The 57671-nt window shown below is 61.5% G+C and carries 48 protein-coding genes (1 of these 48 running past the window's edge); 22 read left to right on the plus strand and 26 right to left on the minus strand.

The window, feature by feature from the left end:
* Positions 1-107 precede the first annotated feature (107 nt).
* From pcp to QQJ96_RS04575, 8 genes are all read right to left on the minus strand, one after another.
* The gene (gene pcp / locus QQJ96_RS04540; RefSeq protein WP_284330774.1) at positions 108-761 is read right to left on the minus strand and encodes a pyroglutamyl-peptidase I; all 654 of its coding nucleotides are present in this window, start codon (positions 759-761) and stop codon (positions 108-110) included.
* Between the two features lie 25 nt (positions 762-786).
* The gene (locus QQJ96_RS04545) at positions 787-1755 is read right to left on the minus strand and encodes a 5-oxoproline transporter, DUF979 family subunit (RefSeq protein WP_284330775.1); all 969 of its coding nucleotides are present in this window, start codon (positions 1753-1755) and stop codon (positions 787-789) included.
* A gap of 2 nt (positions 1756-1757) precedes the next feature.
* Positions 1758-2435, minus strand: coding sequence for a DUF969 domain-containing protein (locus tag QQJ96_RS04550; protein ID WP_284330776.1), 678 nt, complete (start codon positions 2433-2435; stop codon positions 1758-1760).
* Positions 2432-3217: a LamB/YcsF family protein gene (locus QQJ96_RS04555; protein ID WP_284330777.1), complete on the minus strand. Its 786-nt coding sequence runs from the start codon at positions 3215-3217 to the stop codon at positions 2432-2434. Before QQJ96_RS04555 ends, QQJ96_RS04550 begins: the two co-directional genes overlap by 4 nt.
* Positions 3214-4197, minus strand: a complete 984-nt coding sequence (locus QQJ96_RS04560; RefSeq protein ID WP_284330778.1) for a 5-oxoprolinase subunit C family protein — start codon at positions 4195-4197, stop codon at positions 3214-3216. Before QQJ96_RS04560 ends, QQJ96_RS04555 begins: the two co-directional genes overlap by 4 nt.
* Before the next feature lie 91 nt (positions 4198-4288).
* Positions 4289-4996, minus strand: a complete 708-nt coding sequence (gene pxpB, locus QQJ96_RS04565) for a 5-oxoprolinase subunit PxpB (protein ID WP_284330779.1) — start codon at positions 4994-4996, stop codon at positions 4289-4291.
* 176 nt (positions 4997-5172) lie between these two features.
* Positions 5173-6450, minus strand: coding sequence for a 2-hydroxycarboxylate transporter family protein (locus tag QQJ96_RS04570; RefSeq protein ID WP_284330780.1), 1278 nt, complete (start codon positions 6448-6450; stop codon positions 5173-5175).
* 118 nt (positions 6451-6568) lie between these two features.
* On the minus strand, positions 6569-7855 hold the full coding sequence (locus QQJ96_RS04575) for a porin (protein ID WP_284330781.1): 1287 nt from the start codon (positions 7853-7855) through the stop codon (positions 6569-6571).
* A 744-nt stretch (positions 7856-8599) separates the two neighbouring features.
* Here QQJ96_RS04575 and QQJ96_RS04580 point away from each other — a divergent pair.
* The 11 genes from QQJ96_RS04580 to QQJ96_RS04630 all read left to right on the plus strand — a co-directional run bounded on the left by QQJ96_RS04580 (position 8600) and on the right by QQJ96_RS04630 (position 21313).
* On the plus strand, positions 8600-9097 hold the full coding sequence (locus QQJ96_RS04580) for a hypothetical protein (RefSeq protein ID WP_284330782.1): 498 nt from the start codon (positions 8600-8602) through the stop codon (positions 9095-9097).
* A 392-nt stretch (positions 9098-9489) separates the two neighbouring features.
* Entirely contained in the window at positions 9490-11298 is a 1809-nt protein-coding gene (locus tag QQJ96_RS04585; RefSeq protein ID WP_284330783.1) for a hypothetical protein, read from the plus strand.
* 102 nt (positions 11299-11400) lie between these two features.
* The gene (gene hypF / locus QQJ96_RS04590) at positions 11401-13830 is read left to right on the plus strand and encodes a carbamoyltransferase HypF (RefSeq protein WP_284330784.1); all 2430 of its coding nucleotides are present in this window, start codon (positions 11401-11403) and stop codon (positions 13828-13830) included.
* An 18-nt stretch (positions 13831-13848) separates the two neighbouring features.
* Positions 13849-14127 carry a HypC/HybG/HupF family hydrogenase formation chaperone gene (locus QQJ96_RS04595; protein WP_284330785.1) on the plus strand — a complete coding sequence of 93 codons (279 nt, stop codon included), beginning with the start codon at positions 13849-13851 and terminating at the stop codon, positions 14125-14127.
* Positions 14124-14837 carry a D-sedoheptulose-7-phosphate isomerase gene (locus tag QQJ96_RS04600; RefSeq protein ID WP_284330786.1) on the plus strand — a complete coding sequence of 238 codons (714 nt, stop codon included), beginning with the start codon at positions 14124-14126 and terminating at the stop codon, positions 14835-14837. Before QQJ96_RS04595 ends, QQJ96_RS04600 begins: the two co-directional genes overlap by 4 nt.
* Complete coding sequence (gene hypD / locus QQJ96_RS04605; protein WP_284330787.1) at positions 14834-15988, plus strand: hydrogenase formation protein HypD; 1155 nt, start codon at positions 14834-14836, stop codon at positions 15986-15988. The genes QQJ96_RS04600 and hypD overlap by 4 nt, the downstream gene beginning before the upstream one ends.
* Positions 15985-17091: a hydrogenase expression/formation protein HypE gene (gene hypE, locus QQJ96_RS04610; protein ID WP_284330788.1), complete on the plus strand. Its 1107-nt coding sequence runs from the start codon at positions 15985-15987 to the stop codon at positions 17089-17091. The genes hypD and hypE overlap by 4 nt, the downstream gene beginning before the upstream one ends.
* A gap of 33 nt (positions 17092-17124) precedes the next feature.
* On the plus strand, positions 17125-17736 hold the full coding sequence (locus tag QQJ96_RS04615; protein ID WP_284330789.1) for a hypothetical protein: 612 nt from the start codon (positions 17125-17127) through the stop codon (positions 17734-17736).
* Complete coding sequence (locus QQJ96_RS04620; protein ID WP_284330790.1) at positions 17733-18626, plus strand: hypothetical protein; 894 nt, start codon at positions 17733-17735, stop codon at positions 18624-18626. Before QQJ96_RS04615 ends, QQJ96_RS04620 begins: the two co-directional genes overlap by 4 nt.
* 19 nt (positions 18627-18645) lie before the next feature.
* Positions 18646-19464 (plus strand): M15 family metallopeptidase, encoded by an 819-nt coding sequence (locus tag QQJ96_RS04625; RefSeq protein WP_284330791.1) that lies wholly within the window; start codon positions 18646-18648, stop codon positions 19462-19464.
* 10 nt (positions 19465-19474) lie between these two features.
* Positions 19475-21313, plus strand: coding sequence for a nickel-dependent hydrogenase large subunit (locus QQJ96_RS04630; RefSeq protein ID WP_284330792.1), 1839 nt, complete (start codon positions 19475-19477; stop codon positions 21311-21313).
* A gap of 12 nt (positions 21314-21325) precedes the next feature.
* Here the strand turns inward: QQJ96_RS04630 and QQJ96_RS04635 are convergent, their stop codons facing one another.
* The 5 genes from QQJ96_RS04635 to QQJ96_RS04655 form a co-directional block, all read right to left on the minus strand.
* Positions 21326-21670 (minus strand): ArsR/SmtB family transcription factor, encoded by a 345-nt coding sequence (locus tag QQJ96_RS04635; protein WP_284330793.1) that lies wholly within the window; start codon positions 21668-21670, stop codon positions 21326-21328.
* Positions 21667-22533 (minus strand): MBL fold metallo-hydrolase, encoded by an 867-nt coding sequence (locus QQJ96_RS04640; protein ID WP_284330794.1) that lies wholly within the window; start codon positions 22531-22533, stop codon positions 21667-21669. Before QQJ96_RS04640 ends, QQJ96_RS04635 begins: the two co-directional genes overlap by 4 nt.
* A 12-nt stretch (positions 22534-22545) precedes the next feature.
* Positions 22546-22947, minus strand: a complete 402-nt coding sequence (locus QQJ96_RS04645) for a DUF6691 family protein (protein ID WP_284330795.1) — start codon at positions 22945-22947, stop codon at positions 22546-22548.
* Positions 22944-23372, minus strand: a complete 429-nt coding sequence (locus tag QQJ96_RS04650; RefSeq protein WP_284330796.1) for a YeeE/YedE family protein — start codon at positions 23370-23372, stop codon at positions 22944-22946. Before QQJ96_RS04650 ends, QQJ96_RS04645 begins: the two co-directional genes overlap by 4 nt.
* Positions 23373-23628: 256 nt before the next feature.
* Positions 23629-24726 carry an NADH:flavin oxidoreductase/NADH oxidase gene (locus QQJ96_RS04655; protein ID WP_284330797.1) on the minus strand — a complete coding sequence of 366 codons (1098 nt, stop codon included), beginning with the start codon at positions 24724-24726 and terminating at the stop codon, positions 23629-23631.
* Positions 24727-24808: 82 nt separating this feature from the next.
* Between QQJ96_RS04655 and QQJ96_RS04660 the strand changes: the two genes are divergently transcribed.
* Positions 24809-25150, plus strand: a complete 342-nt coding sequence (locus tag QQJ96_RS04660) for an ArsR/SmtB family transcription factor (protein ID WP_284330798.1) — start codon at positions 24809-24811, stop codon at positions 25148-25150.
* A gap of 10 nt (positions 25151-25160) precedes the next feature.
* Here QQJ96_RS04660 and QQJ96_RS04665 read toward each other — a convergent pair whose 3' ends face one another.
* A complete protein-coding gene (locus tag QQJ96_RS04665; protein WP_284330799.1) occupies positions 25161-26297 on the minus strand; it encodes a PilT/PilU family type 4a pilus ATPase in 1137 nt (378 codons plus the stop codon).
* Positions 26298-26588: 291 nt separating this feature from the next.
* Between QQJ96_RS04665 and QQJ96_RS04670 the strand changes: the two genes are divergently transcribed.
* Positions 26589-28688 carry a phosphocholine-specific phospholipase C gene (locus QQJ96_RS04670; RefSeq protein ID WP_284330800.1) on the plus strand — a complete coding sequence of 700 codons (2100 nt, stop codon included), beginning with the start codon at positions 26589-26591 and terminating at the stop codon, positions 28686-28688.
* Positions 28689-28792: 104 nt separating this feature from the next.
* Here QQJ96_RS04670 and QQJ96_RS04675 read toward each other — a convergent pair whose 3' ends face one another.
* From QQJ96_RS04675 to QQJ96_RS04695, 5 genes are all read right to left on the minus strand, one after another.
* Complete coding sequence (locus QQJ96_RS04675; RefSeq protein WP_284330801.1) at positions 28793-37135, minus strand: beta-1,3-glucanase family protein; 8343 nt, start codon at positions 37133-37135, stop codon at positions 28793-28795.
* A gap of 496 nt (positions 37136-37631) precedes the next feature.
* The gene (locus QQJ96_RS04680) at positions 37632-37838 is read right to left on the minus strand and encodes a dodecin (protein WP_284330802.1); all 207 of its coding nucleotides are present in this window, start codon (positions 37836-37838) and stop codon (positions 37632-37634) included.
* A gap of 124 nt (positions 37839-37962) precedes the next feature.
* Positions 37963-38976, minus strand: a complete 1014-nt coding sequence (locus QQJ96_RS04685; RefSeq protein WP_284330803.1) for a glycoside hydrolase family 43 protein — start codon at positions 38974-38976, stop codon at positions 37963-37965.
* A gap of 140 nt (positions 38977-39116) precedes the next feature.
* On the minus strand, positions 39117-40958 hold the full coding sequence (locus QQJ96_RS04690; RefSeq protein ID WP_284330804.1) for an AI-2E family transporter: 1842 nt from the start codon (positions 40956-40958) through the stop codon (positions 39117-39119).
* A 235-nt stretch (positions 40959-41193) separates the two neighbouring features.
* A complete protein-coding gene (locus tag QQJ96_RS04695; protein ID WP_284330805.1) occupies positions 41194-41577 on the minus strand; it encodes a hypothetical protein in 384 nt (127 codons plus the stop codon).
* Between the two features lie 389 nt (positions 41578-41966).
* Between QQJ96_RS04695 and QQJ96_RS04700 the strand changes: the two genes are divergently transcribed.
* Positions 41967-43031 carry a right-handed parallel beta-helix repeat-containing protein gene (locus QQJ96_RS04700; RefSeq protein ID WP_284330806.1) on the plus strand — a complete coding sequence of 355 codons (1065 nt, stop codon included), beginning with the start codon at positions 41967-41969 and terminating at the stop codon, positions 43029-43031.
* Between the two features lie 158 nt (positions 43032-43189).
* On the opposite strand, the gene QQJ96_RS04705 is transcribed toward QQJ96_RS04700, so the two are convergent.
* The 4 genes from QQJ96_RS04705 to QQJ96_RS04720 form a co-directional block, all read right to left on the minus strand.
* Positions 43190-43552, minus strand: coding sequence for a YciI family protein (locus QQJ96_RS04705; RefSeq protein ID WP_284330807.1), 363 nt, complete (start codon positions 43550-43552; stop codon positions 43190-43192).
* Between the two features lie 159 nt (positions 43553-43711).
* Positions 43712-44857 carry a right-handed parallel beta-helix repeat-containing protein gene (locus QQJ96_RS04710; RefSeq protein ID WP_284330808.1) on the minus strand — a complete coding sequence of 382 codons (1146 nt, stop codon included), beginning with the start codon at positions 44855-44857 and terminating at the stop codon, positions 43712-43714.
* 355 nt (positions 44858-45212) lie between these two features.
* Positions 45213-46358, minus strand: coding sequence for a right-handed parallel beta-helix repeat-containing protein (locus tag QQJ96_RS04715; RefSeq protein WP_284330809.1), 1146 nt, complete (start codon positions 46356-46358; stop codon positions 45213-45215).
* 530 nt (positions 46359-46888) lie between these two features.
* Positions 46889-47227 (minus strand): hypothetical protein, encoded by a 339-nt coding sequence (locus tag QQJ96_RS04720; protein WP_284330810.1) that lies wholly within the window; start codon positions 47225-47227, stop codon positions 46889-46891.
* A 437-nt stretch (positions 47228-47664) separates the two neighbouring features.
* Here QQJ96_RS04720 and QQJ96_RS04725 point away from each other — a divergent pair, with 437 nt between their 5' ends.
* The 8 genes from QQJ96_RS04725 (at position 47665) to QQJ96_RS04760 (ending at position 54773) form a co-directional block, all read left to right on the plus strand.
* Positions 47665-48588, plus strand: a complete 924-nt coding sequence (locus QQJ96_RS04725; protein WP_284330811.1) for a glycosyltransferase family 2 protein — start codon at positions 47665-47667, stop codon at positions 48586-48588.
* Between the two features lie 11 nt (positions 48589-48599).
* On the plus strand, positions 48600-50060 hold the full coding sequence (locus tag QQJ96_RS04730; protein WP_284330812.1) for an asparagine synthase-related protein: 1461 nt from the start codon (positions 48600-48602) through the stop codon (positions 50058-50060).
* Between the two features lie 102 nt (positions 50061-50162).
* Positions 50163-50513 carry a mercuric ion transporter MerT gene (gene merT, locus QQJ96_RS04735; protein WP_284330813.1) on the plus strand — a complete coding sequence of 117 codons (351 nt, stop codon included), beginning with the start codon at positions 50163-50165 and terminating at the stop codon, positions 50511-50513.
* A gap of 11 nt (positions 50514-50524) precedes the next feature.
* A complete protein-coding gene (merP, locus tag QQJ96_RS04740; protein WP_284330814.1) occupies positions 50525-50806 on the plus strand; it encodes a mercury resistance system periplasmic binding protein MerP in 282 nt (93 codons plus the stop codon).
* A gap of 12 nt (positions 50807-50818) precedes the next feature.
* Positions 50819-51193: a carboxymuconolactone decarboxylase family protein gene (locus QQJ96_RS04745; protein ID WP_284330815.1), complete on the plus strand. Its 375-nt coding sequence runs from the start codon at positions 50819-50821 to the stop codon at positions 51191-51193.
* 107 nt (positions 51194-51300) lie between these two features.
* Complete coding sequence (gene hemN, locus QQJ96_RS04750) at positions 51301-52701, plus strand: oxygen-independent coproporphyrinogen III oxidase (protein ID WP_284330816.1); 1401 nt, start codon at positions 51301-51303, stop codon at positions 52699-52701.
* Positions 52702-52733: 32 nt separating this feature from the next.
* Positions 52734-53495, plus strand: coding sequence for a cyclic nucleotide-binding domain-containing protein (locus QQJ96_RS04755; RefSeq protein ID WP_284330817.1), 762 nt, complete (start codon positions 52734-52736; stop codon positions 53493-53495).
* Positions 53496-53531: 36 nt separating this feature from the next.
* Positions 53532-54773 (plus strand): NnrS family protein, encoded by a 1242-nt coding sequence (locus QQJ96_RS04760; RefSeq protein WP_284330963.1) that lies wholly within the window; start codon positions 53532-53534, stop codon positions 54771-54773.
* A gap of 46 nt (positions 54774-54819) precedes the next feature.
* On the opposite strand, the gene QQJ96_RS04765 is transcribed toward QQJ96_RS04760, so the two are convergent.
* The 3 genes in view from QQJ96_RS04765 to QQJ96_RS04775 are tightly spaced (each overlapping or abutting the next) and all read right to left on the minus strand, a layout consistent with a single transcriptional unit that may run on beyond the window.
* Positions 54820-55626, minus strand: a complete 807-nt coding sequence (locus QQJ96_RS04765) for a c-type cytochrome (protein ID WP_284330818.1) — start codon at positions 55624-55626, stop codon at positions 54820-54822.
* A complete protein-coding gene (locus QQJ96_RS04770; RefSeq protein ID WP_284330819.1) occupies positions 55626-57248 on the minus strand; it encodes a b(o/a)3-type cytochrome-c oxidase subunit 1 in 1623 nt (540 codons plus the stop codon). The genes QQJ96_RS04765 and QQJ96_RS04770 overlap by 1 nt, the downstream gene beginning before the upstream one ends.
* Positions 57238-57671: the 3' portion of a cupredoxin domain-containing protein gene (locus QQJ96_RS04775; RefSeq protein WP_284330820.1), read on the minus strand. It continues 136 nt past the right edge of the window; 434 of the gene's 570 nt are visible here — the last part of the coding sequence; its start codon lies beyond the right edge, outside the window; it ends in the stop codon at positions 57238-57240. The genes QQJ96_RS04770 and QQJ96_RS04775 overlap by 11 nt, the downstream gene beginning before the upstream one ends.

The raw sequence follows: 57671 nt of genomic DNA on the forward strand, positions 1-57671 counted from the left end.
GCCCTGCGGGCCTTCTGGACGTCATGCCGGGCACGTGGAATAGATCAGAGCATCCCTAGGGATGGAGTCGGAACGCCGATGAAACTACTTGGCATTCCCTGCGGATATCAATCCAGCGCGCCTGCGGCAAAACGTTCATCGACGCGCCGCGTTGCGGCAACTTCAAGGACAATGCACAGGGCACGCACCCCATCGTCCTTGCTCATGCTTGGCGCATCCGGAAGCCGAGCTGCTTGGGAAGGAAGATACGGTAGGTGGATAAAGCCCGCGCGCCGGTCGCGATGCTGGGCGGCCAGATGCAGCATCAGGTACGCCACGTGGTTGCAGACGAAGGTACCCGCGGTGTTAGACACCTCGGCGGGCAAGCCTTCAGCGATCAAGGCCTTGAGCATGGCCTTGATCGGCAGGGTGCTGAAGTAAGCAACGGGACCATCGTCCACGACAGCTGCATCGATGGGTTGCGCGCCGTTGTTATCGGCAATGCGGGCATCCTGCACGTTGATGGCCACCCGCTCGATGGATAGGCGGCTGCGCCCACCCGCCTGGCCCACGCCAAGCAGAATCGCCGGCTCGACTTCGTCCACCATCGAGGACAGTTCGCGTTGCGATTCGGCAAACGCCGTGGACAGCAGGCGCGATACCACCAGGTGGCCGCCAATGAGTCTGCCGTCGAGCGCATGCACGGTTTCCCACGAAGGATTGATGTCGGCGCCGTCGAACGGCGTGAAGCCAGTCAGCAGGATGCGCGGGGGCTTGCTCATGGCGATCTCGATACGGACCAAGGACTTAGCGGAAAACCAGCAGCCACAGGATGACGAAGTTGGCGATGAAAATGCCAATCGCGCTCCATGCCTGCGCACGGATCACGCCATAGGGATTGCGCAGCTCCAGCAGTGCAGCCGGCACCAGATTGAAATCGGCAGCCATCGGCGTCAGCAGCGTACCGCAGTAACCGCATAGCATGCCCATGGAACCGAGGATGGCCGGGGTCGCGCCATAGCGCTGTATCAGCCATGGCAGCCCGATGCCGGCCATCATCACCGGAAATGCGGCAAACGCGTTGCCCATGATCACGGTGAACAGCAGCATGCCGAGCGCGAACAGCAGCAGGCACAGGAAGGCATTACCTTCGGGAAGCAGCCTGCCCGCCAGCGTGGCGATGGCGGACCCTACTCCGCTTTGCGTAAACACCTCTCCGAGAGCTGCCAGCAGCAATGGCAGTAACGCCGCCCATCCAATGGCGTCGAGCAGGCGCCGGCCTTCCGCCAGCCCCTGATGCAGCGGCGCCCGCGCCACGCGTGCTGTGGCGATCAGCGCCACTACACAGGCCAAGGCAAGTCCAGTCAACGTCATTTGCCGGCTAGCAAACAACGCCATACCGCCGATCGCGAGATGGGCGCCCAACAATGCCACCAGCAACGTCACCAGCGGTATCAGCAACGCCGGCATAAACAGCTTATGGCCAAGGCGCGAGGCCGACGCGAGTCGCGCCGAACTGCTCGAGCCTTCAGGATGCGACCTACGACGAAGCAATGGAGCCAGCAACGCCAGCGCAATGACCATGCATCCGGCCGCTTGGGCAGGCCATAGGTGGCCGGCTTTCTGTTGCGCCAGCACGAAGTCGCCGCCGGCAAACAGCAGGCCAAGCAGCAGCCAGAAGGTGGCACGCGCAAGCTGCCTGTCACGCAGGTTGCAATACGCGCTGAATAGCAGGAAAGCCGCGATCAACTGATAGACGTATTCGATGCGCAGCATGTTCAGCCCTCGCGGGCGTGATGGGCGAGGCGGCGCTGGAACAGCCAGACGCGCACCGACTGGATCACAAATGCGACCATAGCCGTGGGCAATGCCCACAAGGCGATACTCAGCGGCGTAAGATCGATGCCGTGTTGCGCGTAAAAACCCTGGATGAGCAGCACTGCGCCCAGTGCAATGAAGACGTCTTCGCCAAAAAAGCGGCCAATATTGTCGGTCGCAGCGGCTACGGCGCGCAGCTCATCGCGCTCGGCGTCGCTAAGGCCCGGATTGATCTTTTCGGCGGCCGCCTCGCTCATCGGCGCCAGCAACGGACGCACCGTTTGCGCCGCGCCAGCGATGCCGGTGAGCCCCAGCATGGCCAGCCCTTCGCGCAACAGCAAGTAAGCGATCAGCAGGCGCGCGAGCGTAAGGCCCCGCAATCGCCCTATCCATTGCTGGGCGTGCTCGCGCAATCCGGCATGTTCGAGCAGGCCGACGGCGGGCAGCGTTAGTACGAACAGCAGCAACATGCGCGAGGACGCGAAGCTAGTGCCCAGCAGCGCCACCACGTCAGGCAATGGCCGCCCGGCCAGCAAGCCGCTGACGAGCGCCGCACAAACCACTACGGGAACCGCATTCAAGCGCAGCGCGAAGCCGATGATGATGACCGCGACGCCCAGTAGCGGCCAATAGTTCATGTCTGCTGTCCGGTCCGGTGCGGGGCTGCGATGCCGATGTCGGTGGCCTCCAATGCGGCACGCAATTGTCGTGCGAAGGTCACCGCATGCGCACTGTCGCCGTGCACGCACAGGGTGTCGGCCTGCAATTCCAGGATGCTGCCGTCGACAGCACGCAGCCGGCCTTCACGGGCGATTGCCATGGCCTGTGCGATCGCCTCGTCGCTTTCCTGGATCAAGGCATTCGGTTCGCGTCGCGGCTGCAGCTTGCCGTCAGGGCGATAGCGACGCTCGGCAAAGGCTTCGGCGACAACCGGTATGCCCACTGCCCTGCCCGCGTCGATCAGCGCCGAGTTGGCCAGGCCGAACAAGCGCAGCGCGGGATCGAAATCACGCACGGCGCGTGCGATCGCTTCGGCCAGTTTCAAGTCACGTGCAGCCATGTTGTACAGCGCGCCGTGCGGCTTCACGTGCCGCAGCCGGGCACCCGCCGCTTGCGCGAATCCATGCAAAGCACCGATCTGATACAGCGTTAGCGCATAGACTTCGTTGGACGTAACCGCCATCTCGCGACGCCCGAAACCCTGCAGATCGGGCAGCGACACGTGCGCGCCAATGGCTACTTCGCGCTCAACGGCCAAGGCGACGGTGCCGCGCATGATGTCCGGGTCGCCGCCATGAAAGCCGCAAGCTATATTGGCTGAGCTGACGATGGCGAGCAGCGCAGCGTCGTCGCCCATGCGCCATGCGCCAAAGGATTCGCCCAGGTCGCTGTTGAGATCGATCGTCTTGGCGCTTTTCATGTGGATTCCAGGCGTTGTTCGATGCGTTGAAGCAAGCGCTGCAGCGATTGCTCGCGCTCGCGCAGGCGTTGTAATGCCTCGTCCATGGCGGTTTCGCGGAAATATACGGCATCGCCCGGGCGTAGTTGGGCCACGCGCGGAAGATCCACCGCGGCGAGCTGACCGATGCGCGGATAGCCGCCTGTGACCGGTGCTTCGGCCAGCAGCAGGATCGGCTGTCCCGACGGCGGTAGCTGCAGGGTGCCGGGCAACGTGGCTTCGGATACCAGCTCCAGCGCTTGGCGCAGACGCAGCAATGCGCCATCCATGCGACTGCCGGTACGGTTGCTGTCCTTGCTGATGAGAAAGTGCTGGGCAAACAGGGCCTGCTGCGAGGCGTCGTCAAGCGCGTTGTAATGATGACCACGCATCAAGGCCAGCGGTTCCTGAGCGTAGCCGAGCCACGGCTGCGGATCGAGCCCCCAGCGGAGTGCCTTCACGTGCCGGCCCGAATGAAACCAGGGAGCCGCGGCGCGTTCACCGATCGTCAAAACGTCGCCGGCCTGAATTGCCCTTCCATCCAGCGGACCGATGCATGCATGCAGATCGGTGCTACGGCTGCCAAGCACCGGCGCACTGTCGAACCCGCCCCGCACCGCGAGATAGCTGCGACAACCATGTTGTATGCCGCCGAGGCGAAGCAGCGTACCCGCCGGTAGAAAGCAGCTCGTCCACGGCGGCAATAGCTGATCGTCTGCGCGCGCCTCGATGACCCCGCCGGTAACGGCAATCACCGCATCCTGCCGGAAGCGCAGCATGGGACCGGCCAGCGTGATCTCCAACGCGGCTTCGCCACTGGTGTTGCCCACCAATGCATTGGCCAATCGCCAGGCCGGTACATCCATGGCACCGGCGCGCCCCACGCCTAGCGACGCATAACTGCGGCGCCCCGCGTCTTGCAGGCTGCTGAGCAGGCCGGGCTTGATCACGTCGATGCTCATGCGTCAGCGCCTGCCCGCATGACAATGGCGCAGTGAGGATGCCGATTCCCGCTTTCCGCAGGCTTGCGGATGCTGGGCTTGGCATCCCAGCCTACGTGCTGGCGAGGCGTTGGTATGCATGCTCGTCAATCGCCTGAAAGCGAACAGCATCCCCCGGCTGCAAGAGAGATGGCGTGGCGGCAGCCGGATCGAACAGCCGCAACGGCGTGCGACCGATCAACTGCCACCCACCGGGCAATTCCTGCGGGTAAATGCCCGTCTGCTGCCCGCCGATGGCAACACTGCCGGCCGGCACGCTCATACGCGGGCTGCTACGCCGCGGCGTAGCCAACGCCGGATCGAGGCCAAGCAGATAAGGAAACCCTGGTGCGAATCCAAGCATGGCCACGCGATAGGTTACGCGGGTATGGCGCGCGACGACCTCCTCCGGCGACAGCTGCGAGTACGATGCAACGTCGAGCAGATCCTCGCCCGCCTCGCCACCGTAGCAAACCGGAATGGTGATCTCGCGGGGCTCTGCTTCTGCAGTGCTTGCCTGATCCAGTGCAGCGTTGATTGCCTCGCGCAGGCGCTGTTCGGAAAAACGGCCGTCGTCCTCCAGCCAGCTCATCGGATCAAAGCGCAACAGCAGGCTCGCATAGGCTGGCACATATTCCACCTCGGCCAGCCTGGATTTTAGCGCTGCCGCCATCGCATGCACGCGCGCATTCACTTCGAAGTCGATGCTCGTACCCAAGCGCAGGAGCCACGCGTCTTCCGCGAGGGGCTCGATTCGCATGGTCGGCCAGGCTTGCGGCATGCGTTCGTCCTGAGTGCGCGAGTCAATCTCACTGTGTCCAGGCTCGTTCTTACAACGAGCGGAGTCAACAAGCTGTTGACCGCTGGCGGGCCCGAATCCTTGCTTCCCGGTCCCTCCAAACCCCGCTGGGCCCATACGTACGCCGCCGCTGGTGCCAAACCCGACCGGTGTGTCAGTTAAACCTTGCCTGCCCAGGCGAAAACCACCAACACCAGCGTCACGGTGATGGCGCCGAAGATGCGGGTGGCGATCTGCGCAAAGGGCATCAAGGCCATCCGTTCCGAAGCGGTGAGGATGGCGACATCGCCGGTGCCACCCTGCCCGCTGTGGCAGGCGCAAACGATCGCCGTATCGATCGGATACATGCCCATGCGACGGCCCACATAAAAACCCGTGAGCATCAGCGTAGCCACTGTTGAGGCGATCGTCAGGCCGTTGCTCAGCGTCAAGGCCGACACCAACTTGTCCCATGGCGTCATGGCGACGCCAATGGCGAAAAGCAGCGGATAGGTCACCGCAACGGCAAAGAACCGGTAGGCCAGGCTCGCACCTCGCCGCAGCTCAGGTGGAATGGCCCTGCCAAGCTGAGCCAGCACCGCGATGAAAAGCATCGAGACCGGTGCCGGCAAGCCGAACAAATGGAAGGCCAGCAAACCCAGCACGTAAAAACTGATACCGGTTATTCCCGCAGCGGCGAGCTGCGCGACATCTACGCCAGTGCCTTCATGATCGCCGTCCACGCGAGCCTTCACCGCTTTTTCCTGCCCAGGATACAAGCGTCCACTTCCGCTCAGATGTGGATATTTACGTCCCATGAAATTCAGCAGGCCCGAAAGCAAAATGGCGCTCAGGCTTCCCAGCATGATCGACGGGAGCACCTGGGCGAATACTTCGCCCTGTTCCTGATGCAGCACTGCCGCATAACCATAGGACAACGGCAGCGCTCCCTCTCCGATCCCTCCAGCCATGATGGGAATCACCACATAAAAGAACGTGTGCCGCACGTCCATCCCGAGCAGGCTACCCACTAGGGTGCCCACGATCATGGCGGCAATCGAGCCACAGGCCAGCGGCACGAAGATGCGGAGGAAGCCGTGGATCAACACACGGCGATCCATCGACAGGATGCTGCCGACGATGATGATGCAGATGAAAAGATAGAGAAAATTGGACGACTTGGTAAAGCTGGTGACGCCATCCACCACAATAGCCGGAAGCAGCTTCGCATGAACCAGGTACGATGGAAGAAAGGTCGCGAGAATAGCTGCCGCGCCGATGTGCCGAAGATAAGGCAAGCGCTTGCCGATCTCCCCGCAGGTAAAGCCACCCACTGCCAGCACAGCGATGGCGATGTTGATTTCGCCCGGCATCCATCCCTGGCTCGCCATGACAGCAAGCAACGCAAGCAGCAGCACGTAGACAGGCACAGGAATGATTCCGATGCGGATATCCATCCACCGCCACCAGCCCGCCGGCCAGAATCGACAGGGAGAAAAGGCGGATTTCGTACGGGTCTGCGGGGCACTCATTGTTCAAACCATCCTTGTTCCATCTCAGCAGATAGGCTTGCGTTTAAAAGCGGAAACGGACGCCGATCATGGGATCGACGTTCCACCTGTGCAGATAGCCACTGGCCATGCCTCCGCTGACTCGCGAATACATCGCGCCGGCATAAGTATCGAAATGGCGATTGATTCGGTAATCCAGCCGCGCCGCTGGCATGGTCTGGCTGCCGCTACACTGTGGGGACTCGGCACCCCCACACTTTGTCACGCCGTAAGCGTTCTGACTGTAGTAGTACCAGCCTGCCGCCAGATCCAATTTGGCAGTGATCGGATGGTCAAAACCGATCCAGTAGACCTTCATGACCTTGGTATGCGGGTAAGCGGAATTATTGACCACGCTGAACCAGTGCCCGCCCAGCCCTTGCAACGGTACAGCAAGCGGGTGCGAAGGATTGCGGTATCGAAGGTCCACGAAACCTGCATAGAGTGTCCAGTGATCCAGCTTGTACCGGGTCATCGCCAAATAGGATGAATTGTCCGAAATGGTGGCCGCCAGCGAATCCGGTGCTGCTCCTTTGGCCATCTGCTCGGCCGTGAGCGGACTTGCCGAAATAGCCGTGTTCTTGCGACCCCATGCCACGTCCATCGACCATCGTCCCTGGTCAAAGCCGACGTCGATCTCTTTGGCGATGCCTGGGCTGCCTTGGGTGAATCCCGGCTGGAACAGCCCGCTGACGCGAACGTGTTTGTAGCGGTAAGCGTATTTGACGGAATTATTCAGACGGCCATCTTCGGTAACGCCGATGCCCGCCGCTGCATTGGAATAGGAGAGAATGGAAAAGGCGTACGATCCGCTGAGTGGATCGTATTGGCTCATTGCATCCCGGTCCGGAAGATTGTTGCGCCCTAGCGTGAGGCTGCCATAGGTTGCGGAGCTGAATCCGAAATAGGCCGGCCCATTGAAGGCCTGCCCCGCACGGCTGGAGTCGCCCGCCGCGTGCTGCCGATTTTGCGGCACCCCATTGTTGTAAACGTAGGATTGCAAGCCATCCGTCAGGCGAAACGAATGGGGCGAAAAACCGGTTTCCAGTTTGAAGATGAAATCGAAATCGCCGGCGATCTTCTCTTTGCCGCGCAAGCCGATGGACGACTGGCTCAGGCCGTTGGGCGCGATCGAAACCAGGGATTCATGCGCGGTTTTATTGATGAAGTAATTCAAGCCCGCGGCCGAGCTGGAACTGACTTTGGCACCTGCACGCAAATAAGCAACGCCGATGTCGTAAACACCATACAAGGTCATGCCATGCCAGGTCAGCTCATCCTCTGCCGTCGCGGTTTCGGTGGCGGTCAACATGCCTGCGGCAAGGAGAGCAAGAGCAGATCGTCCTACCTGCTTTCTTGCACGCGGCCCAATCCCAAGACCGCTACGGCTCATGGCATGCATCGGTCATTGCTTTCGTCATTAGTCCATTAAGGGCACTGACACTCCTGAGTTTCATCAATCCCATGACTGTTGCAGATGCGACGCAGCGAGCCGGAAGCCCATTGCAATCGAGCATACGGACTACTGACAGATTTATTTCTAAAAAGTTTCCGAAAATGTATTTTGGTTACATGTGCCGAGCCGATCATGATCAGCTTGACGAAAGCTGCATCCAGGAAGGATTGATCTATTCCACCCACCCGGCATGATGCCCAGAAGGCCCGCAGGGTGTGTCATGCGACACAGGGCAGAGAAGGTCATCCGTCCAAGTCGCGGGGCACGGCCCGCGCGCCTTCTGGACGTCACCCCGTCATAAAAATTCAAAAGCTTGGGGCCACACGCTTGCGGAACACGCTGTATGCGCGCCCCGTAGCGACCCAGCGCGTAGGCTAGGATGCCAATCCCAGCTTTCCACACGGCATCCCGATGCTGTGATTGTCACCCCAGCCTACATGCTATCGACGATTTGCCGGCCGGCAATAAAGACCGTTTGCACCGCATGGTGATGTTCATGACCGCACGTTGCGGGACGATGATGGCGTCCTTGGCTTGCTTGGCACCGATGGTGTCGCCAATTAAAATCGGCACCACCGCCACGGATCATCGGGGACCACTTTGACTGAGCCACGTTTTTATGAAACTGCCGAGAACGAAGCCCGCATGGGGCACATCGACCAGGCGTTGTGGTCCAGGCTTGAAAACGAATTGCCCAAGGCCGATCGAGCCACTCGCCAGGCAAAATACATTCAACTGCGCGCAGAAATGCTGGAAAACATCCATCTACGCGCGGAGCATCTGCGCGGCACTCAAACAGCACCGCGGCAAACGGCCTTTGTGCAGACACCGGATAACGCGACGCGCACCCCTTGGCCCATGGGCAAATGGTTGCTTGGTTTACTGGCCGTCCTGATTTTTTTTGCCATGGGATTCCTGGTCCACCACGTCCGCCACTTGCCTGACAGTGCGCCCATGGCTGTCTATGCTCTACCCACGCTTGGATTCATCGTCCTGGGAGGGATTTTCCTCTATCTCTGTCGCTTGCTCGGCTGGCTTGGAAGTGACCGCTGGTCGTGGCTTTACGACACCGACTCAAACAACGACGATGGGTTTTAGGGGGCCTTGAATGGCTTGGCCAAGTGAATGGCCGGAAACAATGACACCGGCGAATCCGGTGCAGTCCCCGGGGGTCCTTCATCACGCCAATTTCACGGAGCGCATTGTTTTATCCCCGCCGTAGATTTGGGGGAATCTAGCGGGGGAGTGAGTTCCGATTTTCATGCGACTGGTCACAACCAGGACGCCTAACTCACCCAATAGATCGCGTTTGCAGAAAATCGCGCCCGACCGGGCCGCGACGCGCCACCGTTTGGTTTGAATTTGCGCAACGCAAGCTCATAGCGCCTGCCTGTCAGCGCCCGCCAATGTCGGGGCGCACACCGATTCGTGACATCGCGCAAGAAATTTGCTGATCGACTTTTTCTTACTTTCCACAGGAGTAGAGAGCGATGAGAAAGCTAGCTGCAACAAAGCGGAACGATCGTGCGGTCTACCTATTCCTTGGCGTTTCGGCGCTGGCGCTGGCGCCAGTGGGATTCGTCAGCGCACAAACGGTGGTGCCCACCAATGCCAAACCGCTGTGCGCTGTATCGCCAACCACGTTCGCCAGCTGGTTTGCCAGCGGCAAGCCCAGCCTGAACGGCGCGGTCAATCCGGCCGACAGCATCAAGTTTCCGAACCAGAACGACTGCAACTTCTACAACTGGAGTGCGCAGATGTTCCTCTGGCTCACCTCGCCGGCCTTTGGAGCCTATGGTTCGAACGGCTTCGTCTTCACCTCGCCGATTTTCTACAACGTCTCCGGCGCGAAGAACGGCAAGCGCACCTACTCGCAAAACCAGCCGGACAATCCCCTGCCCCTGCTCAACGTACGCGCCGCCCAGGCCGGCGAGCACGGCCTGCAGCTGGTCACCGACAAGAACGGCCAGATCTTCGAAGTGCTGCCGGCCTCGCAGGCCAAGGACGGCAATTCGCTGGTGCGTAACGCGGCCGGCAAAATGATCGAGATTCATCGCATCGAGGCGCAGCCCAAGCAGAAGCCCAAGTTCTTCGATGCCGCGAACAAGGAGATCGTTCGGCCCAAGGCCCCCAAACTCGACACCACGTTGGCCTTGCGCGTTGCACCGCAACTGGCCCAGGTCACACCGGAGGAAACCAAGAGCTTCGTACAGGCGTTCGAAGCGAACGGCAAGGTAGTCTTCGTGGACAGCAACGGCAACACCATCGAGCCTACCCAGGGCCAGGCCGGCACCTCGGGTGTACTGCTGGCGCAAGACCAGTCGCTGGTCTACTACGCAACGATGGTCAACGACGTCTACGCCTACTTCCAGACCGGCACCCAGAACGGCACCTTCCCGGCCGGCCCGAGCGGCTACAGCTTCTTTCCCACCACAGCGCAGCAGCTCGCCCCGGTGATCAAGTACGCCGCCTCGAAGGGGTCAAACTTGCCGGACCGTGTCGCCCTGACGATGGAATTGAAGACCTCGTGGATCGATACCGCCGGCCTGCCCGCGCTGGGCTTGAATCCAAGCGATTTCATCACCGTCAAAACCACGGTACCGGTATACAACCGGAGTAATCCGAAGCTGTGGATTCCTACCGGCCAGACCAAGCCGGTCACTCTGGCGATGGTGGGCATGCATGTGGTCGGCAGTGTCGCCGGGCATCCGGAAATGGCCTGGGCCACCTTCGAGCAAGTCAGCAACGCGCCAAGTTCCGCTTACCAGTACACCAACGTCCAGGGCGGAACTTCCTCGGTGCCGCAAGGCCAGGCCGGCGCCTGGGCGTTCGCCTCCCCGAAGGCGACGGTCTACAACATCCAGAAGGCGGACTTCAAGTCAGCGCCAAAGATCACGGCGGTGAGTGGCCAGACGATCTCGCCCAGCGACACCATGTTACTGAAGGCCTGGGGTACGGGCTCGGACGCGCCGAACTTCGTGCTGGAAAATACCGAGGTCATCTCGTCCGACAGCAGTGTGCTGACGCAAATGCCCAAGGGTGACGTGCGCGCCAACTACATCATGACCGGGGCGACCTGGACCGTCAAAGGGCAGACGGTGCAGTCCAACAACCAGATCGGCACCAACCTGCTCAACAACTCGACGATGGAGACTTACGATCAGGGCATCAACAGCCAAAGCAACGGTTCGAACTGCTTCAGCTGCCATGCCAATGGTTCGCAGCCGGCCGGGCAACCCGCCAATACCGCGGTGAGCCACATTTTCACCTCATTGGTTCCGCTGTATCCGAAGTCGTAACTGACTGCACGGCCCTGCGGCGCCGTCTGCGCCGCAGGGCATGGTCCATGTCCCGGCCCGGGTCTGGGCCGGCCCCATGCAGCTACGGGTAGGGATCGGCCCATGTCGACAGTGTGGCAACACATCGAAGTGCGCGTCACAGGTACGGTGCAGGGCGTGGGATTTCGCCCAACGGTGTACCGCTTGGCCCTCGACTGCGGTCTTGACGGCGAAGTCCTGAACGACAGCGAGGGCGTACTGATCCGGCTGGCCGGCATGCCGCACGATGTGTGCGACTTTCTGCGCAGGCTGCCTGAGGAAGCCCCGCCGCTGGCGAAGATCGATTCCATCGCCGCGACCGAGCGTGCGGATTTCCGCGAATACGGCGGTTTCCACATCACCGAATCGCGCCACGCCGCGGGTCGCACCGATGTGGCTGCGGATGCCGCCGTTTGCCAGGCTTGCCTGGACGAAATCAGCGATCCCAAACAGCGGCGCTATCTTTACCCCTTTACCAATTGCACGCATTGCGGACCGCGAGTGTCCATCGTGCGCGGCATTCCCTACGATCGCGCGGCGACCACGATGGCCGCTTTCCCGATGTGTCCCGCGTGCGACCGGGAATACCACGATCCGCTGGACCGGCGCTTTCATGCGCAACCGATCGCTTGCCACACTTGTGGTCCCAGCTTGATGCTGCATGAGCATGGAACGGCGCTTCGGTTCGACGCGGACGGCAACGCGAGCGAGACGACAGCGCGTCAGTTGAAGTATCTGTGCCGTGCACTGGCCGCAGGCAAGATCGTGGCATTGAAGGGCCTGGGCGGTTTCCATTTGTGTTGCGACGCCACCCATCACGCAGCGGTCGCCACCTTGCGCCAGCGCAAAGCACGCGAGGCCAAGCCCTTCGCGTTGATGGCTGCGGACCTCGCCGAAGTGCGCCGCTATTGCCACGTTTCCGCGCTGGAAGAGCAACTGCTCGCTAGCCCCGCCGCACCCATCGTTCTGCTTGAGGCGCACAACCAACGCGAGGCCAAGCTCCTGACGCTTGCAAGCGCCATTGCGCCGGATAGCCGTCTGCTCGGCTTCATGCTGCCGTATACGCCACTGCACTACCTGCTATGCCACCAGTTCGGCCGCCCCCTGGTCATGACCAGCGGCAACCTGTCCGGTGAACCGCAATTGATCGACAACACCGAAGCCTTGCTCAAGCTGGACGGCGTCGCCGACGTGATCGTGACCCACAATCGCGACATCGCCAACCGCATCGACGATTCGGTGGTGCGTGTTGTCGCCGGCCAGTCCCGGCTACTGCGGCGCGCTCGCGGCTACGCGCCGCGCTCGATCACCCTACCCGCGGGTTTTGAGCACGCCGATGGCATCCTGGCTTACGGCGCCGAACTCAAGTCCACGTTCTGCCTGGTGAAAAAGGGTGCGGCTGTCCTGTCGCAACACCAGGGTGACCTGGAAGAGGTCAACACCTACGAAGACTACGAGCGCAATCTCAGCCTGTATCGCCGATTGTTCGAGTTCACGCCGCGCCATCACGCCATCGACCTGCATCCCGAATACCTGAGCAGCAAGCTGGCGCTGCGCGATCCGCTTATTTCCGGTATCGCCGTGCAGCATCATCACGCGCACATTGCCTGCGCCATGGCGGAAAACGGTTTGGCCCTAACGCATCGCCCGGTGCTTGGCATCGCCTTCGACGGGCTGGGCATGGGTGACGACGGCGGCCTGTGGGGCGGCGAATTCTTGTTCGCCGACTACGCCGGCTACCGCCGGCTGGCTTGCCTGAAGCCGGTGGCCATGCTCGGTGGCGAACAGGCAGCCCGACAACCATGGCGCAACACCTTGGCGCAACTTCTGGCCTGCATGAAGTGGGAGGATTTCCTCATGCGCTACGGCAGCACGGGCTTGGGCCGGGCGCTGCTAGCCAAGCCTATTCCGACCTTGCGCGCCATGTTGCGCGATGGCGTGAACTGCCCCTTGGCCAGTTCTGCCGGCCGCCTGTTCGACGCCGTGGCCGGCGCACTCGGCCTGCACGCCGAGCAGACGCAGTTCGAAGGGCAAGCGGCCATCGCCCTGGAAATGTTGGCCGATCGCACTACGCTGCGAAGTTGTCTCACCGTCGGGATGGGTCGCCAACGCGAGGCTTACCGCCTGGACATCGTGCCCGATGCCGTGCCGCTCGTGCTCGATCCGGGCAGCATTTGGCCGCGGCTTTGCAACGACCTGCTGCAGGGTGTGCCGTCCACCGTCATCGCTGCCCGCTTCCATGCAGGCTTGATCCTGAGCGTTGCCGACATGGTCGAGCAACTGCGGCATGCGCATGGCTTCGATGAAGTGGCGCTCACCGGCGGCTGCATGCAGAACGCTCTGCTATTGGAAGGCTTGATCGATACGCTCACGGCCCGCGGCCTGCGCTGCCTGACTCATACGCTCGTGCCGACCAACGACGGCGGCATCGCCCTGGGACAAGCCGTGGTCGCCGCAGCTCGCCTTGCCGGACAGTCGTCAACCGCCACGTCCAATCCCTCTCTACATACGTAACCCGCAAAGGAAAGGCATATGTGCCTAGGCATACCGGGGAAAATCGTCGCCATCACCGATAGCGTTCAACTGCTCGGCGTCGTCGACGTGGGCGGCATCCAGCGCGCGGTGGATTTGAGCTGCGTCGCCCAAGGCGGTGAAGCGCTGGAATCGCTGCTCGACCGCTGGGTGCTGGTCCATGTGGGCTTTGCCATGAGCGTGATTGACGAAACCGAAGCTCAGGCCACACTCGCGGTGTTGACCGAACTGGGCCAGGTGCAGGAAGAGCTGGCGGCCATGCAGGAAAGCGAGTCATGAGCACCGCCCCGAACAGCGACACGCTGCAGGCGCTTTATCCGTTTCTTGCCGCGAAAAAGACCGATAGCGCCACCATGGGGCAGGCCCTGCTGGTTTCGGTACAGCAAAAGATCGCCCAGCATCTGGACATAGTCCAGCGATTCTTCGCGACACACGGCGAGGCGGTGGTCAGCTGCGCACGCACCATTGCCGATGTCTATCGAAGACAGGGCCGGCTCTTCACGATGGGCAACGGCGGTTCGAGTTCGGATGCGTCGCATATCGCGGTCGAGTTCCTGCATCCGGTAACGACCGGCCGTCCGGCGCTGCCGGCTTTCGACCTCAGCTGCGACAAGACCGTGATGAGTGCCATCGCCAATGACGTCGGCTACCAGCACGTGTACGCGCGCCAGGTGGCGAGCCTGGTGCGGGCGGAGGATGCACTGATCGGCATCTCCACCAGCGGCAATTCGGCCAACTTGCTGCGCGCGTTTGCGCAGGCCAGGAAAAACGGCGCCACCACCATCGGCCTATGCGGCGGTGACGGAGGGGAGATGGCCAAGGCCGGACTGGACCATTGCCTGGTAGTCGACTCGGACAGCATCCACCGCATCCAGGAGTGTCACGTCGCCATCTACCACGTGCTGTGGGATCTGGTGCATACGCTGCTGGCCGACGAGCGCGGATCTGCGGGCAACCAAACTCAAGAACCTACCGGGGCCAAACCATGAAATATGTGGATGAATACCGCGATCCGGCGCAAGCGCAAAAGCTGATCAAGGAAATCACACCGCTGGCGGACAAGCTCGCCGCCCACCGCGGCCGTCCGGTCTACGTGATGGAAGTGTGCGGCGGCCACACTCATTCGATCTTCCGCTACGGCATCGAGAACATGCTGCCGCCGAGTGTGGAGCTGATCCACGGGCCGGGTTGCCCGGTCTGTGTACTGCCCATAGGGCGGGTCGACGATTGCGTGGCGATCGCCGAACACGAGAATGCCATCATGACCACCTTCGGCGATGCGATGCGCGTCCCGGGGTCCAAACGCAGCCTGTTGCAGGCCAAATCGCTGGGCGCCGATGTGCGCATGGTCTATTCGCCGCTGGACGCACTGAAGATCGCGCGCAGCCATCCGGACAAGGAAGTGGTGTTCTTCGGACTCGGCTTCGAGACCACCATGCCCAGCACGGCGTTCACCGTGCTCAAGGCCGAGGCGGCGGGAATCGGCAATTTCTCGCTCTTTTGCAACCACATCACGATCATCCCGACGATCAAGGCGGTGCTCGACTCGGAAGATTTCCAGGTCGACGGCTTTCTCGGCCCCGGCCACGTCAGCATGGTGATCGGCACCCGCCCTTATGGCTTCATCGCCGAGCACTACCGGCGGCCCGTGGTGATCTCCGGCTTCGAACCGCTCGACATCCTGCAGTCGCTGTGGATGGTGTTGAAACAGCTCGATGCGGGGCACGCACGTATCGAGAACCAGTACAGCCGCGTCGTTCCTGAAGATGGCAACCCCGCCGCCCTGCAGGCGATCGGTCGCGTGTTCGAATTGCGCCCGTTCTTCGAATGGCGCGGCCTGGGTTCGATCGACCATTCCGGTGTGCAGCTCACCGCCCAATATGCCGCTTATGACGCAGAACGGAAATTCGCCCTGCCCGCCGTCGCCATCGCGGAACCCAAGTCCTGCCAGTGCGGCGAAGTGCTCAAAGGCGTGATCAAACCCTGGCAGTGCAAGGTCTACGGCAAGGCCTGCACGCCGCAGACACCGATGGGCGCGCTGATGGTGTCGAGCGAAGGCGCGTGCGCCGCCTATTACCAGTATGGCGGCGGCCCCCGTGGGGTCAGCAACGATCAGCCGGTGGGAGAAAACGCCGCATGAACGCCAAGCAGGAAGAGACGACAACAACAACGACCCGCGGCGCAGCGGAAGATCTGCGCATCCGGCGCGGCAAAATGGCCACTCCGCTCATCACGCTGGCGCACGGTGGCGGCGGCAAGGCGATGCGCGAGCTGATCGATGATGTCTTCATCAACGCGTTCAGCAATCCGACGCTCAATACCCTGGAAGACCAGGCGCGCATGCCCTTAGCCGACCTCGCGCGCCTAGGCGACCGCCTGGCCATGACAACCGACTCCTACGTCGTCGACCCGATCTTCTTCCCCGGCGGCGACATCGGCAAGCTGGCCGTGTGCGGCACCGTGAATGACCTGGCTGTAGGCGGCGCCACGCCACTGTATCTGACTTGCGCCGTCATCATTGAGGAAGGCATGCAAGTGGAGACACTGCGCCGCATCGTCACTTCCATGGCCGAGACAGCCAAGGCTGCCGGCGTCAGCATCGTCACCGGCGACACCAAGGTAGTCGGGCGCGGCAGTTGCGACAAAATATTCATCAACACGGCCGGGATCGGCGTGATTCGCCAGAGCCACCAGCTCGGCGCCAACCGGGCGCGCCCCGGCGATCGCATCCTGGTCAACGGCTATCTGGGTGATCACGGTGCCGCCATTTTGAATGCGCGCGGCGACATGCACCTGAGCAGTCCGATTCAAAGCGACTGTGCCGCCTTGCACGATTTGATTTCCGTGCTGCTGGCCGCCGCGCCGGGAACACGCTTTATCCGTGATGCGACGCGCGGCGGCATTGCGTCGGTCCTGAACGAAATCGCCGAAGCCTCGGCCTGCGCCATCGAAATCACCGAGACCGCGACGCCGATACGGCAGGAGGTCAAGGGATTCTGCGAGATTCTCGGCCTCGACCCGCTCTACCTGGCCAACGAAGGCAAGCTGGTCGCGGTGGTGCCGGAAGCCGAAGCCGCCGCAGCGCTGCAAGCCTTGCGCGCGCACCCGCTGGGGCGGGACGCGGCCGACATCGGTGCAGTGCTCGCCGACGGTCGCTCCGGCCGTGTTCACATGCAGACTGTCTTTGGCGGCAAGCGCATCGTCGACATGCTGATCGGCGAACAACTGCCACGCATTTGCTGAGCGTATTTTCTCCCTCTCCATCAAGGCCCCCCCATGCACACCTACTCATCCAGGCAGTACATCCCGGCCGAAGGCTTGCTGACCCGTGTCGTCGATCACGACGAGGTGCTGACGTTGGACTACCAGGAAGCCACGCGCCAGCATCAACGCTCGCTCTGGTGGGGCACCGCTGTCGGCTATCGCGCCATGCAGGTCGCGGCCGTCGCGCTTTCCGCAGACAGCCTGTGGCGGCGCGACAACCTGGTTGTGGTCAGTGCCCATCCCGGACCCGGCGTGCTCGACTCACTGAACTACGTCACGCTTTGTGCCGATCGCGGCACGCTGACCGTGATGCAGAACGACCGTTGCGTCAACCGCTGCAATAGCGAGATGAAATTCGAGTGGTGGGTCAGCGACGGCGACCGCACCGCCCACATCATGCTTGATGAGGATTTCGTTCCGCGCGATTTCTATGAACTGATCGATCGGCGCGTGTACAGCGAAACCCGCGCCGACGACGACAAACTGTTCGAGCTGTACAAGGTGAACCTCTCCTCGCGGATCTGGGTGACGCCGCTGGAGAAAAGCTTTTCATACGAGCTGCTGCCGCCGATGGCGCGAGGCCAATTGCCAGCCGGCCACGCCTGGGTCAAGGAAACAGCATGACGGGAACGCCCTTCCCGGATGCTGCCAAACCCCTGGAGGAAAGCACCCCGGCGAAGATCCTGGCGCTGGCGCGAGTGGCCGAGCCGCCGCGCCTCTACGATGATGACATGTACCGGCACTATCCCGGCATGAAACTCGGGCGCATGGCCGATGTCGATTTTTTCGCCGACAAACTCGGCGATCTGGCGGCGGAAGTGCTGGCAGCCGGTGCAGAGGCCGACGCGTGGGCGCTGACTGCGCCGGCGTATTACCAGCTTCCGGCCGGCGCCAATCTGCTGGCCGAACGCATGCACAGGATGCTGCGCGAGCGAGGCGTCGACTTGCCCTTGGTGGATTTGCGGCTATCGTTCGAACAGATCGCCGTGCGCAGCCTGGAAGAGTTTCGGCTTTCGCACAATTACAGCAACTGTTCGCTGGCGCAGCGCGTGGTCGAGCGGCAGCGCATGGAAGACACGGCAGCTGCCGACCCAGGCTGGCTACGCTTCGCCAAACACAGGGTCATTATCGTCAACGACATCTATGTCACCGGCACCCAGCAACGCTTCATGCAGCGCTCGCTGACGGCGGCCGGCGCAATGGAATGTCATTGGTTGTATATCTTCCACATCGAGGGCGAACTGGCGCGCGCTTGTCCGGAGATCGAGCACCGCATCAACAACAGCACCCTCACCGATCTCGACAGCTTTGCAGCCCTGCTCTCCGACCCGACCACGCACCACACTGCGCGCTGCCTGTCGCGCCTGTTCAATGAAGAGCCAGAATCATTCCGCTATCTGGCTGCCAAGCTCCAGCCTGAGACGCGCGCACGGGTGTACCGTCTGGCGCAGGACGAGCGGCGCTATGAAAGCCCCTTGTTCGCCGAAAAGATGCGCCTGCTGAGTGGCAACTAAATTTGAGGCCCTCCCGATCATGTACGACATCGATTACCGCATTCCCCAGGTCGACTTGGCGGAAATCCGCAAGCCCCATTACCAGATTCCGCTCGATCGCAGTTCCAGGCTGTTTGCCGAGGAAATGGTCGACGTGCGCGACTACGGCCTGGGCTTCCTCTCCTGGCATGCGATCGACGACGGCAGCAACGCGCCTTACGGCAAGCCGATTGCGGGCAGCCGGACCGATGGCTGGCTGCGCCGGACGTTCGCCGAGAAGCTGGCGCGCGCCGACCGCCTGCTGGCCGCTTACGATGCGCAATTGCTGATCCTCGACGCCTACCGTTCGATCGAATGCCAGCATGGTCTATGGGGGTACTTTTGGGAGCTTGGGCGCCAGGCAAACCCCGGGGCGAGCGACGAAGAGCTTCGGCAATTTGCGTCGGGCTACCTGCGCGACCCACGCACATTTGATCGCAACGACGCGCGCACTTTCCCCATACACAGCACCGGGGCATCCATCGATGTCGTGTTGCGCAGCCGCTCGCAGGGGCATTGGCTTGACATGGGTTCGCGCTTCGACGAATACACCGAGGTCAGTGTCACCGATTACTTCGAACGGCAGCTGCTGCAGGGTGCGATCAGCAATGACGACCACCGGCTATGGAACCGGCGCCTGCTGCATTGGGCGCTGGCCAGCGAAGACGTCACCAACGACCCGCTGCTGTACTGGCACCATGACTGGGGCAACCAGATCTGGATCAAGGTCAAGCGAGCGGTCTACGGCGACGCACTGGAAACGGCGTGGTACGGCTACGTCGATGCCCCTCCCCGGCCCCCGGCCACGCTCTCGGACTGAAGGATTGAGCATGGACTTGCACGCGCATGCGCAAACAAACGAGGAAGACACCGGCACAACCGGTGAATTGAGCGCTGTGATGATGCGCGAGATGCGCGCACGCAATCACGCAAACCTGGCCGCCGCTGCGGCGCAGACCGACCCGCTGGCGCGACTCGAAGGTGGCTTGGCGGTGCATTGCCGAGTCGATCTTGAAAGCCGCACGGTGATGGAAAGCGCGTCGATGGCCAGCTTGTTCAAAGGCTACGAGGCACTGCTGCCGGGACGCGACTTGGGCAAGATCGGACTGATCAGCGCGACTGCCTCCGGCATTTGCGGTGGCGTGCACGCCACCGCTTCGGCGCTGTGCCTGGAAATGGCACTTGGCCTGGCGCCGCCGCCCCTTGGCATCGTCTTGCGCAACCTGCTTTTGAGCTGCCAGTACCTCAACGACAGCTGCCTGCATCTGTTCGTGCTGGCCGGGCCGGACTACTCGCACCAAGCGTTCGAAAGAACCAATCCGGAAATCTTGAGCCGCGCGCAAAAGGCAGCATGCCGATACTCCCAGCAGCACGGCTATGCGCGTGTCGGCGACCTCATGGCAGCGCTCGACAAAGGCAGTGGTGCCTTGTACCGGGAGGCGCTGCAGATGGCGGCGCGCGCACGTCAGGCTTACACACTGCTGGGCGGCAAGTACCCGCACTCGGAGTCGATCGTCCCCGGTGGGGTCGCCCTGCCTGCCGACGTGGCCAAGCTGGCCGAATTCAGCGCTGTTTTACAGCCGTTTGCCGCCTATAGCCAAAAGGCCGCCGCGGTCTGGGATGAAGTTTTCGACTTCCTGCTGGAAGCCGAACCGCGCTATGCCGACCTTGGGCGCGCATCGGCCTCGATGCTCGACTTTGGCCAATGGGATCATCCGGATCACTACGACGGCAGCTACGCGCGCTGCGACGCCTGGGGCGCACAGCGCTGGTCCACGCCCGGCGCGTTGATCGACGGCCAGTTGGTCTGCACGGCGTTGAGTTTGCTCAATGCCGGCATGGAAGAGCATCTGGACCACTCCTATCAACGGCGTGCAGCACAACCGCGCGCGATGATCAGCGCGGACCCCAATGGCAACCCCATCTCGCACCTCCATCCATGGAATAAGCGGACCGAAACGGCCAAAGCGCACAATCCCAACGCCTACAGCTGGGGCTCCAGCTTCACCTGGCGCGGCCACAATTTCGAAGTCGGGGCTTATGCGCGGCTCTACTTGAGCGCAGCGGCGCAAGCCTTGCCGCCCGGCAGGCACGTGGCGGCCGATGGTGTCGGGCTGGATTTCAGCTTGCCGGATGAAAACGGCCGCGAAATCGCCCTGCGCTGGAACATCCCTTCGCTATGGAACACCTTCGAGCGCAACCGCGCCCGGGCGTATTCCCTCGCTTTCAACCTCGGCGTCACGCGCGAAAACATCGCGCTGGCCGAAGCGGCGATTGCCGCGGGCGACACTCGTACGCGGATATCGCTCGACGACGCGCCGACGGGACGGCACCTCGGTGTCGGCTTGTGGGGCGCCAGCCGCGGCTTTCTCGCGCATTGGGCCGTGCTGAATGAGCAGGTGATCGACAACTACCAGATCGCCATCCCTTCACGCATCAACGTCGGAACGCGCATGCCCGATGGCATGCCAGGGCCGCTTGAGCAAGCCTTGGCCAATACGCGCATCATTGAAAGCCGCTACCACGGTTCGGATGATTTCGTCGGCATCGATATCCAACGCGTCGTGCAAAGCTTCGATCCATGCATGGATTGCACGCTTCATATCCTGCTGGGCGATGGTGCGACTGTGCTGGAACGAGCCGTGGATACACGCGTTCGCAGCACGTAGGCTGATCCCAGCCTACCGCTTGCAAAGCACCTCATGCAACGCCGCCATCAACGCATGCACACGCTCGTCGCTGATGCGATAGAAAATTGACTGTCCCTCGCGACGACCTTTGATAAGGCCCTCACGACGCAACAACGACAGATGCTGTGAAACCACGCTTTGTGCTACGCCCAAGGTCTCTGCCAGATCGTTGACCGAACGCTCTTCTTCCACCAGCTGGCACAGCAGCAACAGGCGGTTCTGGTTGCCGATGGCCTTGAGCATGGTCACGACATCGTCGGCACGGCGTTGCATGGCCTTGACATCCAGGCCAGCGGCCGGCCGTTTGCGGGACATGTTGGCAGCCGTCTTGCTCATAGAGCATCCAGCGGCAGCTTGAGATAACGAATGCCATTTTCCTCGGGAGGTGGCAGACGCCCCGCACACATGTTGACCTGCACCGATGGCAGCAACAGGCGCGGCATGGCCAGCTTGGCATCCCGTGCGCTGCGCAGTTGCACGAACTCCTCTTCGCTCACGCCCTGGCGCAGGTGGATGTTGTTTCGTTTCTGCTCGCCTATCGTCGTCGCGTAGCCATAGTCTTCGCGACCCGGCGCCTTGTAGTCGTGACACAGGAAGACGCGTGTCTCGTCCGGCAGTTCGAACAGTTTGCGCGAAGAGCGATACAACGCGGCAGCATCCCCGCCAGGGAAATCGCAACGTGCGGAACCATAGTCAGGCATGAACAGCGTATCGCCGACGAAGGCCGCATCGCCGATCACGTGCGTCATGCAAGCCGGAGTATGCCCGGGCGTGTAGAGAGCGAAGGCTTCGATGCTGCCCAAGCGATAGCGTTCGCCGTCCTTGAACAAATGATCGAACTGGCTGCCGTCGCGCTGGAACGCGGTACCTGCGTTGAACAGCTTGCCGAACACCCCCTGCACCTGGGCGATGTGCTCGCCGATGGCCAGTTTCCCGCCCAGTTGCGCTTGCAGGTAAGGCGCCGCAGAAAGGTGATCGGCATGCACGTGGGTTTCGATCAACCACACCAACGACAAGCGGGTGGCTTGCACAAAGTTCACTATGGCGTCGGCTGAGGCATGGCCCGTGCGTCCCGAAGCCTGGTCGAAATCGAGCACGCTATCGATGACCGCCGCCTCGCGCGTCGCCGGATCCCAGACCACATAACTGAAGGTGTTGCTGGAATCGTCGAAGAAAGCCTTGACCTCGGGAGATGCCATGATGCGTTTCCTTCAAATGTGATCCGCCAGGCGCCAGCCCAGCACCATTGCGGCAACCAGTCCCGCTACCGGCAACAAACCGCTTGCCAACGACGCCAGGGCTGGGCCGGGGCAATAACCGGCAAGCCCCCAACCCACGCCGAATAAAGCCGCACCGCCTATCAGGCGCACATCGATACGGCGCGTTTGCGGCAGGAGAAACCCACCGGCGAGCCACGGTGCGGGCTGTCGCCATACCCATCGGTAGCCGATCAGCGTGACCGGAATCGCTCCCATCATCACGAACAGCAAGCGCGGATCCCAGGCACCTGCCACGTCCAGGAAATCCAGCACTACCGCCGGCTGCGTCATCCCGCCCAGCACCAGGCCAATACCGAGCATCAATCCCGCCAAGCCAGCCGTCAGGTACTTCATGCGGGCAGGCCTGCGAAAATGTGTCGCACCACGAATACCGTGGCCATCGCCACCAGCATGAAGACCGTAGTCGCCACCATCGAGCGTGGCGACAGGCGTGCCATACCGCATACACCGTGGCCGCTGGTGCAACCACTGCCGAGCTTGGTGCCCAGCCCGACCAGGAGGCCCGCCGCCAGCATCCAGGGCCAGCCTACCTGGGGTGCCCCTACGCGAACGGCCGGCCACCATGACAAGCTCATTGGCGCGGCGACCAGTCCCAGGAAAAAACACACGCGCCAGGCGCGATCCCCTGCCGACGCACCCGACACCAGACCTGACGCGATGCCGCTGATGCCGGCAATGCGGCCCAGCGAGCCCATCAGCAGGACGGCGGCCGATCCAACCAGAACGCCGCCCAAGGTAGCGAGAAGCAATGGATGCATAGAAATATTCGAATATTAGATGTTTCTAATATACAGAACACCTGCACCACCCGCAATTCCACTGCGCGACATGCGGCTCCTTCCCCTGCTTGCAGGGGAGGGCTGGGGTGGGGTTGTACGAGCTTGCCGCGGCGTTTGAGTTCACCGCGACGTTGCTTCACCCCACCCCAACCCTCCCCTACTACACGTAGGGGAGGGAGCAGCATCCGGCGATGCTGAAACACCGCGCTAACTGGATGACACCGGCAGTGCCCGTTCAGGCCGCTTCGTAGCGCTCCAGCCAATGGGCGTAAGGCGCAGGCAACGTCCACGACGGCCGCTCTATACCCAAGGCACGCGCAGCTTTGTACGGCCAATGCGGATCGGCAAGATGCGCCCGTCCGACCATCACCAGATCGAGCTGGCCGTCCCGCAGCACGCGCTCGGCCAGTTCAGGAGTGCCGATGCCCCAGGCCGAGGCAACCGGAAGGCCCGCTTCGCAACCCACCCGCGCGGCAATCGGCGCCAGAAAGGCGGGCGCCCAGGGAATGCTGGCCGTGGGCGTGGAAAAACCAACGCTGACGCTGAGCAAGTCCAATCCCCGTTGCTTGAAGCCCTTGGCCAATTCGATGGATTCGACCAGCGTCTCCTCGTCGCGTCCGTCGTACTCGATCACGCCAAAACGAGCGGTCAGTGGCAAATGCTCAGGCCATACCTCACGCACCGCGGCCAGGGTTTCCAACAGGAAACGGCTGCGATTCTGAAGGCTGCCGCCATAGAGGTCATCGCGCTGGTTGGAGTGCGGCGAGAAAAAACTCTGCCCGAGGTAACCGTGGGCGAAGTGCAGTTCCAGCCATTGGAAACCGGCATCGCGCGCACGCCGGGCGGCCGCGACGAAATCCGCGCGTACGCGGGCGATGTCTTGCAAGCTCATCGCCCGCGGCGGCTTGGAAAGATGGGCGCCATACGGCAGGGCCGACGGGGCAATGGTCTGCCAGCCGCGCGCATCGTCCGCAGCGATATGGTCATCGCCCTCCCACGGCACGTTCGCGCTGGCCTTGCGCCCGGCGTGGGCGATCTGGATACCAGGCACCGCACCGGCTGCCTTGATGGCCTCGACAATGGGTACAAAAGCCTGTGCCTGCTGATCCGTCCACAATCCGGCGCAGCCGGGCGTGATGCGGCCTTCGGGCGACACCGCGGTCGCCTCCACGATGACCAGTCCGGCGCCGCCGCGCGCCAGCCCGGCCAGGTGCACGCGGTGCCAATCGTTGACCAGGCCGTCTTGCGCCGTGTACTGGCACATCGGCGGTACGACGATGCGGTTGCGCAGGATGACGTCCTTGAGTTTGAACGGTTCGAACAAGGCGGGCATGGGGAGGGCTCCGGGTTTATGTACTGTTATTCGATAATAATCGAACTACCAAAGAAAGATCAAAAGCTTTATCATCGCTTCGATGCGTCCACACAAACACCCGTCCGCCGACCAGCTGACCCTAGAGCGGATCTTTCATGCGCTCAGCGACCCGATCCGGCTGGAAATCGTCCTGCATCTGGCGCGCGTGGAGACGGCTACCTGCGGAGAGCTGGACGGTGACCGCCCCAAATCAAGCATGTCCCATCACTTCCGCATCCTGCGCGATGCAGGGCTCGTACACACCCGCGCCGAGGGCACCATCCATCAGAACAGCTTGCGCCTGACGGATCTCAACGCGCGTTTTCCTGGGCTGATGGATGCGATTCTTGCGCAGGCCATGAACGGTGGCACCTCTGGCGCCAAACCCAAGCGCAAACGCTGAGAAACAGGGACTATTTGCCCAGCAGCAAGGACAGCGGCACGTTCACCCCTTCCACTACGGTAGGCACGGCCGCAGACCCGCGCGGCGCCGGGCCCTGCAGGCGAACCTGCAAGGCCAGATCGGTGCGCGAGTCCGCATGCTCCAGTGCCTCGGCGTAATCGATCGTGCCGGCTGAATAGAGCGCGTACAGCGCCTGATCGAAAGTCTGCATGCCGACTTCGCTGTTCTGCTTCATGGCTTCGCGGATGGTCGCGATCTCGCCTTTTTCGATCAGCTCGGAAATATAGGCGGTAACCAGCAGCAGTTCCACCGCCGGAACGCGGGTACCATCGACGGCGTGCAACAGCCGTTGCGAAATGACTGCCTTCAGATTGAGGGACAGGTCGATCAGCAACTGATGCCGCGCGGTATCGGGAAAGAAATTGAGTATGCGGTCGAGTGTCTGGTTGGCATTGTTGGCATGCAGCGTCGACAGGCACAAATGGCCGGTCTCGGCATAGGAGATGGCCTGCTGCATGGTTTCCCGGTCGCGGATTTCGCCGATCATGATCACATGCGGCGCCTCGCGCATGGCATTGCGCAGCGCATTGGGATAGCTCAGCGTGTCGATGCCGACCTCGCGCTGGTCGACGATCGACTTGCGATGCTGATGCAGGTATTCAATCGGGTCTTCGACGGTGAGGATGTGCCCGCTACGCTGGCTGTTGCGGTAATCGAGCATCGAGGCCAGGGTCGTCGATTTTCCCGAGCCGGTGGCCCCGACCACCAGCACCAATCCACGCGGCAACATCACCAGGTCGCGCAGTTTGGACGGCAGTCTCAGGCTGTCGATGTCCGGAATGTCCGTGGTGATGTAACGAATCGCGATCGCGACTTCGCCACGCTGCCGATAGATGTTGACTCGAAACCGGCCGATGCCTGCCGGCGCGATACCGAGATTCATCTCCAGGGTGGACTCGAACTCCTTCTGCTGACGATCGTTCATCAGCGAATAGGCAATCTCGTGGGTATCCATGGGGGAGAGCGCCTTGTCGCCGACAAAGCGCGACACTCCCGCCACGACCAGCGCAGGTGGCGCGCCGTGGCTCAGGTAAAGGTCGGACGCGTGCTCCGTGGCCATGCTGGCAAGCAGATCGGATATGTCCATGCCCTCACCTCTTGACGAAGGAAAACATCGAACCGGCGCTGGAGCGGACTGTAGAGCTTCGCCTGGCTGCCGGCAAGCGGCCGCCTGCCTGGTCGGCATCTACCGGTCAACGCTCAAAGTAGGCTTACTGACAGGCCATGGATCGAATCCGTGCAACATTGCCTCGCGCATATTCCACGTGCAAAAGCCGTGAATATCCGTGGCGCCGCACCTGTCCTGTCCACGTCACAAAAGCGGCATACAGAACACTTATCGTTGATCGAACAACCCAAACTCAGGCGCGAGGCTCCCATGGTCGAGATGAACCGCCGTAAGTTTCTTGCGTTGTCGATCAAAGCCGCTGCTCTTGGCGTCACCGGATACACACTGGGCGGCAACATCAAGCCGGCGCGAGCCGCTTCCACCACCGCCGGTACGGGCAGTATCACCGACATCCGTCACGTGGTGATCCTGATGCAGGAGAACCGCAGCTTCGATCATTATTTCGGCACCCTGCAGGGCGTACGCGGCTTTGGCGACCGCGCCGGCATCACGCTTTCCGGCGGCTATTCGGTCTTCGATCAACCAAACCTCTTGTCACGCCAATATCCCTGGGCGTTCAACACCACCTCGCCCACGTTCGGGCAAAGCAGCGAGATCCTCAGCCAATGCGATGGCAGCCTGGATCATTCGTGGTCGACCCAGCATGGGGCCTGGAACAACGGCAAGATGGATTCGTGGGTCATCGCCAAGGGCACGGTGCGCACGCTCGGCTATCTCACGCGCCAAGACATTCCGTTCCACTACGCCCTCGCCGATGCGTACACCGTCTGCGACCACTACTTCTGTTCCATCCTCAGCGCCACCGGACCCAATCGCACTTACCTGTGGGGCGGCATGATCGACCCGTCGGGCAGCAACGGCGGCCCGGCCTACAACGGCGGCTCCGAATCCGGCCTCAGCTGGGAGACCTATGCCGAGGAACTGCAAGCTGCCGGCGTGAGCTGGAAGGTGTACCAGAACGCCGCCGACAACTTCGGCGACAACGGCCTGGCCTATTTCAGCCAGTTCGCCAACGCGCCCACGTCCAGCGCGCTGTATCAGCAAGGCATGGCCTCGGTGCCGGGCACCACCGGTTCCACACCCGACGATATTGCCTTGGCCATCCGCAACGACGTGCTCAACGGCACGCTGCCACAGGTGAGCTGGATCGTGGCCAGCCAGGATTTCTCCGAGCATCCCGACGCGCCGCCGAACAATGGCGCGCATTTCATCAACCTGGTGCTGCAGGCCCTGGCGGCCGACCAGGATACGTTGAACTCCACGGCGCTGATCCTCAACTACGACGAGAATGACGGCTTCTTCGATCACGTCCCGCCACCGGTACCGCCCGGCGGCACGGCCGGCGAGTTCATTAGTGTGAATGGCCAGACGCAACCGATCGGCATGGGTTTTCGCGTACCGATGATGATCTGCTCGCCGTGGACTCGCGGCGGCGTGGTCGATTCACAGATCTACGATCACACCTCGGTGATCCGCTTCCTGGAAACCTGGACCAGCGCCCTTGGCAAGCCGGCGATCTGCTCCTCGATCAGCGCGTGGCGGCGCCAAGTCAGCGGCGACCTTACCGGTGCCTTCGATTTCAACAACCCGATTTTGGGCTTGCCCACCAACTTGCCGGCCACCGATACCGTCATCAGTCGCAGCGGCACCTGTGATCCGCTGCCCAATCCCACCAACAGCAACGCACCCAACAGCCTCCCCGCACAGGAACCGGGTACGCGTACCGCGCGCGCCCTGCCCTACCAGCCGGATGCCAATATTTCTTCGGTCCAGTACGGTGCGAACGGCCAGATTCTGATCTGGATCCAGATGCTCAATGTTGGCCCCACCGCCACCCGCGCGGTACCGCTGGCGATTTATGCCAATGCCCATCGCAGCGGTGGTCCGTGGCAATACACGATCGACGCCTATGGCAACGGCAGCAATGGTTCGGTCCGCGATTTCTTCAATGTTGGCAGCGGCTATGGCAGCGGTAGCTACAACCTGAGCGTGATTGGCCCAAATCGCTTTCTGCGCCGTTTTGCCGGCAACCTCAACAACGCCGGCCAGAACTGCAGCGTCACCTCATCCTATGCCATCGATCCCGTCTCCGGCCAATTGGCAATCTACTTCGCGCTGAGCAATGCCGGCAGCGCATCGGTCACCTTCACCATAGCCGCCAACAACTACACGAGCGAAGGTCCCTGGACCTATGACGTCGCTGCCGGCGCGACGATCGATACCTACTTCGCCGCCGTGGCAAACACGAACGGCTGGTACGACTTCACCCTCACACTCGCTAGCGATTCGAGCTGGATACGCCGTTACAGCGGACACTTGGAGACGGGGAACGCATCCGTGACGGGGTAGGCTGGGATGGCAATCCCAGCGTGCTCGGTGCCTTGTGATGCTGGGATTGTCATCCCAGCCTACTCGACCCCTCCCCTGCTACACGCAGGAGAGGGGCGATGGATTTACCAACCAATTCCCAATGCCATGTGTTCCGGCTGCTGGGTCACGATGGTCGTGCTCTGGTTGTTGTTGTCGTCATACGAGAAGCCGTAAGCCAGGCCCCCCACCGAGTGCTGGTGCCAGAACTGCGAATAGAAGTTGGCGGGCGAGGACTGGTAATAAGTCGAAGCCGTCGCCCAGTTCGCGGGGGTAAGCAGCACACCACGGTTTGTCGCTGCGCAGATCTGGTTTTCCAGCTGCAGCTGGATGGCGTTTTCGTCTTGCTGCTGGGCAGTGCTTCCCGTTACACCACTGGCCATCGTCCCGGCACACAACAACACATCCTGTGTGGACGGCTGCTGCACGACGAAGGTCTCACCGACATTGGCCGCAGCCGGATTGACTTCTTTAAAGGTCAAGGTCGATCCGGCGGCAGTGCCGCTGAACTGGCGGCCGTTGACGATTATGGTCAAAGGCGTGCTGCTGTACTGCGTCCATGCGCTGGCGATGTAGCTGTCAAAGTAGTTCGCATGGGTTCCACCAGCGTTGAAGGTGGTTTCCGCCGGCGACAGGATGCGCAGGTTGCTCGGTGTCGGCGTATGGAAAGCCGCCGGCGTCTGGCTGAGGTACTCCTGGTCGAGGTTGGCGATCGACTCGTTGATGCCTACCTGCATGTGGTAGGTCTCGTTGGAGCCCCACACATCCAGCAGCAACGGCAGGCCGAACTGATTCACCTGGGTGGTATTGATGTAGATCCCACCGTTGGCGGCGTAGTTGAACTCGTACCAATCGTAGTGGACATTGATGCTGGGATCGGTGTTATTGAGCGGATTGGGCCCGGCGTAGCCATTGTTGCCGCCGTTCGTGCCCGCCATGATCGACATGTACAACGGGCTTCCTTCGGAGACGTAGATGCGGCCGGAAGTCAGCGGCGGCAGCTTCAGCTGGTGGTTGGCCTGGGCAAGCGTGAACGCGTAGTTGGGATACGTCTGCCCGTTCGGTCCAACCAATGCATTGGCGGCTGTGTTGTCCGACACATTGGCTTTGGTGATCGTGCCATCGTAATTGACCCAGGACAGCGCGCCGGTGGCCGGATCATTGCCGAGAATCTCGACGTAGATCTGGCTGTCGGTCCACGCACCACCGGTATTGTTGTTGAGGTCGGTGACGATATAGCCGGGCGCGATCGTATAGCTGGGTGCAAGATTGACGCTCAACGTCGCGGCCGAAGAAGTGACGGATCCGGCGGAGTTGCTGGCCGTCACCGTGAAACTGCTGGCGTTGTCGGCATAGGTGGTTCCCGGCGTGGTGTAGCTTGCGCCGGTTGCCCCTGCGATGGCCGAGCCGTTCTTGTACCACTGATAAGTCGGTGAACTGCCGCTGGCCACTACGGAGAACGTGGCTGTCCGGCCGATCGTGACCGCCTGGTTGCCTGGGGCCGTGGTAATGGCCGGTGCCGTCGCGGTAGGCGGCCCCGATGTCGTAGCCATGGCGGTGTTGGAGGCTGGAGAAGTACCCGCCGCGTTGACCGCCTCGGCCGTATAGGAGTACGCGGTCGACGCCGTCAGGCCGGTATCGCTGTAGGTAGTTCCGGCAAGGCCATTCGCAACGGCAGTGCCATTGCGAATCACCGTATACGTCACTCCCGACGTGGCCGACGCTGTCCAGCTCAGATCGACCTCGCTGGACGAAGCGGAGGTTGCCGCCAGGTTCGTCGGCGCCAGCGGAATCGACAAGGTGCTGGCGCTGCCTTGCGCAGTCGGCGCCGAGGTGCCGGCCGTATTGGAAGCCTCGACCACATAGTAGTAAGTGGTGTTCTGGGCAAGACCGGTGTCGGAGTAGCTGGTGCCGGCGGCCGTGGCGATCTGATTGGCACTGGAAGGCGTAAAGCCGGCTGTAGTGCTGCGGAAGATGTCATAGACCACGCCTGCGGCTGATGACGCCGCCCAGCTCAAGTTGATCTGGCTGGTGGAAGCCGGCGTCACGCTCAGTTGGCTGGGCGAGCCCGGCGGCGGCGCGACCACTTCGATACCGTTGACCTCGGCATTGTCGGTGATCGTGGTGAACTGCAGCACGATCTGGCCCTGGGCATTGGCGGTCGTCGTAAACGGCTCGACGATGGCGACGTCCTGGCCACCGGCGGTCGCCACGATGTCGAAGTTGCTCAACACCTGCGTGCCGTTGATGCCCACGTTGAACACGCGTTGCCCCGCCTTGGTCCAGTAGAACTCGGCGAAGTGCAGGCGTACTACGTAGCTGGCTCCAGCAGTCAAACCCGGAAGCGTATAGCTGAAATTGTTGCCTACGCGCTGGTGCTGATACACCGACTGGGGAGCGGGATTCGTCACGCCAGCGGTATTGATCGTCGAGCCCGTGCCGGACGCCGCGCCACCGTTGAAGTACTCGTCGGCAACGTAACTGCCCGACGCGGAACCGCCCGCGCTGATCGCAAGCACATCCGAACCGCAACCCGATACGCAGTCCACATCGAACGTGGTTGCCGTCGCAGTGTTGGAAGCCATCGACGTACCCACCGAATCGACCGCTTCGATCGTGTAGGAGTACGTAGTGGAGGATGTCAGCCCGGTATCGTTATAGCTTGTTCCGCTCAGGTTATTGGCCACGGCCGTGCCGTTGCGGAAGACCGTGTACGTTACGCCCGACGTTGCCGAGGCCGTCCAGCCCAGATTGACCTGGCTGGAGGAAGCCACCGTTGCCGACAAATTCGACGGCGCATTGGGCGGTGTATTGGTCGCGCTTGCATTTTCGACTTCGATGCCGTTGACCTCGGCATTGTCCTTGACGGTGCTGAACTGCAGCACGATCTGGCCCTGCGCATTGGCAGTCGCCGCAAACTGTTCGGCAATGGCAATGTCCTGCCCACCTGCGGCCGCTAGCACATCGAAGTTGGTCAACACCTGGGTGCCGTTGATGCTGACGTTGAACACACGCTGCCCCGCCTGGGTCCAGTAGAACTCGTCGAAGTGCAGACGCACTACGTAGCTGGTACCCGGCGTCAGGCCAGGAAGCGTGTAGGTGAAGTTGCCGAAGCGCTGATGCTGATAGACCGACTGCGGCGCGGGATTGGTCACCCCGTTGATATTGATCGTCGCATTGCTGCCCGACGCCGTGCCGCCATTGAAATCCGCATCGGCGGCGAAAGTGCCGGCAGCAGGGCCACCTGCGCTGATGGCAATGGCATCCGTACCGCCGCAGTTGGTGGTGCAGGTCGAGGCGGAGGTCGTCGCCGTAGCAGTATTGGAAGCCGCCGAAGCACCAGCCGCATCGCTGGCTTCAACGATGTAGTAGTACGTGGTACCGGCCGCTACGCTCGTATCCGAATAGGTGGATCCAGCCGATGTAGCCAGCTGACTGGCCGCAGAAGGAGTGAACCCGGCAAGCGTGCTGCGGTAGATGGTGTAACTGACCGTGCATGCACTGCCCGCCGTGCTCGCACCCCAGGCCAGGTTGACCTGGGTGGAGCCATTGGCACCTGCAGCCAAGGTTCCCGGCACACTCGGAGCGGCACTGCAGCTATTGACCTGCGCAGTGAGCGTGACGCCGTTGCTGTTGGTCGTGCCAAACACGTCACCGACAGCCACGCTGAAGACCGCGCCGTTATCGGCAGACGTAGTAGCTGGCGTCGTATAGCTGGCCGACGTCGCTCCTGCGATCGGGCTTCCGTTCTTGGACCACTGGTAGCTCAAGCTACCCAGGCCGGTCGCCGTCACGCTAAAGGTCGCCGTCTGCCCGACAGCTACGGACTGGTTGATCGGCTGCACCGTAATCGTGGGCGCCGCGCCGGCGTCGGTACCGGAGGTGCACAACGTGGCGCCAGGATAGTTGTTGGTCACCTGGTAGGCCGAGGTGCCGTCGAAGCTCGCGACCGCGCTCTTGCTGGAATCGTTCGGGTCGGCCGTCGACGTCCACGTGCTCCAGGTTCCCGAGAAAGCGCAAGTCGCATTGTTTACGCCGCCGATGCTCTTCGCTTCCTGCTGCGTGGGCAATCGCATATTGATGCCCGCGCAATAGGTCTGCGCATTCACGCCGGTAAATTGCGAACCCGGCGTGGTATCCGTCATGACGGTGCGGGTCCAGGTCAAGCCGGTCAGGTTGTCCGTCACCAGGCTGGCGTTGGACGCATTGACGGTGTAGCGCTCCGATGCGCCGCCACATTGCGGCACGTTGTAGACCTGGAACTCATAGACCGAGTAGCCGTACTGCGTTGCGCGCTGAGTCCCGTTCAGCCGGACATAGCGGGCACTTACCGTCGGGAAGCTGAGTGTTTCCGTTCCGCCTGCACCGGTGGTGGTGCTGTAGGCCGTCTTCCACGAACTCCCATCACTGCTGTAGAGGATCTGATACTGGGTCGCGTACGCGTTTTCCCAGTTGATGATGGCGGTATTGAAGGCTTGTACCGAACCCAGGTCGACCTGCAGCCACGAGGGATCGACACCGGCAACCGCAGGTGTCGGCGGTGCGCCGGCAGTCGCCGAACCCCAACGCGAGGAAAGATTGCCGTCGACGGCGTTCTCCGGCCCCAGGCAATTGGTGCCCGAGTACGGCGGCGTGGTCGTTGCGTCGTTGCACGCGTTCTGCGTGCTGCTTGAAGTTGCCAGCGCGTCCAGGGCCAGGTTGACGCCAGGCGGTGCGAGCGTGATTTTTGCCGCATTGCTGGTGGCAGGCGCGCTAGCCGCATTGTTCACCGTCACTGTATACGTGCCAACGTTCGCGACGCTCACCGCAGGAATCGTGTACGTGAGGGTATTGGACTGTTGCGTTCCGCCACTGAGCACGGTGGCGGCACCGCCCGGAGGCGTGAACTGCCATTGATAGGTGTAGGGCGCAGACCCGGCAACCACCGCCGTAAACTGCACCGGCTCATTCACGGGCACGATGGTGCTGGCCGGCTGCGTGGCAAAGGACACCGGGGTGGCGGCATCGATCGTCACCACCGCAGTGGAGGACTGAACCGAACCGAGCGCGTTGCTGACCACAACATAGAAACTTGAGCTGCCAGCCGTGGTAAACACAGGCGTGGTGTACGAGACCTGAGTTGCACCGGAAATGGCGCCCGAGCCGACCTGATACCACTGGTAAGTGAGTGTCGGCGAACCCGTCGCCGCTACGGTCAGCGTGGCCGATTGCCCATCCACCACCGCTTGGGAAACCGGCTGCGTGGTGATGACCACGTTAGCGGGAGCATCAACGCTGAGAGTCACTGGCGTGGATGTCACCGTGCCATAGCTGCTGGCGATCGTCACCGTAAAGGTGTCGCCGTTGTCCGCGGCAGCTGTTGCAGGCGTGGTGTACGTAGCGCTGGTAGCGCCGGCAATCGGGCCGTTTTTGTCGGACCACTGATAGCTGAGCGTGCCCGAGCCCGAGGCGACGACACTGAAGGTCGCCGGATAACCCGACGTGGCCGCCTCGTTCACCGGCGGAACGATGATCACCGGCGCTTGCGATTGCGAAGGCGCAACGGGTGCTACCGAGGTCAACGTCACGCTTGCGCTTTGCAGCCCAGGCGCCGTCGCAGTCACCGTGACGGTGCCAGGCGTAAACGTGCTACGCAGGGCGATCTTCTGCAAGCCGCCTTCGAAGTTCAGTTCCGGGTCGCCGGGCGAATGGAAGAACGCGTAAGGCAGGCCTTGGATCACGCTGCTGTTGGCCTTGGAAAACGCGTCCTGGTAGTAATTGGTCAAAGTTGGGTCGGCAACGAGCTGCTGTGTGCCGCCCATATAGGTGGCCGGCCCGGTGACTGAGAACGTGACATTGTCCGCGGCCGTCGGCACGAGGTTGCCGTTGGCGTCCTGTACCTCGGCAACCACGAAGGCTGCATCCGAACCATTGGCGGTCCACTGGAAAGCCGCGCCGTCCGGCTTGGTCAGATCGGGCACTACGCTGAGCACGATCTTGCTCTCTGCGCCAGCGGTCGTCTGCGTATCGCTCACGCCCGCCACCGGATTGCCATTGGCATCCAGGCATTGCGCAGTGACCGTGCCGGAGGCCCAGTTCACCATCCAGTGCACCTGCCCCGGCATTACCGTGGTGCTCTGTGTCAGGTTCGTGCTGGAATTGATGTTCCACGGATTCGGCACCTGGTCCGCCAGCAGTGCACCGGTGACCGGATCGTTGGGCTGACCATTGATCAGCAGGCGCACCGATGGGCAGTTGCTGAAGGCATTTTCCTGGATTGGAGTGCTTGCGGTGTATTCGTAGGCGCGGTTCCAGTGATGCGCCAAGTGCACCACCGGCTTCACCGAATACGGTATCCAGTTGGCCTGGTAGATGTAGTAAAGCAAGCGCGGGAAGCGATTCGCGTCGGTCGAGGAGTAACCCAGCGAGCGCACGAAGTTCACCATGTTGGGCTGGTTCTGGTACTCGGCCCACAGGCTGATCTCGCCCGGCGATTCGGCGAAATACCACTGCGCCATGCCGAAGGCATTGGCTGCCCTGCCCTTGCGCCAGTCGTCGAGATACGGCGCGGCAAAGGCCAGCTCATAGTCATAGGCCAGACCGCGGCCGGTGCCCATGTTGTCCCAATATTCGGCGCCAAAGGCCGGGTTGTTCGGGTTCTGCTGCTTGTTGCCGGCCTCGCAACCGGCACCGTCGCATTCGTCGATCAAACCGAATGAAGGACTGTACGTACGATCGGCGCTGCCGCGCGGATTGATGTTGTCCCAGGTGGTCTCGATGGTCCCAAGCTCACTCGCAAGCGCCGTATTCATGCCGCCGTTGTCCCGTTCCCAATCGAGGATGGACGGATGGCTACGATCGCGGATGATCATGTCGCGATGCAGTTCCTGCTTCAGCTGCTGATCGTCAGCGGTCGGATTGGAACTGGCGTTCCAGTAACCCTCGCCATCGCCGCTGGGCTGATCGATCATGATGCCGTAGGCATCGGCCGCTTCCACCAGCTCCACACTGCTGGTCGAGTGACCCGGGCGGTAGACGTTGCCGCCTTGCGCCGCCAATTGCGCCATGTCGCGCCACACTTGTTCGTCGGGCACCGAAGAACCAAGAGCCGGATAGTCGTAGCGGCCCGAGCCGCCCCACAGATAGACGGGATGGCCGTTGAAGTAGGGAAAGTTCGCATCCCACGTGATCGTGCGAATGCCGAGCGTGTCTACGGTCGAATCCACCACCACGCCGTTCACGCTGACGATGTGATAGACCTTGTACAGGTAGGGTGATCCGCACAATACAGCGGGCGTTCCGCAGGTCGCATTGTTCGGATACCACAAGCTTGGATTGGGTACCGTGATCTTCTGATCGAACATCGGCGTTGCGCCGGACGGGAACGTACTGGCCGTCATCGCCGGCACGGTTTGCGTGACCGGCGCCGCAGTGACCACTACATTGCCCTTGGCGTCAACGATCTGCGTCGTCAAGGTAACCTGCTGTGCCGTGGAGGTTTCATTCACCACGTTGGTCTGCACATCGACGACAGCCGAAGCGGCGGTCGCCGTACCTTGCGCTGCGGGAACCTCGGACACGGTACCTACGTAGGTACCCCATGTTTTCTGGTTCGAATAGACGTTCGGCGGGATACGCACCGGGTTGGTGACGTATAGCTTCACGTTACGGAACAAGCCCGCCATCGCCTGGCCGAAACGGAAAGCGCCGGAAAAGTTGGGTTGCTCGTACCAAGGCGCGCCGCGCGAAACGTCGATGGCGATGACATTGTCCGTCTTGCCATCGGCCGTGATGTATGGTGTCAGATCGACGATCACCGGCACGAAGCCCACCACGTGCGTGGCTTGCGCATCCGCCGCCACTGCGCTGATGCCTTGCAACAAAGTGCCGTTGACAAAGACCTGCACAGCGGTGTGCGAACCCTCGAGCTTCAGCAGGAACTTCTGGCCGGCGTACTTCGGATCCACCTTGAAATGCAGGCGGTACCAGTTGAAGTTGCCCGTCAAGGAGCCTTGCCCGCCACCGGAAGCCTGGTTGATGAAGGTGCGCGAGATATTGGCATCGTAGGGCAAGCCTACTTGCATCCAGTTGCCGCTGGTATCGGTGCTCTCGTTGAAGCCGGGCGTCGAGTAGGCAGTCGAGTTGTTGCTGTTTTCGTACCACCAGTTGCTCTGTGGAGCATCCGAGGTCGAGCTTGCGTTCCCCAGGTATTGGGGAACACCTGCGGCGAGATTGATCGTTTGCCGCTGCGAGATCGGCAGCGTCGGCTCCACTTGTTGGGCACTGGCGCAGGAACCACCCATCAACGCCAGCAACACGGCCAGCATCGCGGAAAACTTGCGTGCCCGGTCTACCTCTATGCAGTTGTCGCGCTTGGCGTCGCCGCGGTCGAGCGCAGAACTGCGCCCCCAGGCCACGAATTTCCAAGTACGGTAAGTGTGCAGTCCCACAGTCGCCCCCTTTTAGACAACCAGACTTTGGAATAGAGATTGGCTGCCGCTCGGCCATAGGCCAGCACGATGCGAGGGTTTCCCCTTGCACCTGATCAGGCGGAGCAGCGCACTTTGTTTTGCCGAACAGTGGCAAGCCGGATCATGGCGGACTGTTGCCGCTTGTCCCCAGCGTCCCCTTCAGGCGGGCTGAATGATCGGCTCTGTTCAGGTTCACCGCAATGCAAACCGGAAACTTTTTACGCACTCTTTCAGGCGCATCTTCGGGTATTGGGATGCACTGCTCATTTAGACGTCTAAATTCAAATGACACGCCGGCATGCAGCCCCCATCCACCCTAGTCCGCCCGAAGCTAGATCGAAATCAATTCGCGCACATTCGAAACTCTTTCGCGAAATCGTCAAGCGATCGAAAGCCGCCCTCAAAACGGGTGAGTGCGTGAGCTGGGATTGCCATCCCAGCCTACGCCACGCGTATGTCATCGAGCAAAGCGCGGCTATTCGAGCGTAAAGCCCACTTTCAAGGTGACTTGCCAGTGAGCCACCTTTCCGTTCTCCACGTGCCCCCTGGTTTCAGTCACCTGGAACCAGCGGATATCGCGAATGGTCTTGGATGCCCGTTCAATGGCGCCGCGAATCGCTTCGTCGCTGCTGGTCTTCGAGGAACCGGTCAGCTCAACGGTCTTGTAGACGTGATCGGACATGGCTGGGGTCTCCGTGGCTCGTAGACAGATGACAAACCAACGCACATTTACACCATTCGCCAATCCAAGGATGTGAATGGCGTGTAGGCTGGAACGATAATCCCAGCCTACGCGGCAACCGGTGCTACGGCATGAACACCGGCCGCCCTTGCGCATCCCAATGAAACGGCATGATGTACGGCGCGCGCCGCGGCGTGCATTTCCAACCGGGACCGGCGTTGGCGTGGAAGATGATCCAGTCCCGCCCGTCGGCGGTCTTGAAAAAACCATTGTGCCCGGGCGCATAGAAACCGAGCTTGGCCGAGCTGGCCAGCACCGGCGTGGGCGACTTGTGCCACGCCGCGGGATCGAGCAGGTCGGCGCCGGCATCGGCCTGCAACAGCCCCAGCGCATAAGCGTCCGACCAGCATGCACTGGCCGAATAAGTGAGGAACAAGCTGCCGCGCGGCCCCCGGATGAATTCCGGCGCCTCCATGATCTTGCGCCCGCCCTGCATTTCCCAGGCGTAGCTCGGATGGGCGATATCCACCTGAGGCTCGCCCAAGGCCCACGGCGTCGTCATCGGCGCAATGATCAGGTCGCTGTGGTCTTGGACATACGCCGAATAGACGAAATAAAGCTTGCTACCCTGCTCGAACACCGTGCCGTCGATACCGGTGAGATGTGTCTTCAGCATGCCTTTGTCGAGCCAGCTGCCCTGGATGGGATCTGGCGCGGCATTTTCCAGCACGAAAACGTGACGATGCGCGTCGTCGTCATGTGCCTTGTCGGCCGCGGAGTAATACAGGTACCACTTGCCGTCCAGGTAATGCAGTTCCGGCGCCCAGATCGAGCTGGAGTTGGGTCCGCTTGCCGGTGGCCGCCAAACCACTACCGCCCGCGCATCGGCCAGGCGGGCCACGTCCTTCGTCTTGCGCAGCGAGATCCGGTTCCCTTCCGTGCTGGTGTAATAGTAGACGCCGTTGCGCTGGGTCACCCAGGGATCCGGTCCTGAGGGCAGCAAAGGACCTTCGATGTGTGCTGCCGCGGCATGTTTACTTGGCGCGGGCTGCGCCGGCGCGTCGGCGGCACGTGCAAAAGGGAGCGCTACGGCGATGGCCGCGGCGATCAAGGCATGTCGAGTGATGGTGCGAGTCATGCTTCAGCCCCAACCTGGTGCACGCCATCCATCGGCGCGGCGATCAAGAGGCCTGCAATGAAATCATATTGTATGATTATTATGCAAGTATTCCAGTGCATTCGTGAAAATGGATTCCCGCTTGCGCGGGAAAGACGTCACTAGGGTATGGTTTTTTCGATCGCGAACTGCGCCGCCTCTTCGAAGGATTTGGCAACGCGGTCGACATGCGGCCCCGTCTCCGGCAGCGCCGGGGCTTCGAGCAAGTTGGGCAGCAGCACGGCCACGATCGTGGCTTGGGCAAGCCGCTGCCGCACTTCCTTGGCAACGGCATCGCCCGGCTCCCATTCATTGGCGATGTCGGTAATCACGACGTGCACCATGGATACGGCATTGGGGGTGGCTTCCGGCGGACGTTCCTGCTGGAACGCCTCGATGTCCTTGATGGAAACATGGCGCGCGTCGATATGCAGGTCACGCAACACGCGCACCAGGATCTCGGTGATCAAGTCGTCTTCGCGAACGCCGCTGCTCAGGCAAAGCACAATGGATCCAGGCGCCACGGCCAACGGCCCCTGCCAGCGCCCGCTTATGCGCTCGCGCTGCTGGCGCAGGTAGTGCCCGATATTGTCGTCGTCCAGCACCGAGGTGCGGCGACGCCAGCGCGGCTGCGCAGGCGTTTCCCGGCCCAACGTTTCGATCACCCTCACCACGGCGGCGCGGGCCTTGTGCAGTTGATCCGGGTTGATGGCGCCCTGGCGCAGATCCATCTGGGCGAGCTGCAATGCCGGCAACAACACCACGTCGCAATAGCGGGCGAAGGATTTTTGCCGCAGGAAAACGCGCGCCTCGGCAATGATCTCGTCCGAATCGCCGGAAAGGGCGCGCTGATAGAAGCGCTGCGGCATGGTCAGCGCCGGTGCGTCGCCCAACAGGATCTCGAACAAGGTAAGCGCCCTGACATGTCGCCCCGCCACCACCAGGCACAAGGTCATCGGGGTGGATAGCACCAAACCCATGGGACCCCACAGCCAGCTCCAGAAGATCGCCGCCACCACCACGGCCAAGGGCGACAGGCCGGTCGCATGGCCATAGAGCTGCGGTTCCACCAGCTGGCTGACCACCAATTCCACCAGCGCGAACAAGCCCAGGGTCAGCAGCATCAGGGACCACCCCGGAGTAACCGCCGCGGCGAGCAAACCGGCCAGCAGCGCCGCCAACCAGACGCCGACATAAGGCACGAAGCGCAGTACGGCGGTAAGCACACCCCAGAGCAAGGCGTTGGGCAGTCCGATCACCGCCAAACCCAACCAGATCGCGAAGCCGACGCCAAAATTGACGGAAAACTGCGAGACGAAAAAGCGGGAAAGACGCCCGCCGGCGTCATTGATCGCAACGGTGGTGGCGCGCAGGTCGGTGCCGCCGATCACGCGGATGAAGCGATCGCGCAAAGATTCGTATTCAAGCAGGACAAAGACGAGCACCACCAGCACGATGCCGGCGGTTTCCAAAGGACTCCACAGCGATGACAGCACGCCGCGGATCGCATCCCACGGCCCCCCGCTCAAGGGCGGCAATTGAATCGGCGCGACGTAAGCGGAGGTGGCCATGGCCGACGCATTCTGCCCTGCCCCCGCCGCACCGCTCGTGGCGCCAAGCGCGCCGGCCACCTTGCCCATCTCGCCGCGCATCGCCTGGAGGCGGCCGATGGTTACGTCATGCAGGATCTGCAGCTTGGCCTGGATGGTCCTTTCGTACTGCGGAAGGCTGCCCGCCAGGTGCACGATCTGGGAACCGATCACCGTCATTAGTCCGGTGGCGAACAAAGCCAGCACCAGCACGGAAATGAAGACGGCATAGGCGTGCCCCAGCCCGAGCCGCTGCAATCGACGTACGAACGGGGCCATCAGCAGGCCCAGGATCACCGCCAGGATGATCGGGACCAGCACGTCCTTTCCCAGGTACAGCAGTGCGAGCAGCACGCCGGTGGCGATGATGACCAAGGCCCTTTGACTGGCGTGCTGGATAGGAAGCGACTCGGGCAAGGCGGGCATGGGAAGGGAGGTATGGGCCTGCGTTGGTTGGCCGCGCTACGCCGATGGCGTCCTCGGAGCCTTGAGTAAAGAGTGGTATTGGCGATACCAAGATCGCATGCGCAGGGTTAGTGGGCAAGACAGCCCTTGGACACCCCTTCACTACTCCAGAGGAAAGCAGCGGATACCTGCTAAGGCAAGCGTTTTACACAAGGACCACGGATTCGGCCAGGTCGCTGCTCGTTTCATCGGCGCACTGCGGCAGTTGCGCGGTTACGTCCTGTGGCGATTCTGCGCGAACGGCGCGCAAGGCTGCGCGCCCCTTTACCGTCAGGCCGAACGACAAGGTGTCGCATTGGCGCAGCAAGCCCTTGTCCACGAGCGTGAGCAGCGCATTCACCAATTGATGCACGGTTCCCAGCTTCCACGAAGCCGCCAGCACGCCAAAGGGCGCGCATGCATCGCAGCTTGCTATGGCAGCATGGCCTTCGAGTTGCGCAAGCACTTGCTGCTCGATGCCACTCAGCCTCACCGGGTTTGCCATCATCGCCCCCGCGCAGCCAATGTGTGAAGAACGAAGGGGCAGCATAATCCATGCTTCCTCGACGGAAGTTAAACATTTCGCCGGCTGGCGTCACTTCTCATGGCTAAACCGCGCGCAAAACGCCCCTGCGATTGCCAAGCGGCCCATGATGTCGAGAAATCGTGGACATCTTGTTTGAATACTGTGAACGAAACCAGCAATTCACATTTGCGCTTTCATGCATGCATGACGCATCTTAACCATGCGGTAAACCACAACTCGTGGTCATAAATCAACGCTAGAAACAAAACAAAACAGGGGCCAATTCCATGTACACCAAGCCGGCGCCGTCAGGCGCAGAGGGTCGTTTTGCCCGCAAATCGGGAAACTCGCGCCCTTTCATCTCGCGTAACAAAATTTTAACGTCACTAGCCATTTCCTTGGCGCTTGCCACGGTGGCACTGCCCGCCTCCGCCACCAACTGGTGGAGCTTGACGCCAACGGTGTCGATCGGCAGCGCCGTGGTCAACGTCCGTAACTTCGGCGCCATGGGCAACGGCGCGACAGACGACACTGCCGCCATCCAGGCCGCCATCAACGCCCTGCCCTCCACGGGCGGCACGGTTGTAGTGCCGGATGGCACCTACATGATCAACGCGCTCAAGGGCATCAGCCTGCGCTCGCATACCCGCTTGCACCTGTTTGGCAGCGCCTATCTCCAGGCCATTCCTAACAGCGCCTCCCGCTACTGGGTGGTGAAGGCGTGGGGCGTGAACAACGTCGAGATCGTCGGCGGCAATGTGGTCGGCGAACGCACCCAACACCAGGGTACCTATGGCGAGTGGGGCTATGGCATCAACATCTCCGGCTCCAGCAACGTGTACGTCCACGACATCCACGTCTCCAACTCCTGGGGCGACGGCCTGCTGATCGGCGGAACGGGTTCAGGCCGCACACTGGTCCGGTCAAGCAACATCACGTTCAACCGCGTCACCTCCTTCAACAACCGCCGCCAGGGCTTGTCGATCACGCCGGCGACGCAGGTATACGTGGTGAACAGCAGCTTCAGCAGCTCCAACGGTACCGCGCCGCAAGCGGGCATCGACATCGAGCCGCAGACGCAGGGCACCACCGATACGATCCGCCTGGAAAACGACACCTTGGCCAGCAACGTGGGCAATGGCCTGGAAGTGCATGATTTCGTGTCAGGCCTCGTGCTGAACAAGGTGACCTCGCAAAACAACCGCGGCTACGGCGTGTTCACCAACAGCCCGAACGGCGTGACGATCACCAACAGCACGCTGAGCCAGAACTACATGTACGGCGTAGGTATCGCAGGCACCACCCAAAACGTGCAGCTCGTGGGCAACACCATCAACTGGAACGGCGACTCCTGGTTCTATACGCACAACGTGTCGATCTTCACCCCAGGCTGGGTGCCGCGCGACATCAGCATCGCCAGCACCGCAGGCAACGTAACGCAGTCCAACAACCTGGTCTCGCCGCTGCGGACGAAGTGATAGCGCTATCTGAATGAGTAGCCCAAAAACCCTCTCCCTTGCGGAGAGGGTTTTTTTATGGGCTGCCGCGTAGCTCCATGCTTTGGAATGCGCCCCGAATCAAGCGCCCGGAGCAGGCTCTACCCGGTACCGGTCAGCTAAGCATTCCCTAGCGTGTGTTACCCGCACACATCCCCATGCATCACCAGTTGCCGCACCTCGCATTCGACCTCCCATTCATCGCCATGCACCCTCAAAAAGCGTTTGGTCAGCTCGATGGCTTCTTCCTTGGAATCCGCTTCCAGCACGGCATAGCCTCCGATCACTTCCTTGGCTTCGGTGAACGGGCCATCGACCATGGTCAACTTGCCGCCAGACAGCCGGACGCGGGTGCCATGGGCCGTGGGCGTGAGCCCGGCAGTGTCGATCATCTTGCCCTCCCGGGTCGTCTCCTCCAACAGCTTGCCCATGTCGGCCATCAGCTGTGCGCTGGGCTGCAGGCCAGAGTTCTCGTTGATCCGTACTATCGATAGAAAGCGCATTGTCATATCTCCATAAGGGTGACGGAGCCGGGACCAGATCCCGCTCCCGCCGATACGACGAACCAGCCCGGCACGGATCGACAGCCGATTAGCCTCGCGCAAAAGAAAAACCCTCTCCGCCAGGGAGAGGGTTTGGGATGCCCGTTGCCAGGGATTACATCACTTCATCGGCGAGATGGTGTTGTTGGACACCGTCACGTTGGTAGCCGTACTGGCAATGGAGATGTCACGCGGGCTCCAGCCTTCGTTATAGGGCGACTGGTTGTGCTGGTAGAACCACAACGCGTAGTTCCATTCGATGGTGTTACCCGAGATCTGTACGTTGTTGGTGGTGCTGGAGATGGAGATGCCGAACAGGTAGTTGGTGGTGATGTTGCTATTGGTGATCACCACGCCGTTCGGGCCGCCGGTGTACACGCCAAAGCCCTGGTTGTTTTGCGCCGTAACATTGTTCAAGGTCAGGTTGGACACGTTGTTGTGCACTTCCAGGCCATTGCCCAGGTTGCCGGACAAGGTCGTGTTTTCCAGGCGCACGTTCTGGGTCGGGCCCTGCGTCGACGGTTCGATATCGATGCCCGCCTGCGGCAACGTGCCGTTGGAGCCGGTGAAGCTGCTGTTCACCACATACACCTGGTTCGACGGCAGGATCGACAAGCCTTGGCGACGGTTGTTGTTGGATTTGACGTTGTTCAGCGTGACGCTGTACGAAGGCACCACCGTGGCGCCCGAACCGGACGCACCAACCAGCAGGCCGTCACCCCAGGAGTTGGCCACGGAGATGTCGTGAACGTAGACGTAGCTGGAGGCGGAAATATTGATGCCGTAGCCCCACTCGCCGGTGGTGCCCTGATGCTGCGAACGTTCACCGAGAACGGTGCCGCCGGCGATCTCAACGTTGTTCACGTTCCAGGCCCTGACCACCCAATAGCGCGAGGCGCTGTTGGGAATGGCCTGCAGCGTCGCTCCGGTGTCGAGCAACAAGCGGGTATGCGAGCGCAGGCCGACGCCCTTGAGCGCGTTGATCATGTAGGTACCGGCCGGCACCTCGACCGTGCCGCCGGTGGAGGGCAGTGCATTGATGGCGGCCTGGATGGCGGCGGTATCGTCAGCCGAGCCATTGCCCAGGGCACCGAAATTGCGGACGTTCAGCGAAGCGGAACCGATCGACACCGTCGGCGTCGGATTCCACCAGTTGGTTGCGGATGCCGGCAGAGCAACGGCGGCAAGAGCAAGAGTGGCGGCGGCCGTCAAGATCTTGCGACGGAATGTGAAGTTAAAAACTTGTGCGTTGCCCGTGTTCGGCATAAAGAACCCCCTGCGCGCTTATCAGCGCGACCCAAACTGAATTTTTCACCTAAGGAAGCCCGTCGTTTTCGTCAACGGTGCGTATAAGATCGGTCACCGGGCAGTGAAATTGCAAATGTGAATTGATGTTTTCGCTCGCAGAAAATGAATCAAACCCAAACTCACCCGACGGCATGGATGAGCTTGGCGCATATAAATACGGCCGTCCGAATGAATTTATTATTTTCATTTAGACGTCCAAATCATTTAAAACAGCCATCCATTCGTCGTGCATCCAACCCCACTTCATGGAGCACGAAGAAAAAACCCTCTCCGCCAGGGAGAGGGTTTAGGAGGCAAGTTGCCAGGGATTACATCACTTCATCGGCGAGATGGTGTTGTTGGACACCGCCACGTTCGTAGCCGTGCTGGCAATGGAGATGTCACGCGGGCTCCAGCCTTCGTTGTAGGGCGATTGGTTGTGCTGGTAGAACCACAGCGCGTAGTTCCATTCGATGGTGTTGCCCGAGATCTGCACGTTGTTGGTGTTGCTGGAGATGGAGATGCCGAACAGGTAGTTGGTGGTGATGTTGCTATTGGTGATCACCACGCCGTTCGGGCCGCCGGTGTACACGCCAAAGCCATGGTTGTTCTGCGCGGTGACATTGTTCAAGCTCAGGCCGGACACGTTGAGGTGCACTTCCAGGCCATTGCCCACGTTGCCGGACAGCGTGGTGTTCTCCAGGCGCACGTTCTGGGTGACGCCCTGCGTCTGCGGCTCGATATCGATGCCGGCTTGAGGCAACGTGCCATTGGAACCGGTGAAGCTGCTGTTCACCACATACACCTGCGTCGACGGCAGGATCGACAGGCCCTGGCGGCGATTGTTATTGGATTTAACGTTGTTCAGCGTGACGCTGTACGAAGGCTTTACTGTGGCGCCCCAACCTGTCGCGCCGACTGCCAAGCCATCACCCCAGCAATTGGCGACCGAGATGTCGTGGACATAGACGTAGCTCGATCCGGAGACATTGATGCCATAGCCCCACTCACCGGTGGTGCCCTGGTGATGCGAACGTTCACCGAGAACGGTGCCGCCGGCGATCTCGACGTTGTTCACGTTCCACGCCTTCACTACCCAGTAGCGCGTAGCGCTGTTCGGGATGGCCTGCAGCGTTGCGCCGGTATCGAGCAACAGGCGCGTGTGCGAGCGCAGGCTGACACCCTTGAGCGCGTTGATCATGTACGTGCCTGCCGGCACTTCGATCGTACCGCCCGTCGACGGCAAGGCATTGACGGCGGCCTGGATGGCGGCGGTATCGTCCGCCGAGCCATTGCCCATGGCGCCGAAGTTACGGACGTTGAGCGAAGCGGAACCGATCGATATCGTCGGCGTCGGATTCCACCAGTTGGTTGCGGATGCCGGCAGCGCAACGGCGGCCAGCGCAAGAGAGGCAGCAGCCGTCAAGATCTTGCGACGAAATGTGAAGTTAAAAACTTGTGCATTGCCCGTGTTCGGCATAATAAAAGAACCCCTGCGCGCTTATCAGCGCGACCCAAACTGAAATTTTCACCTAAGGAAGCCCGTCGTTTTCGTCAACGGTACGTATAAGATCGGTCACCGGGCAGTGAAATTGCAAATGTGAATTGATGTTTTCGTTCACATAAAATAAATCGAAGCTAAATTACACCCCGACCGCGTGAGTGGTCTTCACGCGTAAAATTTCGGTTATTTTGTGGTTTTACTATCTTTCATTTGGCCGTATAGACGTCCAAATAAAATACATCACATGCCACTTCGATCGGCTGCCGTATCAAGCAGCTCACCATCGAGCAAGACGGATTACACCTGCACTTTGCGCGCAGGTTGGCGGGGATGACCCCTGGATCACACCGCAGGATTTCGCCCCTGCTTCGCCTCGGCCATGGCCGGGACATGCGCGGTGGAGCAATTCCACCTACGCAAGGGCTGCACCAACGCAGCTCCGCCCTTGACCGCGCATTCAAGGCGATGGCACTGGATAATCCGCTACCCAGTGCCCCGGATAGCCGTCACGGCTTGCTGAATCCCATGTGCAAGGTGATCTTGTCGCCCGCCTTCAGGTCCGCCACAGCGGCCGGCGGGAAATGCAGCTTGAGATTCATGCCTTCGGTATCCGCTTCCACGATGCCGGTTTTCGAATCCACGGACGTAACCGTGGCAGGCATTGCGTGCATGCCTTGCATGGCGTGGTGCATCCCTTTCATGCCGGACATGCCGCTGTGCATGCTGCCCGTCGAATTCATGCTGCTTGAGGAACTGCTCGGCGTACTGTATTGCGCAAGCACGGCGCCGCTCAAAACGAACGTACCTATGACCGACACCACGACTTTGGAAAGCGTGTTCATCATGACCCTCCTTCGAGCACGGTTAGCGGGAAAGCGCGTTTCGGCGCATCAGCAAAAATGCGCGTCCGGCGATCATCCGTGCGTGAATTTATCCGTGCGCAAGCGATGACAGGAGCACCCGGCAGCGTTTCGTATTTTGGCGGGCAAACGCGACCTCTTCCGCGCTGCCTTTGAACCTGCGCGGAGGGTGTGCTTGAGCTGGATCGATGCAAGAGACTAGGCGCGGCGCCATCACCCTGTCGACAGCTACGCGCAAGTAAAAATTCAGGCCAAAACTCTCGGGCTTACACCAAAGCTCGACAAAAATGTGATTAGACTCACATTACCGCCCGGTACCCAATAGGGGATACGTCCTGCATGCGATGCCTGCATCGCATGGCGAGGTTCATTGCCTTATGGCGCACCGGGAGGTGGGCCGCGGGTGGGGGGGAGCGCTCTTGATGTCCTATCGAACGGTAACGGGCAGCGCCAAGGCCTTGGGGCAACCGGTCGCCCCGATCGCCGGGGCGATCCTCAAGATGAACGGCCTCAGGCAGGACCTGCGGGCACCGGTAAGCGTCGTCGTGCCCTGTTTCCGATGCGCGCACACGATCGAGCAGGCCGTCAATTCGGTGGCCAACCAGAAGCTGCGTCCCGTAGAGGTGCTGCTGGTCGACGATGGCAGCGGCGATGACACGCTGGCGCGGTTGACGGATGTTGCGCGGCGTTACCCGGCGGGCTGGATCAAGGTGCTAGCCATGTCCGAGAATCGCGGCCCCTCGGCGGCACGCAACTGGGGCTGGGCCCACGCAACCCAGCCCTGGGTTGCCTTCCTGGACGCCGACGACAGCTGGCATCCGCATAAGCTCCGCTTGCAAATGCAGGCCGTGGAAGACGATCCGCGAATCGCGCTAATCGCGCACGACATGAACGTACAAGCGCGTGACAAGTACGCGCCGGCGCTGCGGTATCCCATTCAATGCCGGCTTTCCCCGCAGCGCTTGTCGCTGTTTCGCAGTGCCTTTCCGACGGCCTCCGTGGTACTGCGCCGCGACTTGCCGTTCCGCTTTGACGAGAACCGGCGCCGTGCCGAGGACTTCATGCTGTGGGCGCAGATCCTGCTGTCCGGCTACCGTTGTGCCCGGCTCAACCAGGTCCTGGCTTCCTGGCACAAGCCGCCTTTTGGTGCCGGCGGACTGAGCGGCGATCTGACCGCCATGTACCGGGCCGCGGTGGACGTACGCAATACCTTGCATAAGCAGGGGCTGCTGGGCCGCAGACAGCTGTATATCGCACATGCCGTGGGTTTTGTGCGCTATTTGCGCCGCAGCCTGGTCACCTTGATCCGCCGTCACATCATGACGTCACCGAATCGCACCCCATGAGGGGCTCAGCCATGGCATCTGTCGCCTCTTCATTGTATGAAGAATGCACATCCCCACTGGCACTGCGTGTGCGCGCCGATACGCGAGACATCGATTTTTCGATGGTGGATGCGCTCCCGAAAGACCGGGCATCGTTCGATCCGGTGTCGATCGCCGATCTTCTGCGCAACGCCTTTGTCTATCCGCCGCACTCGGTCTATCGCCGCGTCAAGCTGATTTTCTCGGACGACTATCCCGCGCAGGACAGTCATAACGATCCGGTGTTGCAAACAACGCTGTCGGCGTGGCCGAAAAATGCTCGGCCAGGATGCTCTTCCAGCGACAGCGACACGCTGGTGCAAACCTATCACCGGCTATTGTGTGCGGCCATAACGCACACGACTGCCCGCATGCGGCAACCGTGGTTTCTGCAAAGCGGCGGCAAGGATTCCACCTCGATGGCGATTGCCTTGGCCGACGCGCGTCCGGATGTCACCTGCATCACCTATCTTGGCGGTCGCGAGGAGAACGAACTGGCTTCGGCGCAGTGGGTCGCGCGCAATCTTGGTTTGCGCCATGAGGCACTGGTTTGCGATCCCGGGCGAGCCTATGACCGTTACCTCGCACGTGTGCAGCGGATACCATTGCTGACTGCGGATTTTGCCACGCTGTCGTATCTGGACCTGGTCACCGAGATCCGTGGCAATGGCGGCGACGGGGTGCTCGACGCATTGGGATCGGATGTGTATTTCGGCATGCCGAGCCATTGGCGCCACCAGATCTACCGCGTCGTGGCGCAGCAATTCGCGCTGCCGGCCAACTTGTTCAACCTGTGGGGCGTCCGGCACAGCTTCCGCCTGTGCTACGCCTTGAGCACCATGCAGATGAGCGCGTTCGAGCGCTTCTATCCAGGCTCGCGCTTCAGTGACCAGGAAGTCGATGCGCTGTTTGGAGAACCCATCGCCGCGCGCTCCCGGCAACGCCTGGATACCTTTCTATCCGCTATCCATGCGGCGCGTACGGTGGCCGATCGCCGGCGCATTGCCGCGGCGATCGTCGAGGCGGCGAGCTTTGGCAAAGGACTGTATACGGCGAGCGCCGTAGCCATGCCGCTCGCCTACCCCTATTGCGACGCACGGCTCGGCCAATGGCTCACGCACGAGGTGCCCGACGACTATCTCATCGGGCCGGACGGCACCAACAAGATCCTGGTACGCAAGCACATTGCGCGGTCTTTTTTGAATCTTCCCTACGTAACGAAAAAGGGCTGCTTCCGTTTCAACGTGTGCGCACTCGCGCGAGTGCGCTATGACTGCGTACGTCAGTTTGCCGTCGACGCCAAGGCACAGGGTCTGCTTCCCGGTGCGCCCGCCTGGCTGGATGCGCATCGAGAGCATTTGCACAACAAATACTTCGCTTCGAAGTTCTACCTGCTTGCCGTCGTGCTGCCATGGCTGCTGAACCGCCTGCAGCCGGAACGTCGTCTCGGGTAAACCCGGCCTAACGGTTTATCGCCTAGCCTAGCGGTTGACTCCGTAGTCAACTACGGAAGTAGGCTTGCACGACACCGGTTTCCCCACCCTTCGGCCACCGTCATGGCGCAAAACCGCAGTGAGAAGAGCAGCCTTGCCATTGGTGGCCTCTCAGCCATCCTCGCTTCCGCCTGCTGCCTGGGGCCGCTGGTATTGGTGAGCATCGGGCTGAGTGGCGCCTGGATCGGTCAACTGACGCGCATGGAACCGTTGCGCCCCTATTTTTTGCTGGTTTCGGCGCTGGCCTTGATTTTTGCCTATCGGCGCATCTTTCGCCCAGCCGGCACCTGCCCGCCGGATCAGGTTTGTGCCGTTCCGGCGGTGCGCAGGGCCTACAAGGCGTTGTTCTGGATCGTGGCAGCCCTGGTGTTGATAGCGTTCGGCTTTCCCTATGCCGCGCCCTGGTTCTATTGAGGAAACCCACTATGAAAACCTTAGCTACCCTTGCCCTGATACTGATGGGTGTCATTCCCATGGCCGGTATGGCCGCAACCCGCACGGTCACACTCGCCGTGCCAGGCATGACCTGTCCGGTGTGCCCGGTCACGATCAAAAAGTCCTTGGAGAAAGTCGCCGGCGTGGGCGATATCACCCCCGACCTGATGCGCAAGACGGTCACGATCAGCTACGACGACACCAAGACGCAGCCGGCTGCACTGATGCAAGCGACGGCCGCAGCCGGTTATCCGTCCTCCGTCCAGCATTGAGAGGCATCGCGAATGTCCTTGAAAACCATTGATCCCGCGCTCGACCTGATGAGCGATTTCGACCAGCTCACCCACGGCGTCGCCCGGCATATCCAGCAGATGCGCCAAACCGCGATCTTCACGGATGGCGCACTGCCGGCACGCCAGAAATCGTTGGGCGCCATGCTGTGGTCGATTTCTGCCCGCTGCGAACCGTGCATCGTGTTCTACGTGCAGCAGGCCGTCACCCACGGCGCCACCGAAGCCGAGCTGGGCGAAGTCCTGGCCATCGCCGCCACCATGGGCGGCTGCGTGGGCGAAATGTGGGCGTTGAAGGCCTTAAAAGCTTATCGAGACTTTACGGCCGGCTCGGCTGGCGTGGCCGAGCCGCATTGCTGCGCCCCCTGACACGGCCTTGCTGGGATTGGCCATCCATGGCCTGGCGACCAGGGCATCCCTCGATCGATTGATCTGGATCAAGGCGTGCCCTGGGTCGGTTCCATCACACTGCGCAAATGAGCCGCGCGATACCTCCTCCCGAATTCGATGCGGCGCTGATCGCCCGTTACGACGGCAACGGACCTCGTTACACCAGCTACCCTACCGCACCGCATTTCCAGCAAGATTTCGGCGAAAAAGCCTTGCGTTCGGCGATTCGCGCCTCGAACGAAGAACCGATTCCGCGGCCGCTGTCCCTTTACGTCCACCTGCCGTTCTGCACCAGCCCCTGCTTCTATTGTGGTTGCAAGCGCGTCATCACCCGCGACATTGGCAAGGCTGACCGCTATCTGGAACGGCTGTACCGAGAGATCGAATTGCTTGCTCCGTTGTTCGATCGCGATCGGCCCGTGCAGCAATTGCATTTTGGCGGAGGTACGCCCAATTTCCTCGACATGGCGCGGATGCGCGAATTAACAGAGTCGCTGGCCAGGCATTTCAGCTTTGCTGTGTGGCAAGGGCGCGATTTCGGCGTGGAACTCGATCCACGTTTCGCCGATGGCGACTATGTGCGTGGACTGGCCGAACTGGGCTTCAATCGTCTTTCCGTCGGGGTGCAGGATTTCAATCCAGACGTCCAGCGCGCCATTAACCGTATCCAGAGTGTGGCGCAGACTCGGGAAGTACTGGAAGCGGGACGCGCGGCCGGTTTCATCTCCATCAGCATCGACCTGATCTACGGCTTGCCGCGGCAGACCCTGGCCGGCTTCGAGACGACGCTCGCCGAGGTGATCGCATTGTCGCCCGATCGCATCGCCTTGTATGGCTATGCGCACCTTCCGGAGTTGTTCAAGAGCCAGCGTCAGATCGATACGGCCGAACTGCCCGACCCGGCCACCCGGCTCGCCTTGCTCGGGCGCGCACTGTCGCTGCTCGGCGGGGCCGGCTACGTTTACGTGGGCATGGATCACTTCGCACGTGCGAGTGACGAACTGGTGCGCGCGCAGTGCGAGGGTACACTGCAGCGCAATTTTCAGGGCTATTCGACACATGGACAGTGCGACATCGTCGGCCTTGGGGTCAGCGCCATCGGACGCATCGGCGACAGCTATTGTCAAAACGCGAAGGACCTCAACGACTACTACGCCGCGCTGGATACCGGGCACCTGCCGATCATGCGCGGACTGACCCTGAACGAGGACGACATCATTCGCCGCGAGCTGATCGGTCATTTGATGTGCTACGGCGAGCTGGACACAGCTGCATTCGGCCAGCGCCACCGCTTGATCTTCGAGGAGTATTTCGCGCCCGAAGTACAACAGCTGCGGCAACTGGCCGAAGACGGCCTGATCGTCCTGGACATGCCTCTCATACGCGCCACGCCGCGAGGGCGGCTGCTGCTGCGCACGATCGCCATGCGCTTTGATGCCTATCTGGGGCAGAAACTGCCCTTCACCAGGTATTCGCGTACGATATGAATGCCGATGCCGACATAGGTTCATGCACAGCGATGCGCTCAGAAAACAGAGTCGGCAAGTTGCCCGAACCACCAAGCCCGATCGCCGACGACGGCGATGCCGAACACTTTTGTCACACTTGCGCCTTTAGCGGCGCGTGCATCGCCGTGGGCTACGGCAAAAAAGAGCTGGCCGAACTGCACTGCCTGGTAGAGCACGTCAGTTCGTACCGCGAAGGCGAATACGTCTTTCGCACCGGCGACCCGTTCCGCGCGATTTATGCGGTCCGGGCCGGCACCGTGAAAACCTCCCTGGTCGACGAGGAAGGACGCGAGCACGTGCTCGGCTTTTACCTGCCCGGCGAGGTTATCGGCCTTAACGCGATCTACCCGGATCGCTTCCCGTGCGATGCGGTGGCGCTGGAAGACGCGCAGTTCTGCCGCTTTTCGTTTCCAGCCATGAGCGCGCTGGCCACGCGCCTGCCCGCAGTGCAACAGCATCTGTTCCGTTTGATCAGCAAGGAGCTTGGTAGCGCCAGCCTGCTTGCCGGCGATTACAGCGCCGACGAGAGAATGGCCGCGTTCCTGGTCGATCTCGGCGAGCGCTATGCCGCACGCGGCTTCTCCGGTACGCATTTCCGGCTAAGCATGTCGCGCGGCGACGTCGCCAATTACCTGCGCCTGGCTGCGGAAACGGTAAGCCGCGTATTCAGCCGGTTTCGTACGCAAGCATTGATCGACGTCAATGGCCGCATGCTGGTGCTGCGCGATCCGGTGCGGCTGCGCAAGATAGGCCGCAGCCTACTGTCGGGCTGACGAGCGTCCCCGCTTCTGCTGTTTGATCACGCCATGATGAATGATCCGCGTTTCCACCCACCCGAGGCATCGGCCGCACCATGGCCGATGTTGTTCACAGCTCCTCATCGCCTGATGTTCTTTGCCGGCGCACTGGCTGTGCTGACCGGCATGGGCTGGTGGGCGTTGCAGCTGGCGGCATGGCGCTTTGGTTGGAGCGGTTGGCCATCGCCAGCCATCTCGCCGGTCTGGGCTCATGCCATGCTGATGCAGTACGGCATGCTGCCCCTGTTCATGCTCGGCTTCCTGCTGACCGTATTTCCGCGCTGGCTGAATCGGCCTGCCTTGTCGCGTGCGCACTACGTGCCGGTGGCCGGTGCGGTATTTGGTGGCTATCTGTTTGCCCACCTGGGCTTGCTTGGCTGGCCATGGCTGCTGAGCGTCGGAGTCGAGCTGATGCTCGTGGGCTACGTGACTGCGTTCGTGATCTTGGGCAAAGTGCTGCTCGCCGCCGAACAGCGCAATATCCATGCATGGTCATGTCTGGCCGCGCTTGCCCTGGGCACGGCCGGCTTGCTGTCGTTCGTGGCGTACCTGTTCGGCTCGCCGCCCATGGCAGGCCTGGTAGCCGTCAAGCTTGGCACGTTCGGCTTGCTGCTGCCGATCTATTTCACCGTTTCCCACCGCATGATTCCGTTCTTCAGCGGTAACGTGGCCGCTGGTTACGTGGTGCGTCGGCCCGCCTGGAGCGTGCCGCTGGTATGGGCGTTGGTGCTCGCCCACCTGCTGCTGGAGCTTTTCAACCGCAACGCATGGCTATGGCTGGCCGATGCGCCGCTTGCCTGCATTTTCGCGTGGCACGCGTGCGCCTGGCAGCCCTGGAAAAGCATGCGTCCCGGCCTGCTGGCCGCGCTGCACCTGTCTTTTGCATGGTTGCCGCTCGCCTTTGCGCTCTACACCGTGCAAAGCGCATGGCTGGTGATCCGGCACGCGAATATCCTTGGCTTCGCCCCCCTGCACGTGATGGCCGTCGGCTATTTCGGGTCGATGCTGGTGGCCATGGTGACGCGCGTGACGCATGGTCATTCAGGGCGGCCTTTGCAGATGACGGCCGTGCCCTGGTTGTGCTTCGCACTGCTGCAGATCGTGGTGGTGCTGCGCATACGTGCGGAGCTTGGCAGCGATCGGCTCACGTGGCTGGTGATCGCCGCCTGCGGATGGCTGGTTGCTTTTCTACCGTGGGTGCTGCGTTCGCTGTGGATCTATCTGACCCCGCGCGCGGATGGCAAGCTGGGCTAAGCAGCGCAAAGCTTCGGTCCATTCGCCGTTTGCCGCCGCCCGCCGCTTACCTGTTTCCCGCGTAATAGCTCGCCGATGCGTTGATCTCGTCCGGCGTCATATTGCGCGCGATATTTCGCATCTGTGCACTGATGTCGTTGTGGCGGCCTCCGTGGGCGAATGCCTCCAGCTGAGATTTCAGATAGTCGCGTGGCTGCAGGCCGAGCCAAGGCGCCCCCAGCTTGGTCGCCATATCGCCATGGCAGGATTCGCAGGGAGCGACGTTCCGCATGGGCGCCCCGGTCGCAACGATAGTGGGAACCGGCTGCATTTTCCGCTCGCCCGATCCGCCATCACGGGGCAAAGCCGCGTAATACGCCGACAAGTCGCGCAGATCCTGATCGCTAAGCCCGACCACCATCGGCGCCATGATGGCGCTGGTGCGCGCAGCGCTTTGAAAATCGCGCAGCTCCTTATAGATCGAAGCTGCATATTGCCCGGCCAGGTCCGGTGTGTTTGCCGCGCTAACGCCGCGGGCGCCGTGGCACATCGTGCAACGTAGCGCCAAAGTGGCACCCCGGCCGATGGAACCGCCGGCGGACGCTCCATCAAACATGCCCGGCGTAAGCACCACGCTGGAGACGGGAGCCTTGGGCGGAACCGCGGGAGCCGCCTCGCCCAACCAGGCCCCGGGCCTGCCTGCGGCACTGCAAATCGCATTCAACAGCCCCTTGAACAGCGCATCATCCTGAGCCGACGGAAGCCAGACAAATCCTACGAAAGCCGAAAACAGGAACAACAGGGAGATGGCCCCGACACTGGCGCTGAACCAGGGATTTCGAAACGATATCAGGCGGGGGCGATGAGCATTCATCACTTCGCTCCCACAAAGACCGCCGGCACCTTGGCGTCGGGCAAGCCCATGAGCTGCACGATCGGATAGCCATAATTCGTGATCGTCAGCGCGATCATCAGGCCCACCCAAAGCCCCAGTCCATTCAAGGCCAGCGGCAGCGAAACCGGCTCATGAATGGCCTTGCTGAAGGTGAACGGGGCAGGCTCGACCTGGCACGCGGAATGATTGCGATAAAGGATGACGAGGAACAGCACGGCCGAAACGACCAGTAAAGCACCGCCCAGCGTCGACATGACGACCCAGATTGCCTCGCCCGCAGCCCCCGGGGCGCTGTAGTCGAAGTAGGCCATGCGCCGTGGCATGCCCAGGATACCGACGTAATGCCATGGAAACGTCGTGACTATCATGCCTATGAACCACAGCCACAACTGTGCGCGAATGAGACTCAGATCGCGCATCGCCCGTCCCGTGAGATGCGGCCAAAGATCATAGGCGATGGCGAAGTACATAATCACGATCGCGCCACCGAAAATCAGGTGGAAATGGCCGGTCACCCATTGCGTGTTGTGAATGGTCGAGTCCAGCTGGTAGCTCATGTTGATCAAGCCGCCCGCGCCGCCAAAGCCCAGCATCACGAACGAAAAGGCCAAGGCGAGCATTTGCGGATTGTCCCAGGGCAGCGCCTTGAGCCAGCCGAACACGCCTTTCCCGCCACGCAGGCGAGCGGCAATTTCCACGGAAGCGCCGATCGTAAACACCGTCAGCAGCGTGGGCACCGCCACCATGGCGGTAAACACGGAATGGATGAATTTGAATCCCGAGCCGACCTGCGGATCGGCGAACAAATGGTGGATGCCGATCGGCATCGAGAACACCAGGAACAGCACGAAGGAAATTCGGGCCATAGTGTCGCTGTACAGGCGTCCGCCGATGGCACGGGGAACGATCGTGTAAAAGGCGATGTACGCGGGCATCAGCCAGAAGTAGACGATGGCATGCAGCGTCCAGGAAAACAGCACGCGCGACAGCCCCGCGTTGATGGTGTTTGAAAAACCCAGCGCCACCGGCAGTATCTGGAACAGCAACTCCAGGGCCGCGCCAACCGCCGTCCAGCCCCACAGATAGGCAGCAGCGACATTTGCAAACATGGGCAGCGGTACAGGAGCCCCCGGATGCGCACGCTTCCACGCCTGCAGATTGATACCCATCAGCGCAACCCAGATCCACGATCCGACCACAACTAGTACCACGCCGATGTAATAGAAGGCGTTGCCGATCATCGGCGGGTAGAACGTGTACAGCACCGAGTCGAGCCCCAAGGCCACAGGTACCACCGCGGCGATCGAGCCAATGATGATCATCGTGTACCCCGCCCACGCCCAACGCCGACCGATCAGAGGCTGGTCGAGCGCAAGCTCCGTGATGGCGTAGCCGAAACCCATGGCGATCAGGGTCGGGAAGACGTATCCCATCACCGTGCCATGCGCGGTGACCGAGCGGTAGTAAAGGTCGGGGTTGTGCAGCCAGGCGTGCAAGGGACTGCGAATGAACATTTGCCATTCGCCAAGCAGGATGGCGACGCCGAAGACGGCAAACGCCAGCCAAAAATGGGCGAGAACCAGGCGTTTGTTAGAAATCACAGGTCAGCCTCCTGGTGTTGAGGGCCATTTTTGAAAAAACGTCCTTGTCGACCACCTTTACATTCGCCCACATGGCCTCGTGACCGACGCCGCAATACTCATGGCAAGGCATCAAGTGATCGCCGGGTTGCTTGAATTCGGTCTTGAAGGTCGAGATGTAGCCGGGTTCCACCATCGAATTGATGTTCGTCCCGGTGATGAGCATCCCGTGAATGACGTCGGCGCTGGTCACCCGAAATGTGATCAGCGTTTTTGACGGTACGACTATGCACTGCGGCGTGAACGAATACTGTTGCCCGACGACCCGCACGGTAATCGAACCGTCCGGCTCGACGGCGCTGCCGAGATTGCTCTCGACGAATTCGCCCGACAGGTGCAGGGTCGAGGGATTGATGGTTTCGACCCGCGACGGAGGCATCATGG

The sequence above is a fragment of the Dyella flagellata genome (assembly GCF_030160275.1).
Classification (GTDB): domain Bacteria; phylum Pseudomonadota; class Gammaproteobacteria; order Xanthomonadales; family Rhodanobacteraceae; genus Dyella_B; species Dyella_B flagellata.

What these genes read in the sequence shown, in the direction of transcription:
- QQJ96_RS04705 (WP_284330807.1), bottom strand. Translation starts at nt 43,552, where the DNA reads ATGCGCTTTCTATCGATAGTACGGATCAACGAGAACTCTGGCCTGCAG.
- QQJ96_RS04630 (WP_284330792.1), top strand. Translation starts at nt 19,475, where the DNA reads ATGGACTTGCACGCGCATGCGCAAACAAACGAGGAAGACACCGGCACA.
- QQJ96_RS04670 (WP_284330800.1), top strand. Translation starts at nt 26,589, where the DNA reads ATGGTCGAGATGAACCGCCGTAAGTTTCTTGCGTTGTCGATCAAAGCC.
- QQJ96_RS04545 (WP_284330775.1), bottom strand. Translation starts at nt 1,755, where the DNA reads ATGCTGCGCATCGAATACGTCTATCAGTTGATCGCGGCTTTCCTGCTA.
- QQJ96_RS04620 (WP_284330790.1), top strand. Translation starts at nt 17,733, where the DNA reads ATGACGGGAACGCCCTTCCCGGATGCTGCCAAACCCCTGGAGGAAAGC.
- QQJ96_RS04575 (WP_284330781.1), bottom strand. Translation starts at nt 7,855, where the DNA reads ATGTTGACCGCCACCGAAACCGCGACGGCAGAGGATGAGCTGACCTGG.
- QQJ96_RS04645 (WP_284330795.1), bottom strand. Translation starts at nt 22,947, where the DNA reads ATGAAGTACCTGACGGCTGGCTTGGCGGGATTGATGCTCGGTATTGGC.
- QQJ96_RS04595 (WP_284330785.1), top strand. Translation starts at nt 13,849, where the DNA reads ATGTGCCTAGGCATACCGGGGAAAATCGTCGCCATCACCGATAGCGTT.
- QQJ96_RS04560 (WP_284330778.1), bottom strand. Translation starts at nt 4,197, where the DNA reads ATGAGCATCGACGTGATCAAGCCCGGCCTGCTCAGCAGCCTGCAAGAC.
- merT (WP_284330813.1), top strand. Translation starts at nt 50,163, where the DNA reads ATGGCGCAAAACCGCAGTGAGAAGAGCAGCCTTGCCATTGGTGGCCTC.
- QQJ96_RS04765 (WP_284330818.1), bottom strand. Translation starts at nt 55,626, where the DNA reads ATGAATGCTCATCGCCCCCGCCTGATATCGTTTCGAAATCCCTGGTTC.
- QQJ96_RS04720 (WP_284330810.1), bottom strand. Translation starts at nt 47,227, where the DNA reads ATGATGAACACGCTTTCCAAAGTCGTGGTGTCGGTCATAGGTACGTTC.
- QQJ96_RS04695 (WP_284330805.1), bottom strand. Translation starts at nt 41,577, where the DNA reads ATGCTGCCCCTTCGTTCTTCACACATTGGCTGCGCGGGGGCGATGATG.
- QQJ96_RS04660 (WP_284330798.1), top strand. Translation starts at nt 24,809, where the DNA reads ATGCGTCCACACAAACACCCGTCCGCCGACCAGCTGACCCTAGAGCGG.
- hypF (WP_284330784.1), top strand. Translation starts at nt 11,401, where the DNA reads ATGTCGACAGTGTGGCAACACATCGAAGTGCGCGTCACAGGTACGGTG.
- merP (WP_284330814.1), top strand. Translation starts at nt 50,525, where the DNA reads ATGAAAACCTTAGCTACCCTTGCCCTGATACTGATGGGTGTCATTCCC.
- QQJ96_RS04725 (WP_284330811.1), top strand. Translation starts at nt 47,665, where the DNA reads ATGTCCTATCGAACGGTAACGGGCAGCGCCAAGGCCTTGGGGCAACCG.
- QQJ96_RS04640 (WP_284330794.1), bottom strand. Translation starts at nt 22,533, where the DNA reads ATGGCATCTCCCGAGGTCAAGGCTTTCTTCGACGATTCCAGCAACACC.
- QQJ96_RS04680 (WP_284330802.1), bottom strand. Translation starts at nt 37,838, where the DNA reads ATGTCCGATCACGTCTACAAGACCGTTGAGCTGACCGGTTCCTCGAAG.
- QQJ96_RS04570 (WP_284330780.1), bottom strand. Translation starts at nt 6,450, where the DNA reads ATGGATATCCGCATCGGAATCATTCCTGTGCCTGTCTACGTGCTGCTG.
- hypE (WP_284330788.1), top strand. Translation starts at nt 15,985, where the DNA reads ATGAACGCCAAGCAGGAAGAGACGACAACAACAACGACCCGCGGCGCA.
- QQJ96_RS04665 (WP_284330799.1), bottom strand. Translation starts at nt 26,297, where the DNA reads ATGGACATATCCGATCTGCTTGCCAGCATGGCCACGGAGCACGCGTCC.
- QQJ96_RS04650 (WP_284330796.1), bottom strand. Translation starts at nt 23,372, where the DNA reads ATGCATCCATTGCTTCTCGCTACCTTGGGCGGCGTTCTGGTTGGATCG.
- QQJ96_RS04555 (WP_284330777.1), bottom strand. Translation starts at nt 3,217, where the DNA reads ATGAAAAGCGCCAAGACGATCGATCTCAACAGCGACCTGGGCGAATCC.
- QQJ96_RS04585 (WP_284330783.1), top strand. Translation starts at nt 9,490, where the DNA reads ATGAGAAAGCTAGCTGCAACAAAGCGGAACGATCGTGCGGTCTACCTA.
- QQJ96_RS04745 (WP_284330815.1), top strand. Translation starts at nt 50,819, where the DNA reads ATGTCCTTGAAAACCATTGATCCCGCGCTCGACCTGATGAGCGATTTC.
- QQJ96_RS04635 (WP_284330793.1), bottom strand. Translation starts at nt 21,670, where the DNA reads ATGAGCAAGACGGCTGCCAACATGTCCCGCAAACGGCCGGCCGCTGGC.
- QQJ96_RS04755 (WP_284330817.1), top strand. Translation starts at nt 52,734, where the DNA reads ATGCGCTCAGAAAACAGAGTCGGCAAGTTGCCCGAACCACCAAGCCCG.
- QQJ96_RS04730 (WP_284330812.1), top strand. Translation starts at nt 48,600, where the DNA reads ATGGCATCTGTCGCCTCTTCATTGTATGAAGAATGCACATCCCCACTG.
- pcp (WP_284330774.1), bottom strand. Translation starts at nt 761, where the DNA reads ATGAGCAAGCCCCCGCGCATCCTGCTGACTGGCTTCACGCCGTTCGAC.
- QQJ96_RS04685 (WP_284330803.1), bottom strand. Translation starts at nt 38,976, where the DNA reads ATGACTCGCACCATCACTCGACATGCCTTGATCGCCGCGGCCATCGCC.
- QQJ96_RS04600 (WP_284330786.1), top strand. Translation starts at nt 14,124, where the DNA reads ATGAGCACCGCCCCGAACAGCGACACGCTGCAGGCGCTTTATCCGTTT.
- hemN (WP_284330816.1), top strand. Translation starts at nt 51,301, where the DNA reads ATGAGCCGCGCGATACCTCCTCCCGAATTCGATGCGGCGCTGATCGCC.
- QQJ96_RS04710 (WP_284330808.1), bottom strand. Translation starts at nt 44,857, where the DNA reads ATGCCGAACACGGGCAACGCACAAGTTTTTAACTTCACATTCCGTCGC.
- QQJ96_RS04615 (WP_284330789.1), top strand. Translation starts at nt 17,125, where the DNA reads ATGCACACCTACTCATCCAGGCAGTACATCCCGGCCGAAGGCTTGCTG.
- QQJ96_RS04550 (WP_284330776.1), bottom strand. Translation starts at nt 2,435, where the DNA reads ATGAACTATTGGCCGCTACTGGGCGTCGCGGTCATCATCATCGGCTTC.
- QQJ96_RS04655 (WP_284330797.1), bottom strand. Translation starts at nt 24,726, where the DNA reads ATGCCCGCCTTGTTCGAACCGTTCAAACTCAAGGACGTCATCCTGCGC.
- hypD (WP_284330787.1), top strand. Translation starts at nt 14,834, where the DNA reads ATGAAATATGTGGATGAATACCGCGATCCGGCGCAAGCGCAAAAGCTG.
- pxpB (WP_284330779.1), bottom strand. Translation starts at nt 4,996, where the DNA reads ATGCCGCAAGCCTGGCCGACCATGCGAATCGAGCCCCTCGCGGAAGAC.
- QQJ96_RS04625 (WP_284330791.1), top strand. Translation starts at nt 18,646, where the DNA reads ATGTACGACATCGATTACCGCATTCCCCAGGTCGACTTGGCGGAAATC.
- QQJ96_RS04715 (WP_284330809.1), bottom strand. Translation starts at nt 46,358, where the DNA reads ATGCCGAACACGGGCAATGCACAAGTTTTTAACTTCACATTTCGTCGC.
- QQJ96_RS04760 (WP_284330963.1), top strand. Translation starts at nt 53,532, where the DNA reads ATGAATGATCCGCGTTTCCACCCACCCGAGGCATCGGCCGCACCATGG.